52 protein-coding genes and 1 tRNA gene (1 of these 53 cut by a window edge) are annotated in these 56845 nt (G+C 68.8%); 28 read left to right on the top strand and 25 right to left on the bottom strand.

The features are described 5' to 3' along the window. From LGR69_RS28200 to chpT, 7 genes are all read right to left on the bottom strand, one after another. Positions 1-765: the 5' portion of an asparaginase gene (locus tag LGR69_RS28200; protein WP_091864095.1), read on the bottom strand. 252 nt of this gene lie to the left of the window's left edge; the window shows 765 of its 1017 coding nt (coding positions 1-765); the start codon lies at positions 763-765; the stop codon falls past the left edge of the window. A 180-nt stretch (positions 766-945) separates the two neighbouring features. Then, the gene (locus LGR69_RS28195; protein ID WP_007567233.1) at positions 946-1812 is read right to left on the bottom strand and encodes a CheR family methyltransferase; all 867 of its coding nucleotides are present in this window, start codon (positions 1810-1812) and stop codon (positions 946-948) included. Next, on the bottom strand, positions 1809-3002 hold the full coding sequence (gene cheB, locus LGR69_RS28190; RefSeq protein WP_091864096.1) for a chemotaxis-specific protein-glutamate methyltransferase CheB: 1194 nt from the start codon (positions 3000-3002) through the stop codon (positions 1809-1811). The genes LGR69_RS28195 and cheB overlap by 4 nt, the downstream gene beginning before the upstream one ends. A 46-nt stretch (positions 3003-3048) precedes the next feature. Beyond that, positions 3049-3441, bottom strand: coding sequence for a response regulator (locus LGR69_RS28185; protein ID WP_007567237.1), 393 nt, complete (start codon positions 3439-3441; stop codon positions 3049-3051). A gap of 11 nt (positions 3442-3452) precedes the next feature. Next, a complete protein-coding gene (locus tag LGR69_RS28180) occupies positions 3453-3944 on the bottom strand; it encodes a chemotaxis protein CheW (protein ID WP_007567238.1) in 492 nt (163 codons plus the stop codon). A gap of 45 nt (positions 3945-3989) precedes the next feature. Further along, a complete protein-coding gene (locus LGR69_RS28175) occupies positions 3990-6770 on the bottom strand; it encodes a hybrid sensor histidine kinase/response regulator (RefSeq protein WP_230368108.1) in 2781 nt (926 codons plus the stop codon). Positions 6771-6873: 103 nt separating this feature from the next. Further along, positions 6874-7584: a histidine phosphotransferase ChpT gene (gene chpT / locus LGR69_RS28170; RefSeq protein WP_007567242.1), complete on the bottom strand. Its 711-nt coding sequence runs from the start codon at positions 7582-7584 to the stop codon at positions 6874-6876. Positions 7585-8027: 443 nt separating this feature from the next. Between chpT and LGR69_RS28165 the strand changes: the two genes are divergently transcribed. Both LGR69_RS28165 and LGR69_RS28160 read left to right on the top strand, forming a co-directional pair. Next, on the top strand, positions 8028-10964 hold the full coding sequence (locus tag LGR69_RS28165; RefSeq protein WP_230368107.1) for a bifunctional [glutamine synthetase] adenylyltransferase/[glutamine synthetase]-adenylyl-L-tyrosine phosphorylase: 2937 nt from the start codon (positions 8028-8030) through the stop codon (positions 10962-10964). 127 nt (positions 10965-11091) lie between these two features. Then, positions 11092-11976: a 3'(2'),5'-bisphosphate nucleotidase CysQ family protein gene (locus LGR69_RS28160; protein WP_370881418.1), complete on the top strand. Its 885-nt coding sequence runs from the start codon at positions 11092-11094 to the stop codon at positions 11974-11976. On the opposite strand, the gene LGR69_RS28155 is transcribed toward LGR69_RS28160, so the two are convergent. Then, complete coding sequence (locus LGR69_RS28155) at positions 11957-12418, bottom strand: YHS domain-containing (seleno)protein (protein WP_230368105.1); 462 nt, start codon at positions 12416-12418, stop codon at positions 11957-11959. The two genes, LGR69_RS28160 and LGR69_RS28155, sit on opposite strands and share 20 nt — an antisense overlap. 357 nt (positions 12419-12775) lie before the next feature. Between LGR69_RS28155 and LGR69_RS28150 the strand changes: the two genes are divergently transcribed. The 7 genes from LGR69_RS28150 to LGR69_RS28120 all read left to right on the top strand — a co-directional run bounded on the left by LGR69_RS28150 (position 12776) and on the right by LGR69_RS28120 (position 17487). Then, positions 12776-13396 carry a DUF1134 domain-containing protein gene (locus LGR69_RS28150; protein WP_007567251.1) on the top strand — a complete coding sequence of 207 codons (621 nt, stop codon included), beginning with the start codon at positions 12776-12778 and terminating at the stop codon, positions 13394-13396. Positions 13397-13505: 109 nt separating this feature from the next. Continuing rightward, positions 13506-14195 (top strand): hypothetical protein, encoded by a 690-nt coding sequence (locus LGR69_RS28145; protein WP_230368104.1) that lies wholly within the window; start codon positions 13506-13508, stop codon positions 14193-14195. Between the two features lie 127 nt (positions 14196-14322). Beyond that, positions 14323-14625, top strand: a complete 303-nt coding sequence (locus LGR69_RS28140) for a 3',5'-cyclic-nucleotide phosphodiesterase (protein ID WP_230368126.1) — start codon at positions 14323-14325, stop codon at positions 14623-14625. 172 nt (positions 14626-14797) lie between these two features. Beyond that, positions 14798-15139 carry a lipoprotein gene (locus LGR69_RS28135; RefSeq protein WP_230368103.1) on the top strand — a complete coding sequence of 114 codons (342 nt, stop codon included), beginning with the start codon at positions 14798-14800 and terminating at the stop codon, positions 15137-15139. Between the two features lie 133 nt (positions 15140-15272). Next, positions 15273-16541, top strand: a complete 1269-nt coding sequence (gene lysA / locus LGR69_RS28130; protein WP_230368102.1) for a diaminopimelate decarboxylase — start codon at positions 15273-15275, stop codon at positions 16539-16541. A gap of 32 nt (positions 16542-16573) precedes the next feature. After that, positions 16574-17383: a glycosyltransferase family 2 protein gene (locus tag LGR69_RS28125; protein ID WP_230368125.1), complete on the top strand. Its 810-nt coding sequence runs from the start codon at positions 16574-16576 to the stop codon at positions 17381-17383. A 12-nt stretch (positions 17384-17395) separates the two neighbouring features. Beyond that, positions 17396-17487: transfer RNA gene (locus tag LGR69_RS28120), tRNA-Ser, on the top strand. Between the two features lie 386 nt (positions 17488-17873). Here LGR69_RS28120 and LGR69_RS28115 read toward each other — a convergent pair. Continuing rightward, positions 17874-18539, bottom strand: a complete 666-nt coding sequence (locus tag LGR69_RS28115) for a hypothetical protein (protein ID WP_230368101.1) — start codon at positions 18537-18539, stop codon at positions 17874-17876. A gap of 426 nt (positions 18540-18965) precedes the next feature. Here LGR69_RS28115 and LGR69_RS28110 point away from each other — a divergent pair, with 426 nt between their 5' ends. Both LGR69_RS28110 and LGR69_RS28105 read left to right on the top strand, forming a co-directional pair. Continuing rightward, a complete protein-coding gene (locus LGR69_RS28110; RefSeq protein ID WP_230368100.1) occupies positions 18966-19490 on the top strand; it encodes a TetR/AcrR family transcriptional regulator in 525 nt (174 codons plus the stop codon). Between the two features lie 10 nt (positions 19491-19500). After that, a complete protein-coding gene (locus tag LGR69_RS28105) occupies positions 19501-20259 on the top strand; it encodes an SDR family NAD(P)-dependent oxidoreductase (RefSeq protein ID WP_230368099.1) in 759 nt (252 codons plus the stop codon). 96 nt (positions 20260-20355) lie between these two features. On the opposite strand, the gene LGR69_RS28100 is transcribed toward LGR69_RS28105, so the two are convergent. From LGR69_RS28100 to LGR69_RS28080, 5 genes are all read right to left on the bottom strand, one after another. Continuing rightward, positions 20356-21546 (bottom strand): patatin-like phospholipase family protein, encoded by a 1191-nt coding sequence (locus LGR69_RS28100; protein ID WP_370881417.1) that lies wholly within the window; start codon positions 21544-21546, stop codon positions 20356-20358. A gap of 148 nt (positions 21547-21694) precedes the next feature. Beyond that, positions 21695-22210, bottom strand: a complete 516-nt coding sequence (locus tag LGR69_RS28095) for a Ros/MucR family transcriptional regulator (protein ID WP_230368098.1) — start codon at positions 22208-22210, stop codon at positions 21695-21697. Beyond that, entirely contained in the window at positions 22207-23718 is a 1512-nt protein-coding gene (locus LGR69_RS28090; RefSeq protein WP_230368097.1) for an efflux transporter outer membrane subunit, read from the bottom strand. The genes LGR69_RS28095 and LGR69_RS28090 overlap by 4 nt, the downstream gene beginning before the upstream one ends. A gap of 10 nt (positions 23719-23728) precedes the next feature. After that, positions 23729-25294 (bottom strand): DHA2 family efflux MFS transporter permease subunit, encoded by a 1566-nt coding sequence (locus tag LGR69_RS28085; protein WP_230368096.1) that lies wholly within the window; start codon positions 25292-25294, stop codon positions 23729-23731. After that, entirely contained in the window at positions 25291-26595 is a 1305-nt protein-coding gene (locus tag LGR69_RS28080) for an HlyD family secretion protein (RefSeq protein WP_230368095.1), read from the bottom strand. The genes LGR69_RS28085 and LGR69_RS28080 overlap by 4 nt, the downstream gene beginning before the upstream one ends. 179 nt (positions 26596-26774) lie before the next feature. Here LGR69_RS28080 and LGR69_RS28075 point away from each other — a divergent pair, with 179 nt between their 5' ends. Continuing rightward, entirely contained in the window at positions 26775-27461 is a 687-nt protein-coding gene (locus LGR69_RS28075; protein ID WP_230368094.1) for a TetR/AcrR family transcriptional regulator, read from the top strand. On the opposite strand, the gene LGR69_RS28070 is transcribed toward LGR69_RS28075, so the two are convergent. From LGR69_RS28070 to LGR69_RS28055, 4 genes are all read right to left on the bottom strand, one after another. Continuing rightward, on the bottom strand, positions 27444-28730 hold the full coding sequence (locus tag LGR69_RS28070) for an NAD(P)/FAD-dependent oxidoreductase (RefSeq protein WP_230368093.1): 1287 nt from the start codon (positions 28728-28730) through the stop codon (positions 27444-27446). The two genes, LGR69_RS28075 and LGR69_RS28070, sit on opposite strands and share 18 nt — an antisense overlap. A gap of 225 nt (positions 28731-28955) precedes the next feature. Next, positions 28956-29648, bottom strand: coding sequence for a DUF4142 domain-containing protein (locus tag LGR69_RS28065; protein ID WP_230368092.1), 693 nt, complete (start codon positions 29646-29648; stop codon positions 28956-28958). Between the two features lie 550 nt (positions 29649-30198). Next, on the bottom strand, positions 30199-30621 hold the full coding sequence (locus LGR69_RS28060) for a hypothetical protein (protein ID WP_230368091.1): 423 nt from the start codon (positions 30619-30621) through the stop codon (positions 30199-30201). A gap of 78 nt (positions 30622-30699) precedes the next feature. Continuing rightward, positions 30700-30960 (bottom strand): hypothetical protein, encoded by a 261-nt coding sequence (locus LGR69_RS28055; protein ID WP_230368090.1) that lies wholly within the window; start codon positions 30958-30960, stop codon positions 30700-30702. 211 nt (positions 30961-31171) lie between these two features. Here LGR69_RS28055 and LGR69_RS28050 point away from each other — a divergent pair, with 211 nt between their 5' ends. Beyond that, positions 31172-31552, top strand: a complete 381-nt coding sequence (locus tag LGR69_RS28050) for a TonB C-terminal domain-containing protein (protein ID WP_230368089.1) — start codon at positions 31172-31174, stop codon at positions 31550-31552. Positions 31553-31645: 93 nt separating this feature from the next. Here LGR69_RS28050 and LGR69_RS28045 read toward each other — a convergent pair whose 3' ends face one another. Together LGR69_RS28045 and LGR69_RS28040 are read right to left on the bottom strand one after the other, a co-directional pair. Then, positions 31646-32122: a hypothetical protein gene (locus LGR69_RS28045; RefSeq protein WP_230368088.1), complete on the bottom strand. Its 477-nt coding sequence runs from the start codon at positions 32120-32122 to the stop codon at positions 31646-31648. Between the two features lie 425 nt (positions 32123-32547). Beyond that, on the bottom strand, positions 32548-33813 hold the full coding sequence (locus LGR69_RS28040; RefSeq protein WP_230368087.1) for a flavin monoamine oxidase family protein: 1266 nt from the start codon (positions 33811-33813) through the stop codon (positions 32548-32550). 212 nt (positions 33814-34025) lie between these two features. On the opposite strand from LGR69_RS28040, the gene LGR69_RS28035 reads away from it, so the two are divergent. After that, a complete protein-coding gene (locus tag LGR69_RS28035) occupies positions 34026-35516 on the top strand; it encodes an AAA family ATPase (protein ID WP_230368086.1) in 1491 nt (496 codons plus the stop codon). Between the two features lie 121 nt (positions 35517-35637). Further along, a complete protein-coding gene (locus LGR69_RS28030) occupies positions 35638-36978 on the top strand; it encodes an anti-phage deoxyguanosine triphosphatase (protein WP_230368085.1) in 1341 nt (446 codons plus the stop codon). Positions 36979-37101: 123 nt separating this feature from the next. Here LGR69_RS28030 and LGR69_RS28025 read toward each other — a convergent pair whose 3' ends face one another. The 5 genes from LGR69_RS28025 to LGR69_RS28005 all read right to left on the bottom strand — a co-directional run bounded on the left by LGR69_RS28025 (position 37102) and on the right by LGR69_RS28005 (position 42443). Continuing rightward, positions 37102-37743 carry a hypothetical protein gene (locus LGR69_RS28025; protein ID WP_230368084.1) on the bottom strand — a complete coding sequence of 214 codons (642 nt, stop codon included), beginning with the start codon at positions 37741-37743 and terminating at the stop codon, positions 37102-37104. An 832-nt stretch (positions 37744-38575) separates the two neighbouring features. Then, positions 38576-40039, bottom strand: coding sequence for an SMODS domain-containing nucleotidyltransferase (locus LGR69_RS32115; RefSeq protein WP_230368083.1), 1464 nt, complete (start codon positions 40037-40039; stop codon positions 38576-38578). Continuing rightward, positions 40036-40503: an SLATT domain-containing protein gene (locus tag LGR69_RS28015; protein WP_230368082.1), complete on the bottom strand. Its 468-nt coding sequence runs from the start codon at positions 40501-40503 to the stop codon at positions 40036-40038. Before LGR69_RS28015 ends, LGR69_RS32115 begins: the two co-directional genes overlap by 4 nt. Before the next feature lie 152 nt (positions 40504-40655). After that, positions 40656-42209 carry a DUF2235 domain-containing protein gene (locus LGR69_RS28010; RefSeq protein ID WP_230368081.1) on the bottom strand — a complete coding sequence of 518 codons (1554 nt, stop codon included), beginning with the start codon at positions 42207-42209 and terminating at the stop codon, positions 40656-40658. Between the two features lie 60 nt (positions 42210-42269). After that, positions 42270-42443 (bottom strand): hypothetical protein, encoded by a 174-nt coding sequence (locus LGR69_RS28005; RefSeq protein WP_230368080.1) that lies wholly within the window; start codon positions 42441-42443, stop codon positions 42270-42272. 236 nt (positions 42444-42679) lie between these two features. Here LGR69_RS28005 and LGR69_RS28000 point away from each other — a divergent pair, with 236 nt between their 5' ends. From LGR69_RS28000 to LGR69_RS27940, 13 genes are all read left to right on the top strand, one after another. Beyond that, complete coding sequence (locus LGR69_RS28000) at positions 42680-43783, top strand: XRE family transcriptional regulator (RefSeq protein ID WP_230368079.1); 1104 nt, start codon at positions 42680-42682, stop codon at positions 43781-43783. A 7-nt stretch (positions 43784-43790) separates the two neighbouring features. Further along, positions 43791-44294 carry a hypothetical protein gene (locus LGR69_RS27995; protein ID WP_230368078.1) on the top strand — a complete coding sequence of 168 codons (504 nt, stop codon included), beginning with the start codon at positions 43791-43793 and terminating at the stop codon, positions 44292-44294. An 88-nt stretch (positions 44295-44382) separates the two neighbouring features. Next, on the top strand, positions 44383-45096 hold the full coding sequence (locus LGR69_RS27990) for a hypothetical protein (RefSeq protein WP_230368077.1): 714 nt from the start codon (positions 44383-44385) through the stop codon (positions 45094-45096). Positions 45097-45568: 472 nt separating this feature from the next. Continuing rightward, positions 45569-45841 (top strand): hypothetical protein, encoded by a 273-nt coding sequence (locus tag LGR69_RS27985; protein WP_230368076.1) that lies wholly within the window; start codon positions 45569-45571, stop codon positions 45839-45841. Positions 45842-45993: 152 nt separating this feature from the next. Then, positions 45994-48003: an AAA family ATPase gene (locus LGR69_RS32110; protein ID WP_230368075.1), complete on the top strand. Its 2010-nt coding sequence runs from the start codon at positions 45994-45996 to the stop codon at positions 48001-48003. Continuing rightward, positions 47996-48250 carry a hypothetical protein gene (locus LGR69_RS27975; RefSeq protein ID WP_230368074.1) on the top strand — a complete coding sequence of 85 codons (255 nt, stop codon included), beginning with the start codon at positions 47996-47998 and terminating at the stop codon, positions 48248-48250. Before LGR69_RS32110 ends, LGR69_RS27975 begins: the two co-directional genes overlap by 8 nt. Before the next feature lie 754 nt (positions 48251-49004). Continuing rightward, positions 49005-49268 (top strand): hypothetical protein, encoded by a 264-nt coding sequence (locus LGR69_RS27970; protein WP_230368073.1) that lies wholly within the window; start codon positions 49005-49007, stop codon positions 49266-49268. Positions 49269-49417: 149 nt separating this feature from the next. Further along, on the top strand, positions 49418-49801 hold the full coding sequence (locus LGR69_RS27965; RefSeq protein ID WP_230368072.1) for a helix-turn-helix domain-containing protein: 384 nt from the start codon (positions 49418-49420) through the stop codon (positions 49799-49801). 98 nt (positions 49802-49899) lie between these two features. Continuing rightward, positions 49900-51027 carry a tyrosine-type recombinase/integrase gene (locus LGR69_RS27960; protein ID WP_230368071.1) on the top strand — a complete coding sequence of 376 codons (1128 nt, stop codon included), beginning with the start codon at positions 49900-49902 and terminating at the stop codon, positions 51025-51027. Between the two features lie 153 nt (positions 51028-51180). After that, entirely contained in the window at positions 51181-52836 is a 1656-nt protein-coding gene (locus LGR69_RS27955; protein WP_230368070.1) for a PIN domain-containing protein, read from the top strand. Positions 52837-53503: 667 nt separating this feature from the next. Next, positions 53504-54325, top strand: coding sequence for a hypothetical protein (locus LGR69_RS27950; RefSeq protein WP_230368069.1), 822 nt, complete (start codon positions 53504-53506; stop codon positions 54323-54325). A gap of 203 nt (positions 54326-54528) precedes the next feature. Beyond that, positions 54529-56097, top strand: a complete 1569-nt coding sequence (locus tag LGR69_RS27945; RefSeq protein WP_230368068.1) for a hypothetical protein — start codon at positions 54529-54531, stop codon at positions 56095-56097. 129 nt (positions 56098-56226) lie between these two features. Further along, positions 56227-56799: a hypothetical protein gene (locus tag LGR69_RS27940; RefSeq protein ID WP_230368067.1), complete on the top strand. Its 573-nt coding sequence runs from the start codon at positions 56227-56229 to the stop codon at positions 56797-56799. Positions 56800-56845 lie beyond the last annotated feature (46 nt).

Genomic DNA, 56845 nt, shown 5'->3' with positions numbered 1-56845 from the left:
CGCGACCAGGCCGCGCGCCCCCGCCTGCCGGAACGCCCGCACCGCGGTGCCGTCGGCATCGGCGTAGCCGTAGCACACGTCGACCCGCGGCAGGGCGGGCAGCGTCCGGATATCGAACGGGGTGCCGGGCGCGTGGGCCCGCTCGGAGCGGCGGTAGTACCGGACGCTGTCGCCGTCGACCTGGCCGAGCACGCCGAAATCCGGGGTCCGGAAGGTCTGCAGCCGGGCCACCGAGGTCTTGGTCACCTCGCGGGCAGCCTGGATCTCGTCGTTGAGCACCACCAGCACGCCCCGGCCGCGGGAGGCCGGCGCGGCGGCGGTGCGGATCGCCGCCACGAGATTGAGCTTCGCGTCGGTGGACAGGGCGCTCATCGGCCGCTGCGAGCCGACGAGAACCACCGGCAGGTCCACCGTCAGCGTGAGGCTGAGCGCGTAGGCGGTCTCCTCCAGAGTGGCGGTGCCGTGCCCGATGACGATGCCGGCGAGATCCGGATGCGCGGCGGCGGTCCGCTCGCACAGCAGGACGAGGTCGCGCCACTCGGCGAACCCGATCGCCGGGCTCGGGACCGCCCGGAACGGCACCGGGACCACGGTGGCGACCGCGGACAGTTCCGGGACCGCGTCCAGGATCGCGCCCGCTTCCAGGCGGCGGTCGGTGGCGGTGTAGTCGAGGATGTCGAGCGCATCGCGCCCGAGGGACGAGATCGTCCCGCCGGTGCCGATGAACGCGACCTTGGGCAATCCCGCCCCGTGTCCTGCCGCCATGCCGTGTCTCCTGGCCGTCCGGCCGTCCGCCGGTCCTGTCAGGTCCGTGATGCCGTCTCACTCGGCCACGGTCGACCCCGGCGCGCGCAGGCGGGCGATGCGCCCGACGATGGGGCGTCGATCGGGACGTGGAACGGCTGCCGGTCCGAACGCGGCTCGGACCGGCGGCGGGCTGGGCGCTCAGACGCCGGCGGCGACACGCATGGGTGCGGCCATCTCGGGCGTGCGGCCCACCGGTTCGGCATGGCCGTAGAGGCCGCGCTGCTTCGGGTTCGGGCTGAGCCGGTCGGTCAGGCCGATCACCGTCTCGGCCGCCCCGAGCAGGAGGGCGCCCCCCGGCGCGAGCTGGGCGGCGAGCCGGGCCAGCACGTCCGACTTGGTCGGCGCGTCGAAGTAGATCAGCACGTTGCGGCAGTAGATCACGTCGAACTGGCCGAGGGACGTGAAGCTGTGCAGCAGGTTGAGCTGACGGTAATCCACCATGGAGCGCAGGCTCTGGGCGATCTGCCACTGCTCGCCGATCTGGGTGAAGTACTTGATCAGCCACTGCACCGGCAGGCCGCGCTGCACCTCGAAGTGGCTGTAGAGGCCGAGCTTGGCCTTCTCGATCACCTCGGTGGACAGGTCGGTGGCCACGATCTCGACCTGCCACCCAGCGAGCTTGGGCCCGGCCTCCTGCAGCAGCATGGCCAGGGAATAGGGCTCCTGGCCGGTGGACGCCGCCGCGCACCAGATCCGCAGCCGGCGCTTGCTGGCGTTGCGCGCCAGGGCCTCCGGCAGGATCGTGTCGCGGAACAGGTCGAACGGGATGCGGTCGCGGAAGAAGAAGGTCTCGTTCGTGGTCATCGCCTCGACCACGGCGCGCTCGATCGCCCCGTCCTGGCCGAGCTTGAGCGCGCCGATCAGGTCGCCCAGGGCGGCGAGATTGAAGCGGCGGCAGACCGGGGTCAGCCGGCTCTCGACGAGGTAGCGCTTCTCCGCGGTCAGCGCGAGGCCGGAGCGCTGCTTGAGGAAGGTGCGCAGGTATTCGAACTCGAGCTCGGTCATGACGGCTGCCCCGTGATCAGGGCGCGCAGCGCCGTCGCGAGTTCGGGGAGTGGCAGCACGGCCTCGGCAAGGCCGGCCCGGGCGACGCTGCCGGGCATGCCCCAGACGGTGCTGGTCGCCTCGTCCTGGGCGAGGACCGGGCCGCCCGCGTCGGTGAGCGCGCGGGCGCCGTTGGTGCCGTCCGAGCCCATGCCGGTGAGGATCACCGTCGCGGTGGCGGCGCCGAACACCACGGCCGCGTCCTTGAACAGCACGTCCACGGCGGGGCGGCAGAAATTCACCGGCGGCCCGTCGGTGAGGCGGATCGTGGGCCCGTTGGGCCCGGCCACCAGCCCCATATGGCGCCCGCCCGGCGCCACGTAGATCCGGCCCGCCTCCAGGCGCTCGTCGGCCTTGCCCTCGGCGGCGCGCAGCCCGGTGCGGGTGGAGAGGTGCTCGGCGAACACGGCGGTGAAGATCGGCGGCATGTGCTGCACGATCAGCACCGGCACGCGGCGCAGGGCGGCGGCGCCGATCCCCTCCAGCATCTCGCCCACCGCGCGGGGCCCGCCGGTCGAGGAGCCGATCAGCAGGGCACGGGGCTGGGTCCGGTTGCGGACCTTCGGCCGGAGGGTGAACGGGGTGGGCGGCCGCGGTGAAGGCGCGGCGGGCGCCAGCGCGGGGGCCGCGTGGGCGGGGGCCGGTGCGGTCCCCGGGGCGCCGGCCGGACGCCGGGCGCGAGCCCGGGCGGCGCCGAACACCCGCACCCGCTCGATCAGCTCGACCCGGAAGGTCTCCGAGGTGGTGACGCCGCGGTTGCTCTCGGGCTTGGCGAGGTAGTCCACGGCCCCGAGCGCGAGGCATTTCAGGGAGATGTCGGCGTTCCGCGTGGTCAGCGTCGACATCATCACGACTTGGAGATTCGGGCTCATCGCGAGCATGCGCGGCAGCGCCGTCGTGCCGTCGAGCTCCGGCATCTCGATGTCGAGCAGCACGACGTCCGGATCGTGCTTGGCCATCATCTCCAGGGCGATGCGGCCGTTGGAGGCGGTGCCGGCGACCTCGAACCCGGCCTCGGTGATCCAGCGGGCGACGAGGCCGCGCACGACGGCGGAATCATCGGCGATCAGCACCCGGATCGGAGCCGCGGCGGAGGTCGTGGATTGCGCAGGCGGACTGCGGAGTGGGACGACCGCGGGGCTCAGGGCCATGATGATTGCCTCGGGTACTGGGTCTTGGATGATGTCGGCGTCGAAGTCAGGCGGCGTCGGCGACGAGGCCGACCTGTTCGAGCTTGGCCGCGAGGATATCGCGGTCGAAGGGCTTCATGATGTATTCGTCGGCCCCGGCCCGGAGGGCCCGGGCGATCGCCCCGACATCATTCTCGGTGGTGCAGAACAGGACCTTCGGCGTCGTGCCCCCCTCGCTCCGCCTGAGCGCCTGGAGGAAGGTGTAGCCGTCCATGTTCGGCATGTTCCAATCGAGCAGGATTGCGTCCGGCATGCTGGCGGCGCAGACTTCGAGGGCGGCGCTGCCGTCCTCCGCCTCGCTCACATTCATGCCCAGGGCCTCGATGATCCGCCGCGCGACCTTCCGGATCACCGCGGAATCGTCGACCACCAGGCAGGTCGTCTCGTGTGGCGCTTTCATCCCTCCTCTCCTTACGCCGCCTTCGCGCCGGCAGCGCTGAAGCCGAGAAGCGCGTCCACGTCGAGGATCACCAGGAGGCGACCGTCGAGGCGGTGGACGCAGGTGGCGAGGTTGCGCCAGCGCGGATCCAGGTTGATCGGAACCGCCTCGCGGCTGTCGGTGCCGAGCTTCAGCACCTCGCCGACGCCGTCGACCACGAGTGCGAAGGTCTCGCCGCCCTGCTCGAGGCCGATCGCCATCTTGGGATTGGCCTTGTCGTCCTGGGTCTCGGCGTCGGGCATACCCAGGCGCCGGCGCAGGCACACGGCGGTGACCACGCGTCCGCGCAGGTTGAGCAGGCCGACGATCTCGGACGGCGCCAGGGGCACCGGCGTCACGCCCGAGGGGACGAACACGTCGTGGACCCGCTCGATCGCCAGGCCGAACAGGGTGTCGCCCACGAAGACGGTGACGTAGTCGTCGGTTGGGCCGGTCTCGGCGCCGTTGGCATTGGCAGCCTGCATCAGAACTCTCCGGATTCGATCGTCGTATGGCGGGCTGAGCCGGGATCAGGCGGCTTGGGAGACGGCGGTGGGGTTGATCTCGGCCAGGGCCGCGATCAGACCGCTGCGGTCGAACTTGGCCACGAGGTCGGTGATCGCTAGGGACCGGGCCCGCTCCACCGCGTCGGCGCCCACCGTCCCGGTGAGGCCGATCACCGGCAGGCCGGCGACCCGCGGCTCGCCGCTGCGCATGGCGGCGACGAGATCGAAGCCGCTGCGGCCGGGCATTTCCAGGTCGGTGACCACGACCTCGATCCGCGGATCCGACTGGAGGATCGACAGGGCGGCATCGGTGCTCGCCGCCGTGATCACCTGGTAGCCCGCGGCCTTCAGCACCGGGCTCAGCATGTCGCGGAAGAAGGCCGAGTCGTCGACCAGCAGCAGGGTCGAGACCTGCTCCGCCCGCTTCGGGCCGCGGGCCCAGTCGTCGTAGGCGAGCGGCAGGAAGTGGGCGATGTTGATGATGTCGGTGGCGCGGCCGCGCAGCACCGCCGAGCCGATCAGGTCCGAACGGTCGGCCGCGATCTCGATGTCCAGGCGCTCCTCGACGATGTCGACGATCTCGTCGACCACGAGGCCCATCGCCCGCTCGCCGTCGGAGAACACCACCAGGGCCTGCGTGCCTTCCGAGCGGATCGTGATCGCCGGATCGGCCGGGACCAGCGGCATCAGCCGGCCGCGGTACTGGATCAGCGGGCGGCCGCCGAGCCACTCGACCTTGTCGCACTCGATCTCCTCGAGGCGCGTGACCAGGGAGAGCGGCACCGCCTTGAAGCTGCCCTGGCCGCCCTTGAACACCAGCAGGGTGGTCTTGGTATCGCCCATCTCGGATGCCTCCGCCTCGGCGTCGGAATCCGCGTGGCCGCTGCTGCCCTGGACCCCCTGGGCGACCTGCCGGGCCACGCCGTTGGGATCGATGATCAGCACCACGGCGCCGTCGCCGAGGATCGTGTTGCCGGCAAACATCGGGATGTGCCGGAGCTTGGCCGACATCGGCTTCACGACGATTTCCTCCGTGTGGAAGACCTCGTCGACCAGGATGCCGAAGCGCTCGCGCCCGACCTGGGCCACGACCACGAAGCCCGCCTGGGCCGTCTCGTCGCCCTGGCCGCCCGACTGCCCGAGCAGGCCGGTGAGCGAGACGATCGGCAGCAGCCGCTCGCGCAGGCGCAGCACCGGCGAGCCGTTGATGCGCTCGACCCGCTGGGCCCCGGCATCGACCCGGACCAGCTCGAGCACGGCCACCTGCGGCAGGGCGAAGCGATGCTCGCCGGCGCGCACGATCAGGGCGGCCACGATCGCCAGCGTCAGCGGGATCTTGATGGTGAAGGTGGTGCCGCGGCCCGCCGTGGTGGCGATGTCGATGATGCCGCCGATGGTCTCGATGTTGGTCTTGACCACGTCCATGCCGACGCCGCGGCCCGACACCGACGTGACCGCCGCCGCGGTCGAGAACCCGGCGTCGAAGATGAACTTGGCGACCTGCGCGTCGGTCATCCGCTCGACATCGGCCTGGGCCGCCAGCCCGCGCTCCACCGCCTTCTTGCGGATCGCCGCGAGGTCAAGACCCTTGCCGTCGTCGGCGATCTCGATCGTGATCGTGCCGCCCTCGTGATAGGCGGCGAGACGGATCGTGCCGCGGGCCGGCTTGCCCGCCGCGATGCGCCCGGCGGTCGATTCCAGGCCGTGATCGGCCGAGTTGCGGACCATGTGGGTCAGCGGGTCCTTGATCACCTCAAGGACCTGCCGGTCGAGCTCGGTCTCGGCGCCGACCATCACGAGGTCGATCTGCTTGCCGAGTTCGGCCGAGAGGTCGCGCACGACGCGCGGCAACTTCTGCCAGGCGCTGCCGATCGGCTGCATGCGCGTCTTCATGACGCCTTCCTGCAGCTCGGCCGTGACGTGGGACAGGCGCTGGAGCGGGACCTTGTAGCTCGAATCCTCGTGCCGGCGGGCGATCTCGAGGAGCTGGTTGCGGGTCAGCACCAGCTCCGAGACCATGGTCATCAGGTGCTCGAGCGTATCCACGTTCACGCGGATCGTCTGGATCTTGCTCCCGGCCGCCGTGGTCTCCGTGGCCACCACGGCCTCGGTGTCGCCCGCGGGCTCGGCCCTGGCGGACTCGGCCTCGGCCGGCTCGGCCTTCGGGGCCGCCGGCTTGGGCTCCACGGCCTTGGGCGCCGCCGGCTTGGGGGCTTCGGCCTTGGGGGCCTCAACCTTGGGAGCCTCGGCCTTCGGCGCCTCGACGGGGGCCGAAACCGGCGCCGCGAAGTCAGCCTCGCCCGGGCCCGGGGCCGCCAGGAAGGCCGCCTCCAGCTCGTCGAGGGTCACCTCGCCGGGCTTCAATTCGCGCGAGACCGGGTCCGGCAGCACCGGCTCGGGCGCCGGGGCGGGCGCGGCCTGGGGCTCAGGCTCGGCCGACGCCAGGCGATCCAGCTCGGAGATGAGATCGTCGTCGGAGCCCGCCGGCTCGGTGCCGGTGGCCTCGAGATCGGCCAGGATCGCCTTGAGCCGGTCCAGGGTCGAGAGAATCACCGTGACCGATTCGGAGGTGGCGGGCAGGCCGTCCCGGAAGCGGCCCATCAAGGTCTCGGCGGCATGCGCCAAGGCTTCGAGGCGCGGCAGGCCGAGAAACCCGCAGGTTCCTTTGATCGTATGGACGAGGCGAAAGATGTTCCGCAGAATCGTCTGGTTATTCGGATCCTGTTCGAACCGAACCAGTTCAGCATCGACCGTGTCGAGGTGCTCCCCGCTCTCGGTCAGGAACTCACGAAGCAGGTCGTCCATAGGCGATACTCGTTACACGGAGAGGCTCTCGCGCAACGTACTTACTCAAGCCGGGTTAGGGAAGCGTTTCGATCCCCTCCCCACCCCATGCTTTTCCAGTTTTTTACGCCAGCGCGGTATCGGAAGCTTCGTCACCAGCCTCCGTCGGCGCCGCGATCACTGTCGGCGAGGCCGTGATCGTCACTTCATCACCTTCGATGGCGAATCGCACATCCATGGCGGCGGCCCGCGCCACGAGGCCGGCATAGAACGGCAGGATGCCGTGGGCGTCGACGGTGCCGCTCTCCGGGCTGCCGGCCATCAGCTCCTCGACATGGGGCGGGATGCGGGCATGCGAGCCCTTGGCGGTGAGCACGAGGGTCGGCGCCTCGCCGTCGCCCGAGACGGTGACGTCGATCAGCCCGCCCCGCGGGATCGCCGAGGTGGCGATCATCACGAGGTTCAGGAGCAGCTTCACCTTGTTCTTGGGGAACAGGGCCTGCGGCGCGCTCCAGGCGAGCTTGGTCTTCTCGTCGCTGAACATGCCCTTGGCCACGCTCTCGGCGTCGGCGAGGTCGATTGAGGCGCCGGCCGATCCGGCCGCGCCGAAGGCGATGCGGGCGAATTTCAGCCGGGCTGAGGCCTGGCGGGCGCTCTTGCCGATCAGCTCGAGGGCGAAGGTGCGCATCGACTCGTCATCGTCATCCTCCAGCACCTCCAGCCCGTTCACGATCGCGCCGACGGGGCTGATCACGTCGTGGCAGACGCGGGAGCAGAGCAGGGCGGCGAGGTCGAGGCCGTCGAGATTCAGGCGGGGTGCGTTCGGGGAGGACATGGTGCGCTCCGGGCGGGCGGATCTGGAGGTCGAACAATCTGCGGGCCGGCCCGTCGCTTCGGAGCCGCCGATCCTTGGCCGCCCGACATGGCGGTCGAGTCCCCGCGAAACATCCCGCGCGGCCCGCCGGTCGGGCCGGGGGCAATGGACCGGTCCGCACGGATAGACGCCACGTTCGGCTTTGAAAAGCGTTACCGGCCGGCACCGGTGCCGGCCGCGCCGGGATCGGGTACGGTGCCGACCAACGCGGATCGGCCACGATGCGGACCGCGAGCAGTCCCGGGGTCGCGCCCGTTCGGGCCCGGCTCGAGCCAGGGAGGAATCGGCGTGACACGCGAGACCGCCGGCCGAACCACGGCCTCTAAAGCCCCGGCGCCTCCCGGCGCGGCCGCCGGCCGGCCCCCGGCATCCCCACGCAGCCAACCACGCTGAGGCGGCACCCCATGCAGCCCGAACCCCCATTGTCCGAGAGCCTGCGGCCCAGCCTGCAACCCGCCGACCCCGATGCGGCCGGCGCGCGCCTCGCCGAGATCGAGCCGGCCTTCCCGGCCGGTTTCCTCACCCCGGCCTGCCGCACCCTGCTGCTCGGGCTGGCCGACCATTCGCCGTTCCTCTGGCAGGCCGTCACCCGCGCGCCGGAGCGCCTCGTCGCGCTGATGGGACAGCCGCCGGAGGCCGCCAGCCGGGCGATCATCGCGCGGCAGCGCGCCGTCGGGGGCGCCTGCGGCGAGAATCCCGACCTCGCGGAGGTCGCCCGCCGACTCCGCCGCAACCGGGAGGAGCATGCCCTCCTGGTGGCGCTGGCCGATCTCGGCGGCTGCTGGGATCTCGACGCAGTCGTCCAGGCCCTGTCCGCCTTCGCCGACGCGTCGGTGAGCGCGGCCACCGACGCGCTGCTCCGGCAAGGCATGGCGGCCGGACGGTTCCGAGCGCAGGACCCGGAGGCGCCGCAGGTCGGCTCCGGGCTGGTCGTCCTGGCGCTCGGCAAGCATGGCGGGGCCGAGCTGAACTATTCCAGCGACATCGACCTCATCGTCTTCTACGAGGCCGAGCGCGCCGCGGCCGCCACCGGCGGGGATCCCAAGGCGTTCTTCGTCAAGCTGGCGCAGGGGCTGGTGAAGCTCCTGTCCGAGCGCACCGCCGACGGCTACGTCCACCGCATCGACTACCGGCTGCGCCCGGATCCGGGCTCCACGGCGGTGGCGCTCTCCACCGGCTTCGCCTTCGACTACTACCAGACGCTGGGCCAGAACTGGGAGCGCGCCGCCTTCATCAAGGCCCGGCCGATCGCCGGCGACATCCCGGCCGGCGCGGCGTTCCTGGCCGATCTGGCGCCGTTCATCTGGCGCCGGCACTTCGACTTCGCCGCCATCGCCGAGATCCACGCGATGAAGCGGCAGATCCACATGGTCCGCGGCCACGACACGATCACGGTGGCCGGCCACGACATCAAGATCGGCCGCGGCGGCATCCGGGAGATCGAGTTCTTCGTCCAGACCCAGCAGCTCGTGTTCGGCGGCCGCAAGCCCGCCTTGCGGGGGCGCCGGACCGTCGAGATGCTGGGCCGTCTCGTCGAGGAGGGCTGGATCGACGCCCAGGCGCGCGACGAGCTCACGGCGGCCTACGGGTTCCTGCGCACCCTCGAGCACCGGATCCAGATGATCCGCGACGAGCAGACCCAGCGGCTGCCGACCGGGGATGCGGCGCTCGACGCGCTGGCGCGGTTCGCGGGGTTCGACACGCGGGGGGATTTCGAGACGGCGCTGCTGCACCATGCCGGCCGCGTCCAGGCGCACTATGCCCTGCTGTTCGAGACCGCGCCGGGGGACGGCGCCCCGGAGTACAGCCTCGTCTTCGGCGAGAGCGAGCCCGACCCCGCCACCCTGGAGGCCCTGGCGGCGTTCGGGTTCCGCGATCCCCGGCTCGCCTGGGAGACCGTGCAGGGCTGGCATGTCGGCCGCCGTCCGGCGCTCCAGACCGGCCGGGCGCGGGAGATCCTGGCCGAGCTGCTGCCGAGCCTCCTGCGGGCGCTCGGCGGGACCGCCGATCCGGACGCGGCCTTGCTCACCCTCGACCGGGCCTTCGCCCGGATGCCCGCGGTGGCGGAGCTCTTGGCCATCCTGCGCTCGCACGAGCGCCTGCGCCTCCTGTTCGCCGACATCCTGGGGACCTCGCCCCATCTCGCCGACACGGTCAGCCTCAGCCCCCACGTCCTCGACACGTTGCTCGACCCCGATTTCGTGGCGCCGGCGCCGGGCCCCGATCAGGTGCGCGACCAGTACCGGGCGCTGGTCGGGCAGCCGGCGAGCCACGAGGAGTTTCTGGATCGCTGCCGGGACGCCACCCGGCAGATGGCCTTCGTCAACGGCGCGCGGCTCCTGTCCGGCCTGATCACGCCGCGTCAGGCCGGGGAGGCCTATTCGGCCCTCGCGGAGGCCACGGTCGCGCTGAACCTCGAAGCGGAGGAGCGCCGGTTCGCCCAGGACCACGGCGCCGTGCCCGAGGGCCGGTGCTGCGTCCTGGCCCTCGGGCGGCTCGGATCCCGGCAGCTCAGCGCGGTCTCCGACCTCGATCTGGTCTTCCTGTACGATTTCGATCCGGATGACCGGATGACCGACGGCCCGCGCCCGCTCGACGCGGTCGTGGCCTATAACCGCCTGGCGCAGCGCCTCTACGCGGCGCTCACCACCGCGACGCGCCGCGGACGGCTCTACGCGGTCGACCTGCGCCTGCGGCCCTACGGCAGCCACAGCCCGCCCGCCGTGCAGCTCAACGGCTTCGTCACCTATCAACGCGAGGCCGCCGAGCCCTGGGAGCACATGGCCCTCACCCGGGCCCGGGTGGTGGCGGGCGATCCCGCGCTCGGGGCGGCGGTCATGGCGGCGATCGCCGAGACCGTCGGGCAGCCGCGCGATCCCGCGCAGGTCTGCGCCTCGGCCGGGGAGATGCGCAGGCTCGTCGCCGAGGAGCGCGGCCATGCCGGTCCCTACGACCTCAAACTCGCCCCCGGCGGGCTGTTCGACCTCGACTTCCTGGCCCAGTCCATCGTGCTGAGCGCCCCCCAGATCCAGACCGACGGCATCGGCCTCTCCGGCGAGGCGGTGCTCCGGCTGGCCGGAGAGCGCGGTATCCTGGCCGCCGCCATCGCCGAGCCCCTGGCCGAGACCTACGCGTTCCTCGACGCGGTCTACCAGTGGCAGCGGCTGGTGATGGCCGATCCCGGCTCCACCCCCTCGGACAGCGCGGCTCGGCAGATCGCCAAGGCGGTGGGCCTGCCGGATGCCCGCAGCCTCGCGGCCGAACTGCATCGCCATCGCCGCCGGACCTGCGCTCTGCTCGCCCGGATCAAGCGGACGGTAATCGGGGCATCGACGCGGTAGCGGGCGTCGGACCCGGATCCACTCGGCAGGCCGTCCGCGATCGAGACCCCGCAACGGAACCGGTCCCCGGCCCGACATGTCGACAAGCCCGACCCGCTCGGGCATGCAGGCGGGTATGGGAGGCGACATGATAAGCGCGGCGATGTTTTCGGGGCCTGAGCGCGAGCGGATCGCCGCGGCGCTCGCCGAGATCGCCTGCGCCGCCGGAGAGGTGCTGCGCCGCTATCATCGCGGTCCCTGCCCGCACGCCCTGAAGGCGGACGGCTCGCCGTCGAGCGCCGCCGATATCGAGGCCGAGGCGCTGATCGTCGCCGCGCTCGCCGCGCGGTTTCCCGGCATTGCCGTCATCGCCGAGGAGAGCGCCGCGGCCGACGAACTGGCGGCGCGGCCGTCGCAGCACTTCTTCCTGGTCGATCCCCTGGACGGCACCCGCGACTTCCTGGCCGGGACGCCGGATTACTCGGTCAACATCGCCCTGGTGGCGGGCGACCGGCCGGTGGCGGCCGCGCTCGTGGCCCCGGGCCTCGGCCGGGCCTGGTGGGCGGGCGATGCCACCGTCGAGGCTTCCGTGATCGAGGGGCACCCGGGCGCGGGCCGGCCGGTGCGGGCCCGACCGGCGCCGTCGAGCGGCCTCGTGGCCCTGGGGAGCCGGCGGCACGGCGACCCCGAGACCGCCCTCTGCCTCGCCGCCCTGCCCGTGTTGGAAACCCGCCGATCCGGCTCGGCGCTCAAGTTCGGATTGATCGCCGCCGGCGAGGCGGATGTCTACATCCGCTGCGGACCGACCATGGAATGGGACACGGCGGCCGGCGACCATATCCTGGCGGCGGCCGGGGGCTGCGTCGTGATCCCGGGCGGCGGCCCGATCCTGTACGGGCGCTACCGCGCCGGCTACCGCAACGGGCCGTTCGCGGCCCTGGGCGATCCGGAGCTGGCCGCCGGCCTCGCCCTGCCCGCCCCCGGCGGAGCCGGCGGCGCGCCGGAGCAGCCTCTCACCGCGGCGCATCGCTGAACGGCACATCCAGCTGGTCCTGCAAGCCGGGCCAGGCCGCCTCCGCCTGCCGGACCAGCTCGGGGTCCGCCAGGAACCGGGCGCGCCGCCCGGCATCCCGGAACAGGTAGAGGCGCTCGTCGATCACCGCGAAGACCAGGGGGTCGGCATCGACCAGGCGGCCGTCCAGGATCCCGGCGGCGTCGAAGCCGCCGAGCCGCGGGGCATAGACCTCCGGGCTGCCCTGAAAGGCGGCGCGGTCGGCGCCGCTGGCGAAGCGCCAGACCCGGCCGCCCCAGGACAGCTCGAACCGCGCGGCGCCGGCCCGCGGGCCCTCCTTCAGGAAGTAGCTGACCGGGTCGAAGCCCTTCAGCGCCAGAAGCTCGATCGTGGTCACGCCCGGCTCGGCCGCCGGCACGCCGGCCGCCATCAGGATCGCGGCGAGCGCCAAGGCGGGAGCCATGACAGCGCGCAGGCGCGATCGCGGCGCGAGATGGCGCCGGATCCTGTCACGCCGCGCCTGCGTCGAGGCCGGGGCGGCGTCAGGGCGCGTTAACCACATCTTGCGGTTTCCCTCAGAAGCTGGTCCGACATAGCGGTCCGCGCCGTCCCGGATGGCGGGCCCGTCCTCAGGCCGATCCCGGTCGCAGGTGCGGCCGAGGCCGGCCCTTTGGCGCGGCGGCAGGGATCCACCGCGGAACCGTAAGAGCATCGTCCCGAAAGCAGGACACCGGCTTTCGGAAAAAGACGATGCGGAGTCAAAGACCGACGGCATCGGCCCGGATCCGATGCGGTCGTCGAACCGGGTGAGGAGGCAACGATGACGGCACGAGACGAGCGCGGCACCCACCGCCGCCACCTGCTCCGCGCGGGCCTCGGCCTGGCGCTCGGCACGCCGCTGGCGGGCCTCGCCGGGGTCGGCGCTGCGCTGGCGCGCGGCGAGGACACGGACACGCCCGAGACATTCCGCCCCGGCGAGATCGTCGAATCGGGCCACCGCTTCTTCGGCTCGGTCTCGCGCGGCCTGGCGCTCACCGTCGAGGAGGCGGGGCGGCGCTGGGGCGAGCCGAACGGCTACATCCTCGGGCAGGAGGGCGGAGGCGCGGTGGTGGCCGGCGTCCGCTACGGCGAGGGCACGCTCTACACCCGCAACGCCGGCCAGCGGCGCGTCTATTGGCAGGGGCCGTCGCTCGGCTTCGACGTCGGCGGCGACGGCGCGCGCACCATGATGCTGGTCTACAACCTGCCGAACGTGCGCGAGCTGTTCCGGCGCTTCGGCGGGGTCGACGGCTCGGCCTACCTGGTCGGCGGCTTCGGCATGACCGCGGTGGTGAGCGACCGCATCATCGTGGTGCCGATCCGCAGCGGCGTCGGCGCACGGCTCGGCATCAATGTCGGCTATCTCAAGTTCACCCGGGAGGCGACCTGGAACCCGTTCTGATTGATGAGCGTAGCTTGATTTCGCCCTGGCGACCGACCTGGGTTAGACTGACACTGGGCCGGGCTTTCCGGCCGCATGCGCGGGCTGCTCCCTCGTGATCGAAACGGTGATGATCTTCGCGCTGGGCTTCCTGGCGGCGAGCCTGTGCGGCCTCCTGCTGCTCCCGGCGCTCAACGCGCGCGCGGCCCGTCTGGCGCGGCGGCGTGCGGAGGCGCGGCTGCCGCTGTCGCCGGCCGAGATCGCCGCGGAGCGGGATTTCCTGCGCGCACAATTCGCCGTGCAGCAGCGCCGTCTGGAGCGTCGGGTCGAGACCGTGCAGGCCAAGCGCCACGCCGACCTCGCCGCGATCGGCGCCGGTGCCATGCGGGCGGCGGCCCTGGCCCGCGACGTCGCCGCGCGGGATGCCGAGATCGCGCAGGCCCAGGCCAAGACCCGGGAGCTCGAAGCGGAACTGAGCAGCGCCCGCGAGGACGGCACCGCGAGCTTCGCCACGTTGCGCGCCCTCGAGGAGGCGCATGCCGACCTGCTCGACAGCCTTCTGGCGATTCGACAGGGCCGCCACGCCGACCGGCCCCAAGCTGAGGATTCCACCGCTCTGGCGGCCGAGCGCGACGATCTGCGCGCCAGCCTGAAGGCCGCCGAGGAGGCCCTGGCCCAGAACCTGGCGGACCGCCAGGGCGGCGTCGAGCGCGAGAACGCCGACCTGCGCCGGCGGATCACCGAGGTGGCCGACGCCCTGACCGGCCAGGACCGGATGCCCCGGGCGGCATTCCCGGCTCCGCAACCCGAGCGCGTCTGACCGGGCTGCCAGGACGGATCCTCACCGAGAAACGTTCGTCGGTTGCCTTGTTTCGACCATGCAATGGCATCATCGCAACCGGGACTTATCCCGACATTCCTGACTCCGAGAGATGGTACGTATCCCCATGCGCCTGAAGCCAATCCTTCTCGCCGTCGCGGCGGCCGCCGCCCTGACGCTCCCGGCTGCGGCGCAGCAGTCGAAGCGCGGCAACGAGACCCTGAAGAAGTACTGCACCGGCGACTACCTGACCTATTGCGGCAACCTCGCCCCCGACGATCCGGCCACCGACGCCTGCTTCCAGAAGAACTGGAAGAAGCTCAGCGAGAATTGCCGTCGGGCAATCGACGCCTACGAGGCGCAGCAGCAGCAGGACGCCCCCGGCAAGGGCAAGCAGGGCGCGCGGGGAACCCGCGAGCAGCGCGGCTGAGGCACGCCGCCTCGCGGCCGGACCGGCTGCCGGTTCGGCGCGACCGGACCTGGTGAAGCGAGGCCGGGAGGCGTGTGGCGGCCGCGCGCTCGCGCATGCGCCCGGCAACCGCTAAGGTGAGGCTCCCCGCCGGCCTCGAGCGCCGGCGCCGAGCCCGCCGGACCCTCGCGCGATGTTGTCGTCTCCCGCCCTGAAGCTCCTGGCCGCGTCCGGCCTCGTCGCCGTCGCGGTCTCCGCCTGCGGACGCCGCGGCTCCCTCGAGCCGCCTCAGACCTCGGCCCCGGCCGCGCAGACATCGACCAACTCGGTCAACGGCCGCCGGACCCTGCCGGTCTCCGTCGGGCTGGGCGGAGGCGCCGCCGAGCCGACGCCCGCCGGCGTGCAGGCCGGCGACGAAGTCGCCATCGCGGCGATTCCCCCGGGCGGCACGGGCGCACCGGTCGAGACCAGCCGCGGCGCCAAGCGCGGCTATCGGATCCCCAAGGAGCCTTTCATTCTCGATCCGCTGCTGTAGACGGCGGGGGCCGGAGCATCGCTCCGCGCCTGCGCCGTTCCGCGCCCCTCCGCGATGGGCGCCCGACAGCGGGCGGCCGGGATGTTTCACGGGAAACACCCGCGCTCCGGCGCGCAGGAGAGACACGGCCGAGATGCACCATTTCCACTATTGCGACGGCCGCCTGCAGGCCGAGGACGTCGACCTGACGGGCCTCGCCGCGGAGGTCGGCACGCCGTTCTACTGCTACAGCACCGCCACCCTGGAGCGGCACTACCGGGTATTCGCCGAGGCCTTCGCGGGCGACGACGCGCTGGTCTGCTTCGCCATGAAGGCGAACGCGAATCAGGCCGTTCTGCGGACGCTCGCGGCCCAGGGCGCCGGCATGGACATCGTCTCGGGCGGCGAGCTGCACCGGGCGCTCGCCGCCGGGGTCGATCCCGCCAAGATCGTCTTCTCCGGCGTCGGCAAGACCCGGGACGAAATGGTCGCCGCGCTCCGGGCCGGCATCTTCTGCTTCAACGTCGAGAGCGAGCCGGAACTGGCCCAGCTCTCCGAGACGGCGACCGGTCTCGGCCTGACGGCGCCGGTCTCGGTGCGGGTCAACCCGGACGTGGATGCCGGCACCCACGCCAAGATCTCCACGGGCAAGTACGAGAACAAGTTCGGCATCCCGATCACCCGGGCCCCGGAGGTCTACGCCGCGGCCGCCGCCCTGCCGGGGATCGCGGTCCACGGCGTCGACATGCATATCGGCAGCCAGATCACCGACCTGGCGCCCTTCGCCAGCGCCGCCCGGCTCCTCGCCGACCTCGCCCGGCAGCTCCTGGCCGCGGGCCATCCCCTGCAGCACATCGATTTCGGCGGTGGCCTCGGCATCCCGTACCGGGACGACAACGCCCCGCCCCCCGACCCCGCCGCCCTGGCCGCGACCCTGCGGCCGCATTTCGCGCCGCTCGGCCTGCGCCCGGTCTTCGAGATCGGCCGGATGATCTGCGGCAATGCCGGAATCCTGGTGACCCGGGTGCTGTACGTGAAGCATTCGGAGGGCCGCACCTTCGTGATCGTCGACGCCGCGATGAACGACCTGATCCGCCCGACCCTGTACGAGGCCTATCACGGCCTGCGCCCGGTGGCCGAACCGGGGCCGGACACGCCCCGGATGGTCGCCGATGTGGTCGGCCCGGTCTGCGAGAGCGGCGACTACCTCGCCCTCAACCGCGAGATGCCGGCGGTGAAGGCCGGCGACCTGATCGCCGTGATGAGCGCGGGCGCCTACGGGGCGGTCCAGGCCTGCACCTACAACACCCGCCCCCTGGTGCCGGAGGTGCTGGTGCGGGGCGACCGGGCGGCCGTGGTGCGCCCGCGGGTGAGCGTGGCGGATCTCGTCGCCCTCGACCGGGTGCCGGACTGGCTGGCGTGACCGACGCGGCGATGGACGCCCCGGCGAGCGACGTGGCGCCGCTGCCCCTGTCGATCTTCATCATCGCCCGGAACGAGGCCGATCGGATCGGCGCGACGATCCGGGCGGTGCGCGACCTGACCGACGACCTCGTGGTGGTCGATTCCGGCTCCACGGACGGCACCCAGGCGCTCGCGGCCTCTCTCGGCGCCCGGGTGATCCACAATCCCTGGCCGGGCTACGGCCCGCAGAAGCGCTTCGCCGAGGAGCAGTGCCGGCATGTCTGGCTCCTGAACCTCGACGCCGACGAGGTTGTCCCAACCGCGCTCGCCGCCGAGATCCGCGCCCTGTTCGCCGCCGGCGAGCCCAGCCGGCCGGCCTGGCGGATCGGCATCGCCGAGGTGTTTCCCGGCGAGGGCCGGCCCCATCCCTGGGCCTACACGCTCACGCCGGTGCGGCTCTACCGCAAGGACCGGGGCCGCTACGCCCCCTCCCCGGTCCACGACCGGGTCGCCCTGGAGCCCGGGGTGAAGCCCGGCCGTCTCCGGGGGGTGATCCACCATTTCTCGGTGCGCTCCCTGGGCGACCAGCTCGACAAGCTCAACCGCTATTCCGACCAGCAGGCCGACGACCTCGAGGCCCGGGGCGTGGTGATTCCGACCTGGCGGGTCTTCGTCGAGCTGCCGGGCAACTTCCTCAAAGCCTATCTCGGCCGGCGCCACGTCCTGCGCGGCACCTACGGCTTCCTGACGGCCATGAACTACGCCATGTCGCGGCATCTGCGCATCGCCAAGCACTACGAACGCCGCCGCCGCACAACGACCGGCCCGGATCGGGTTGACCCGCCCGATCCGACCTTCTAGAGCCAGAGCGCCGGAGACGTGGCCGAGCGGCTGAAGGCACTCGTTTGCTAAATGAGCATACCCCGAAAGGGGTATCGAGGGTTCGAATCCCTCCGTCTCCGCCACTACCGAACCCCCATCATAACGTGTTGTTTTGATTGGGCTTTCGGCTGCGCGAAAACCGCATTTGTCCCCGATTTGTCCCCGAATGAGTTGGCTGTGGAAAGCCTGGGCGCATGCCTCTCGCGAGCGCGCCCGCATCGGCCCCGCAGGCGACGGGCCGAAATTCCCCGCCGGCCTGGCCTCGCCGGTTTGCCCATAAGGCCCGGCGGACCCTCCCAGGCACGCCACCTCTGCACCTTCCCGTGTCGGAAGGGGAGCGACAGGTCTGCGGCACGGCATGGCTCGGGGTTTCGCATCGGGCCTGCGGACCCCGCAACCACGTCGGTCGCGAGGCCCTGGCGTGATCGCGCCAGGCTTGGCTTTGGCTCCTCGAAGCCTTCTTGCGGCGCTAGATGTCCTCGTAGTCGTACATACCCTCGGTATCGATGCCGCCACCGGTGTCGAACTCGGGCCGCGCATAGGCGACGCGGCCCGCGATGCGTTCGAACGTCAGGTCGCTCGTGAACAGGATCTTGTCGCCGTGGTAGGCCCTATCGGGATCGTTCTCCCCGTCCATCGAGCCCGCAACGGTCACGACGAGCGCATCCGGGTTCGGTCGGAAGTCGTACCCGTCGATGTAGATCTCGTCGAAATAAGCGTTCATTGACGCCATCTCACCAGACAATGCCTCCTCGATCTCGGAGGGGTTGCGCTGCACGTAATCGTTGACCTCGTCGCTTAGGTCCCGGGCCAGCCAGACCTCGCCGGTAAAGTGCCCAGACGCCACGAGGAACGCTCCCAATACGGATGCGAAACCGTTCACGTCGGGAGGGCCGACGAGGTCCTTCTGGATCTGGCGGACCCGTCCGTCCATCAAACGGAGGTCGGGGATGAGGATCTCGGCCTCAGCCATCTCGGTCAGCGGAAACCGCCGCTCCGCCTGGAGGGCTGCCGCCGTGGGGTAGCCGAGATAGGCGGCGACGATCTCATGTGCATGGCCTGATCCGAGCCTCTTGCCGGTCAGGTTCTCATAGGTCGAGCGCAGGTGATCCGCGCAGTCCTTGGGAAGGGACATGGCATATCCATTTCAACCCGGCGTCTTGTAGGGGTAATCAAAAGCGCTTCATGATCACCCTGCGCCGGCTGAGATGGTTGCCGTACAGAGATCGATCCGAAATCGAATTCGCCGCCTTTTGGGTCGCTTGCAACCCAGGCTGTATGAAAGCGGACATCACCACCCAGACCACTCCCGACCCAAAGCAGGCCTGGGGAAGGTCCGCTTTCAGGCTCGTCCGCAACCTGCTGGGCGTGTCACGCAACACTCTGAAGCAAGGCTTAAGCGCGGAAGTCATGCAGGGGGGGGTGACCGAGGCTTGCGGAATTTGGCACTCAGTGCCACATAACTGCTATGTCGAAAGCGTCACCGAAAGCACACCCGCCCCCCGCATCCCGCTCATCCAACGTTCGCGCCTCGAATGCTGATGCCGTCCGAAACAGCATCGTGGATGCGGCGATCAAACTGTTCCTCCATGACGGCTTTGCCGAGACCTCTGTAGATGCCATCGCGCTTGCTGCGGATGTCTCTCGCCGCAGCGTCTTCCGCTACTTCGCGACCAAAGAGGACATCGTCCTCACCTGGGCCATGTCGACCGGCCCCGATCTTGTGCGTGAACTCGATGTGCTCGATTGCGCAGTGGACCCGGTGCAAGCAGCGCTCTGCGCGGTTACGCGCCACGTCGAGCGGCACGGAGCCGAACATGCGGTCTCGCTTGCGCTTGGACAATTGATTGAGCGGACCCCCTCACTGCGGGCGAGAGCGCACGAGAAGTATCTCGGCTGGGAGGATCTGCTCTCGCAAGCTCTAACGGACCGTGGCGCTACCTCTGTCGCCGGTCGCATGGCAGCTGCGCTGGCAGTTAGCGGCCTGCGCATCGCCGTTCGCGAGTGGATTGCCAGCGAAGGCAGGCATCCAGTCGGCGACTTCCTGGCGGAAGCTTACCGCCCCTTCTCCAGTCTCATTCCATAAGGACCGCATCATGAACGACATGCAGGGCGAAGTGATCATCGTTACGGGTGGCACGCGCGGCCAGGGCGAGGCGGAGGTGCGCCTTCTGGTGGAGGCCGGCGCCAAGGTCGTGTTCGGTGGTCGCGATGAAGCGGACGGGCAGCGCATCGCCGGGGAACTCGGTGGAGACGCGCGCTTCCTGCGCCAGGACGTCGGCGTGGAGGCAGATTGGGTAGCCATCGTAACTCACGCCGAGGAAACGTTTGGCAAGGTCACGGGGCTGGTGAACAACGCTGGCGTGACCATCACCGGCCTGGTGACGGATCTCGACGCCGAGACTGTGATGGAGGGCATCCGCATCAACCAACTCGGCCAACTGCTCGGCATGAAGCACGTCGTTCCGGCCCTGCGCCGCAACGGGGGCGGCACCATCGTCAACATTGGGTCCGAGGCGGGTGTTCGAGCTGCACCCTACGCCATTGCCTATTCCGGCACGAAGGCGGCGATTGGCGGCATGACGCGTACGGCCGCCATCGAACTGGCTGGTGACGGCATCCGGGTCAACCTCGTCACTCCTGGTCCAATCGACACCCCGATGATCGAGAACGCAGCAGGTGCGGGCGCAGCCAAGAAGATGGGGGCTATCGTTCCCCTTGGACGTGTCGGGCAGCCACTGGACGTAGCCCACGCCGTCGTGTTCCTTCTCTCGAAGGAGGCCGGCTTCATCACCGGTGCCGAATTGGCCGTGGACGGCGGTCGCACGGCTGCTCCGGCCAGCGCTTTTAATTGAGCCATGAACAGACTGATCGTCTTCGGCGGCCCGCGAGAAGCAGGGCCGACATCGACGTGAGCGGGGTCCTGGAACCCCGCATGCCTCCGCCGCCCGTCATCGAGACGCAAGCGTGCTCGCCACGATCGGCGCGACTGGGACCGTGTCCTGCCACGCGGTGCCCGACCGGGCCTTCTCGTAGCCGATCCGATGGAGGCTGCGCATGTAGGCCGTGTCGAACCCCTTCGCAGCGGTCGTGCGCGGCGCCGCGCCGTCGATGTAGGTCAGGTGAAATCCGATTCGGTTCGCCCGCGCGAACGCGTAGGTCGCGGCCAGGCTCGCGCGGCTGCGGGCCTGGCTGCCCGTGGCGACCGTCTCCTTGACGATAGACAGGGTGTCGTCGGGGACGAGCTCGAAATCGGGCTCGATCCGTCCGTTCATCAGCACGTAGATGTCGGCCTTGGTCGGCGCGGAGACGTGGCCGCGGCCGTTCGCGATGACGGCCTGCGGGACGGTGAAGACCGGCGTGACCACCGAGCCGTCGACGTGGAGTTCCTGAAAGCCGTGGCCCGCCGCCTCGACGTCGAGGAGTTGCGCCGGGAAGACGGCGGGCACGCTAGCCGAGGCCGTGAGCACGTCGCGGAACAGCGCCGCCGCATTCGGGGCGCCGCTCGCGGCGATGACGCCCATGTTCCAGATCATGGCCCTTTTCGAGTCCAGGTTGGTCGTGACGACCAGCAGGCGGCGACCCTTGGCGTGCTCCGCCGCGACCGCCGCGAGCAGATCCGGCGTGACGTAGCGCCCGACGAGGTCGCGCAGGCGCCCGTCCCCGAACAGCCCCGACCCGAACACGACGTTCACCAGGTTCGGGTCCTTCACCAGCGTGCTCGCCACGCCGCTGGTGTAGATCTCCTCCAGCACCGGGTCGTAAGCCGGGCCGAGGAAGGCGAAGGGCGCCGTCAAGGCTCCCGTGCTGACGCCGGAGACGAGGCTGAACTCCGGGCGCGTCCCGGCCTCCGACCAGCCCTTGAGCACGCCCGCGCCATAGGCGCCGTCGCCGCCGCCGCCCGAGAGGGCGAGGTAGGCGAACGGTCGGGCGCGGGCCCCGGGCGCCGCCATCATCGCCGTGAGGGTCGCGACCGATGCATCCGCGAATGCGCGGGCGTTCGGGATGCCGGCCACCTCCGCGGCCTGGGCCTCAGCGGCCGTGTAGGGCTGTCGCGGCACCGAGGCGCACGCTCCCAGCGCCAGCGTCGCCGTCAGCATGAGAACCTTGGAGGGTGTAACGGGCCGCCGGGGCGAGGTCATCGGGCTTGATCCTGTCGTGGGGCGTCGCCCGGGTCGGGAAGATCCCGGGAATGGCAAGCGGCCGGCCCGATGTTGATCGGGAAGGGTCGGACCGGCCGTCGCACCGCGCGATGAGGGGGCAGTCGCGCGATCCGGAAAAGTTTGTCGCTCAAGCCGTCGGTGCGGGCACGCCCGAACGTCGCTCCGACCTCTCGCGGGTGGAACCCGCTCGGGCGGCGTCGTCCCGCTTGAGGTCCAAGCCGATTCCCTTGGCGATGTCGGACCGTCTCTGCTTGTAGGCGGAGGCGACCATGGGATAGCCGGCGGGGAGGCCGTAGCGTTCGCGGTAGCTGGACGGGTCGAACCCGTCGGCGGTCAGGTGACGCTTGAGCGTCTTGTAGGTCCCGCCATCGATGAAGCTGACGATCCCGTTGGGTCGGACCGACGCACGTATCGCCGCCGCGTTCGGGCGTGCGACCCGTTCGACCGGAGCCGAAGTTCGGTCTGCGAGCCGCAGGAATGCGGCGTGGACGAATTTCACCAGGTCCGGCACGTCCCGCGCCGGCAACCTGTTGTTCGCGACATAGGCTTCGACGACCTCGATGGCGCACGCGAGGGACCTGGAAGGAATGTTGTCCGGAGCATCGGTCACGGTCCTCTCCTTCAGGTCGGGAAAGCGGGTCATCGCCGGGCCACCGACATGCGTTCGTCCGGCAGGCTCCAGCCTAGCCCCAGACTCTTCTGGAGCGCGACGTAGTCGTTGGTGTACTCGGCCTGCGCCTGGGCGAGGCCCTGCTCGGCCTGCAGGCGCTGGCGCTCGACGTCGAGCACGTCGATGGTGCTGATCGTGCCGGCGGTGTTGCGCTGGTCGGTGAGCATCGAGGCCTTGCCGGCCGAGGCGCTGGCCCGGGCGAGGCGGGCGACGGTCGCGCGCTGGTGGCCGTAGCGCGACAGGGCGGTCTCGGCGTCCTGCAGCGCCTGGAGCACCGTCTGCTCGTATTGCGCCAGCGCCTCGTCGGTCCCCGCCTCTGACTGTCGGATCTGCGCCAGCGTCCGACCGAAATCGAGGATGTTCCAGGATAGCGTCGGCCCGAGGGTGTAGGTCGAGGCGGCGAGCGAGCCGATGGAGCCGATGTTCGGCGAGACCCATCCGGCGTTCCCGAGGAGGCTGACCTTCGGGAACAGCCTCGCCACCGCCTGTCCGATCTGGGCGTTGGCGGCGGCGATCTGGCGCTCCGCGCGACGGATGTCCGGTCGGCGGCGGAGCATGCCCGCCGGATCGCCCACCGCCAGCGTGGAGGGCGGCACCGGCACAGGGCGGGCGGGCTTCAGGAGGGCGTCGACGGCGCCCGGCTCGCGCGAGACGAGCACCGCGATCTGGTTCAGGGATTGGTCGATCTGCGCCTGGAAGGCGGGCGCCTGGGACGCGGTGGTCTCGAACTGCGTGCGCAGGCGCTCGACGTCGAGGGACGAGGCGGCCCCGCCGGCGAGCCGCTGCTGGCTCAGGCCTACGGCCTCGCGCTGGAGCGACGCGGCGCGCAGGGTCAGGGCGAGGCGGCGCTGCGCCCCGCGAAGCGTGACGTAGGCCTGCGCGACTTCGGCGGCGACCTGGACCTGCGCGTCCGCCACCGCGGCCTCGGCAGCCTCGCCCTGCGCGGCCGCCTGCTCGATGGCCCGCTGCTTGCCGCCGAAGATGTCGATCTCCCACGTGGCGTCGAAGCTGGCGTTGTAGAGGTCGGTATTGATCGACTTCGGAATCGTCACGGCGCCGTCGGCCGACCCCGTGGCGGAGCCGAGGCCGCTCGTGAGCCCACGGCCGACGAAGTCCCTGACGGGGAACTGGTTGTTGAGCGCAACCGCGTTCGAGGAGACCGTCGGGGCGAGGTCGGCGGTACGCTGGGCCAGCATGGCGCGGGACTGGCGCAGCCGGGCCGAGGCGACCTGCACGTTCGTGTTGGTCGCAAGCGCCTCCTCGACGAGGTCGGACAGGATGGGATCGCGCAGCGACGTCCACCACCGGGCCGGCGGGTCGACCGGCACCATGCGCGCGGAGGTGGCGCGGACGAAGGGGGCGCCGCTCTCGGCGCGCTGCGCGGCGACCGGCGAGCCGGCGTAGTCGGGGCCGACCACGCAGCCGCCGAGGAGGCCGGCGACCGCCAGGGCGAGGCCGGGACGGGCATTCAGGGGAAACATCGCGGCGGCCTCAGTGCATCGCCACCGGGCCGCCCTTCGGCGGCGGGCGCAGGAAAAGGACGAGGGGCAGGACCGCGAGCAGGATCCAGCCGAAGACGAAGAACAGGTCGGAGAAGGTCATCACGGTCGCCTGCGCACCGATCATCCGCTTCAGGCCGCCGAGCGCCTGCCGCATGGCCTCCGGGCCACCGGGGCCGACCATGGCGTCGATGCGGTCCTGGACGATCACCGAGTTCGCCCGAACGGACTCCTCCAGGCGCGCGTTGTGGAAGTCGTCTCGGCGCTGCTGCAGGGTCGAGATCAGGGCGAGGCCGAAGGAACCCCCGAGGTTGCGCGCCCCGTTGAACAGGCCGGAGGCGTCCTCGGCCTTGTCCTGGTCGACGGCGGTGGCCGCGGCCTGGTTGAGGAACAGCAGGGCGAAGGCCTGCCCGACGCCGCGCAGCAACTGCGACATGACGAATTGCTGGCCGGCGTCCTCCGTGGTGAGGCCGGCTTCCATGAAGCAACTGGCGGCATAACAGAGGATGCCGAACCCGATGGCGACCCGGATGTCGAGGATCCGTACCAGCAGGGGGAAGAACGGCATGAACAGGAGCGTGGGCACGCCCGAGATCAGGACGACGTAGCCCGACTGCTCGGAGTTGTAGCGCGGCACTTGGCTGAGGAACTGCGGGATCAGGTAGAGGATGCCGTAGAGCGCCCCGCCGATGGCGAAGCTCATCAGGAACACGCTGCCGAAGCTGCGCGTGAACAGGATGCGCATGTCGATGACGGGCTCGCGCGCCGTCACCTGCCCGAGGATGATTAGGACGAAGCCGCAGGCGGCGGCGACGCTGAACCAGACGATGAACGAGGACTCGAACCACTGCTCGCGCTGGCCCTCCTCCAACACGATGGTCAGGCAGCCGAGCCCGACGGCGAGCCCGACGATGCCGAGCCAGTCCCCTTGCGCGATGCGCCCGAGTTGCGCCGGCTTGTGGGGCAGGCCGACGAGCAGGAGCACGACGAGGCCGATGCCGATGGGCAGGTTGAGGAAGAACGAATAGTGCCAGCTGACGTTCTCGGTGAGCCAGCCGCCGATCAGTGGGCCGAGCACGGGGCCGAGCACGGCCGTCAGCCCGAACAGGGCGACGCCGACCGGGCGCTGCGCCGGCGGCAGACGCGTCGAGACGATGCTGAGCGCCGTCGGGATCATGGCGCCGCCGGTGAAGCCCTGGCCGACGCGTCCGACGATCATCGTGCCGAGGTTTCCCGAGATGCCGCACAGCATCGAGAAGCCGACGAACAGGATGGTCATGACCAGGAGGAAGCTGCGCAGCCCGAACACCTTCTCCAGCCACCCGGACAGCGGGATCATAATGATCTCGGCCACGAGATAGGAGGTCGAGATCCAGGTGCCCTCCGAGCCCGACGCTCCGATCTCGCCCTGGATGGTCGGGAGGGCCGCGTTGACGATGGAGGTGTCGAGCGTCGCCATCAGCGCGCCGATGGTGCCGGCGGCCACCGCGAGCCACGCGGCCGCGTCCGCCTTCTCGCCGCCTTGCGAATTGCGTGCGGATGGGCTGGCCGCACTCATGGACGGGCCTTCGCGTTGCGCGTCCGCTGGGTCGGCTGGGCCCCGGGGCCGGCCTCGGAGACCTTCGTCTCATCGGCCTCCTCGTCATCCTCCTCCTGGTCGTCCCGGGCTCCGCGGGTATCGACGGAGACGACGACGGACAGGCCCGGGATCAGGACCTTGCGCGCCTCGCCGCCGGCCTTGAAGCGGATGCGGACAGGCACGCGCTGGACGATCTTGGTGAAGTTGCCGGTGGCGTTCTCCGGCGGGATCAGGGCGAACTGTGCGCCCGTCCCCGGCGAGAAGCTCGCCACCCGCCCCTTGAGGTCGTGGCTCGACAGGGCATCGACCGCGATGGTCACCGGCTGGCCGACCCGCATCAACCCGATCTGGGTCTCCTTGTAGTTCGCCTCGATGTAGAGGTCCTCGACCGGAACCACCGCCATCAGCCGGGTGCTGCCCTGGACGTACTGGCCGATGCGGGCGGTGAGGTCGCCGACGCGACCGGCGATGGGGCTTTTCACCACCGCATGATCGAGGTCGAGCCGGGCCTGCGTCACCCCGGCCCGGGCCTGGTCGACGGCCGCCTTGGCCTGCGTGACGGCGGCCTTCAGGGAGGCGACTTGCTTCTCGGCGGACTGGACCTGAGCCTGGTTGACGTCGACCTGCGCTTGGTTCTGTTCGGCCTGGCTCTTGTACTGGTCGAGTTTCTCCACCGTGTCCGCGCCCGACGCGGCCAGCGGCTTGTAGCGCCGGACCTGCTCGGCGGAGAACTTCGCGGTGACCTGCGAGGCCGCGACCTGGGCCTTCGCCTGATCGATCTGAGCCTGTTGGCGGACGAGGTCGGCCTCGGCCCGTGCGACGTCTGCCTGGCGGGCGTCGACCTGCGCCTGCTGCTGAGCGAGCTTGGCGCGGTACTGCCCATCGTCGACGGTCGCAAGGACCTGCCCGGCGGTGACGATCTGGTTGGCCACGACCGGCACCGTCGCGACATAGCCGGAGACTTGGGGAGAGATCGCCACCTGGTCGGCCTGGACGTAGGCGTCGTTCGTCTCCTGAATGAACCGCCCGACGGTCCAGTATCGGAAACCCCAGATTCCACCGCCGACGAGGACGGCGAGGCCGAGCAGGACGAGCAGGCCCTTCACCCAGGTTTTTTTCAGCGGCGAGGGTTTTTTGTCCCCACCGCTCTTCTCCTCCCCGGTCGAACCGGAATCGTCGGAACGGCCGGGGTCGAAGCTGCCCTCCTCGGACCTGTCGTCGTCCGACCGCTCGGTCCCATTGGGGGGCGCCCGGCCTTCGTCCTCTTCCGCGCGCGCCATCAGAAATCTATCCGAAACAAAGAAACTGTTTCGTTCCCTATAGCGTTCGTTGCAGGACCGCAACGGTGTAGGTTGAGCGGGTGACACGCCCTGCGCAGGGTGCGGGTGCCCCTCTAGCCTTTACAGCCAAGCCGAAGCATAATGTTCTGAGCACGTTTCCGTGAGCGGGAGGGTTCCCAGTGAACGCCAAGGAAGTGACGAAGCGGACTCCGAGCCGGCTCGGACGCCCCCCTCGCGGATCGGAGGGCGATGCGACCCTGCGCATCCTGGCGGCGGCGAAGCCCGTCTTCCTGTCGGAGGGCTACGAGGCGGCCAGCATCGACGCCATCGCCGGCTCGGCGGGCATCTCCAAGAAGACCATCTACGCGCGGTTCAGCTCCAAGGAAGACCTCTTCGAGGCCGTCATCGTGCGGTTCATCGAGGAGAACGTTCCAGCCATCGAGTCTGCGGCTTCGCAGGCCGGCCCGGTAGCGGAGCGGCTCCACCGCATCGCGCTCGCAACGCTGGAGGTCGCCCTCAGCGTCGACTCCATCGCCGTTCGACGTATCATCGTCGCCGAGGCCGCACGTTTCCCGGAATTCGCCCGGCTACTGCACGATTTCGGGATCGTCCGTGTAGCCCCGCTGATCGAGCGATGCCTGGAGGAAGGCAATGCCTCCGGCGAGATCGCGGTCGACGACGTCAGGCACACGGGCGACATGTTCCTCAGCATCGCCATTCGCGGTTTCGTCGACATGGCGGAGCTCGGCTTGGAGCGCCCGGGCATGTCCCATGTGAAGCGGGAGACGCTCAAGCGCTGCGTCGACTTCTTCATGGCGGCGTGCCGGGAGGGCCTGCCCCGCACCGGGTCAGTCGGGCCGCGCTGAGGGCCTGACCCGACGGCCGAGCGTGTCGAGCATCCAGAGCAGCATGCCCTTCGCGAGACCGTGGAGACGGACCTGGAAGGCTCGGTACAGCATGGCATGTCCGAACTGCGCCACCCGACCGCGCAGGAAGCCGCCGTCGAACAGGCCGAAGCGCCCGAGCGTCCCGTAGGCGTCGAAGCCTCCCAACGTCACCAACGATCCGAAGTCATGGTACTCGGCAGGAGGAGCGGGCCGGCCCGCAATGAGCTCGGGCAGGTGCCGGCCCAGATACCGGGACTGCTGGCTCGCGGCCTGTGCCGTCGTCGGTACGGGCTGCCGGCGCCCGGGGAGGCAAGGACTGGCGCAGTCGCCGAGCGCGAAGATGCGCGGGTCCGCCTCGACGGCCAGGGTCGGCCCGACCACGAGCCGGCCGCCGTGACCACGTTCGAGATCCGCGAACGCGTCGAGCAGGGCCGGCGCCTTCACGCCCGCCGCCCACACCATCAGGTCCGCATCGATGCGGTCGCCGCTCTCGGTCCGGAAGCCAGTACGGTCCACGGCGGCGACGCGGGTTGATGTTCGAACCTCGATGCCGAGCTGTTCGAGTTTCCGGCGGGCCGCGACGGCGACGCGTACGGGGAACGGACCGAGCAGGCGGTGTCCGGATTCGATCAGGACGATCCTGAGCCGCCCGGCGGCGCCGACGACGCCGTAGCGTTCCGCGACCCTCAAGGTCCGCACGAGCTCGGCCGCCAATTCGACCCCGGTCGCCCCGCCCCCGACGATCCCGACCGTCAGCGGCGATGTCGAGGCGGCGCTCCTCAGCATCTCGACACGGAGCCGGTCGTTGAAGGCGATCGCGTCCGAGAGGCCGTCGATCCGCACGCAATGCCGGTCGACGCCCGGCGTGCCGAAATCGTTCGCGCGGCTCCCGACCGCCAGGACCAGGGTATCGTAGGCGACGGAGCGTTCGGGAACCATGATCGACCCGTCCGCCCGGATCGCGGCGAGATGGACCAGGCGGGCATCGCGATCCACGCCGATTGCCTGGCCGAACTCGAAGCGGAATCCGTGGGTGAGCGCTTGGGCGGCGTAGACCGTCTGCTGCATGCCGGCCTCGGCGGTGCCGGCGGCGACGGTGTGGATCATCGGCTTCCAGACGTAGGCCGCTTCGCGATCCACCAAGGTGACCCGGAGCTTCACGCCGCCCGATGTCTTGCCGGCCAGTCGCGTCGCCAGGTCGAGACCCGCAACCCCGCCGCCGACCACCACCACCTCGTGTCGCCGCACCTGATGGCTTCCTCGTGCATGGTCGGGAGGGCACCTGGGATTGGCAGTCGATTTCACTCCGGATGCCCGCGACGGTGGTTCGCTGTCCGACGCGATGGAGGGACGGCCGACGGAACGATGGCGTGGTCACACCCGCCGTCCCCTCCGAACCGCCCCTCACGCCGATCCACCATCGCGTCGGGCGGAGCGACGAGCCTAGGCATTCGTCGCTCCGCCGTCGTTGCCTCAGAACGCGGCGTCGTCATCCTCGGCGGTCAGGCCTTGAAGGCGCGCCGACCCGTCGAACTCGTCCTGCAGCATCGGCGTGGCCTGGCGCGCGAACTGACGTCCCTGGGCGCTGTCGCCGGTCCGGGCGTATGCCTGGTACAGCTTGAGCGTCTCGGCATCGGAGGCGGCCTGCTGACCGGCGTAGGTTCGGTCGAAGGCGCGGCCGCGCGACGCGTCGAGGTCGGCGAGCTTCTTCTGCCGGACCGGATCGAGGGCGACCCGCTTGCCGGGCTCGGACGGCCGGTTGTCGACGACGCCGGTCACCGCACCGACGACGCCGCCGGCGATGGTGAGCGGAGCGGTGATGAGGCCCAGCGGCGAGTTGATGGAGCCCCGGCCCGCGTCGGCGACCACGAGCCCGTCCGGGGTCAGCGACGTGCCGGGCGGCAGGAGCGCGTCCGTGGTCGCCTGGCGGTTCGTGATGACCGTGTTGGCCTGGGCGCGGATCCTCGGGTTGTTGGAGCGTGCCAGCGCCAGGCGGCTGGCCTCGATGCTGTAGGCGTCGCCGCGCAGGGCCTCGGCACGGAACACGCTGGTGTTCACGTCGGGGGAGGCGGGCGAGAGGATGGAGGGACCGAAGTCCTGGGCGGACGCGGAGGCCGCCGTGGCGACAGACAGGAGCGCGATGGTCAAACGCGGGAGCATTTTCATGGAAGTTCGTCCTTTCCGGGAACGTCGCGATCCGTCCGGCTGGCAGCCGGCAGGGCGGATCGGCTCGTTGAGGATCACAACAATAAAGGCACGGCTCAGTTCCCTTTTTCGGTAGTTTTCGCGTCGCCCTTCGAACCGACATGGTGGGAGGCGGGTAGCGGGCCTGCTCGAAGGGTCGGGCAGGCGCTCGCCTGCCGGGTTCGGTCTCGGGAACGTCGGCGATGGGCAGCCCCCCTCCGGCGCGGGGCCGATGGGCGCCGGGGAGCACGGGATACGGGCTGGCGCGGATGCCGCCGGGGCGCCTACGATTGAACGTAGCGGACCATGATCTCGCCAGCGGCCCGCCGTCCGTATTCGGGGACGGCCTCGTGGCGGTGGGGCGGGACCAGGTCGGTGGGATCGCGGTCACCGAGGACGCCGCTGAGCTCCTCGGTCGTGAAACCGGCTTCAAGCGCTTCCCGGATCGCCCTGCGTGAATAGGGGCGCGCCTGCGGCCATGCGCTGACGCGTCCGTTCCCCTGCGAGCTTCGCTCCGAAGCCGGCCTCGGCATCAGTACCCGTCCGTCACGACGGCGGCGGGAAGCGGGCGACGCGATGCGACGCGGGCTTGCGAGGGGGGAAAGCCGCCGCCGGCGACCGACGTCGATGGCATCATGGCCGCGCCGGACGCGACCACCCCCGCCATCATGCGAAGGTCCTCCGGCTGGCTCGGGTCGGCGGCGACGCGCTCCGCTTCCACCTGCAGGCGCATGTTGCACGCCTTCGTCGGCAGGCCCTCGTCAGGTGTGCAGGCGTCGTGGCGGGCGCAGGCGGCATCGAGCGCATCGATGGGTGCGGCGGGGGCGTTGCTCCCGGGGCCGCAGTAGTTCCCATACAGAAGCAGCTTCGGCCTGCCTCCGGGCACCGTTTCCTGGGCGTGCGCCGGGAGTGCGAGGGTCGCGAGGAGCCCGAGGGCGAGCGTGAATCTGGGCATGGGTCTTTGTCTCCGGGTCGGCCGGGTTCATGAAAGGTTCGGCGGCGATGCCGCCGGTCGGGAGTGGTGGTCGCCGGCTCAGCGCAGGCTGGCAGAGCGCCGTGCCGCACCGTCGCGCGGGCCGACGTCGAACACGGCCCTGCAACCCGGGCTGAGGCTGGCCCGCTGAGCCTTCATGCAACTCACGATGCGCCCCCGGTCGGGTATCGAAGTCAGGCAGAGCCGCATGACGTCGCCGCGGCACAGCGCGGCCTGCTCATCCTCGCCGGCCCTCGAACTGGAGGACCCGGCGGCGAGGACACCCAGGGCCAGGAGGCAGTGGAGGGGAAACTTCGGCATCGTGTCGGTTCCGTGTCGTTGGTCCGGGCACACGCTCCCGACTCGGTCCGACGGGAAACGTTAAAGACACTGTTCTGTTCCTTTATCGTTGTGCCATCGCCGGCGCCTCTGGCAACATGCTCCGGCGATGGGTCCCTGCGCCGATCCAAGCCGCAGGGACCAAATCGCGCCCACCCGGACACGGGCGGGCCCACGAGGGAACTCGACTGACATGCTGTCACGTATCGCGGCGGGCGCCTTCTGCGTCGCAACCCTGATCACCCTGGCCTCCGCTAAGGATGCCGTCGGTCGCGCCGGCCGTGCGTGGGTGGCGGACGTGGTGGAACGCGTCGAGGGTGCGGCTGCGCTGGTGGCGGGGACGTCGAGGTCACGGAAGGCCCGGACGGTCGACGTCCATATCCGCGTCGCCGCCGATGGCACCGTGCTGGATGTGAGGTTCGGGAACCCGCCGCCTCCGGAAAGCATCGGGAAGCGTCTCAAGGCGGCTGTCGCGGCGGCGGCGCCATTCGGCCCGCCTCCGAGCGAGTTGCTCGCTCCCGACGGCGTGACGGACCTCGATTTCCCGGTGAGGATGGCAGTCCCGGGCCGATAGCGTACCGGCCCCGTCGCCGCGTCCGCGCGCCTACGGCGTATCCATCAGATATGCGTGGCCGGCTGCGCGAGGGGGCAGAGCGCAGCCGGCCACCTATCGCACCGTCACGCGACGTGACGTGACGACTCTGTCGAGCGGCAGGTTCAGTGGGCCTCCACGGGGCCCGCCGTCCGCTGCGGCTTCTTGAGGATGGCCACGACGCCAAAGCTGAGCACGAAGCTGACGCCGGAGGTAGAATCCGTCCGCGCAGGCCATGACGGTAGCCTTTCGGCGCACCTGGCTCGCCAGCATGCCGATGGCGGCGCCCTTGGCAGCGGCTTGGTCGGCGATGTGACCGTGCAGTCCGGCGGCCAAAGCCGCGAGGCGGTCCTGGGTGCGGGTCGCATTCACCGTGATCGCCTCCGCCAGCACCGAGAAGTGCATGTGCTCGCGCCGGTCGATCATCGTCGTGAGCATGGCGATGCCGATGGAGCCGCCGAGATTGTGCATCATGTTCGAGAGCGCCGAGGCATCGGCTGTGTCGCGCGGGGCGAGGCCCGCCGTCGACAGCTGAGAGAGCGGGATCGTCAAGAGCGGCTGGGCAATGGCCTAGTACAAGGAGCATGAGATCGGTCCCTCAAAAAACCTCGCGTTCGGTATCCATCGCCACGTTGGCCTTAGACTGGCGATGAACCTTACGCAGCGATTTAGCGGTAAGACTGAGTGGTTCCTCCCTGAAGGTGCTGCTGGCGACGCCGACCTTCAAAGCGACGAATGACTACGCGCGCTGCGTATGCAGATATCATCGCCGCTGCTTTCCGACCTGCTTTGCCTTCTCGGTGAGCTTTTTAACAGGTGGGGCTGTACTTGGGCAATGAATAGGTTTTCGTCGAGTTTCATCTCAGTTCATGTCTGCTCTCGGGCAGCCCACATAGGGGCATGTACGACCGGGTTGGGTCGGAAGCAGCCTCTCGCAACGAGCGTCAGCGGACACCCTGTGACCACGACCTGGCCGGTCAGGAGACTGCGCGCACCGATCCGCGCCTCCTCTTCGAGAGGGAAGATAGGGCCTCATCGGCGGCCCTTTGCCCGCTGTCGTGAGCCCCATGCGCCGTCGTGAAGTCCTGGGGGTGTGTCGCCTCGCCCGCGAAGAAGAGCCGGTCCTCGAAAGGCAGGGCCAAACGCGCCCGCGCATCGGATCGACCCGGAAGCGCGCAACTATACGCGCCGCCGATGGACGCCATTCGGCTCCACGACGTCGCCGCGATGGGCCGGATCGCCGATGCCACGTCGCTGCCGAACAGGGCGGTCAGCTCGGCCGAGACATAAGCGAAGCCGGCGGCCGGACCCTCCTCATCCAGGATGCGGGCTCCTTCGCCGCCGAGGAACGCCTCAATGACCGGCCAGCCGTTGGGGCGGATCGAATAGGAGGCGGACCTCGCGTCATGCAGGTCGCCGTAGGCATGCGAGTCCGGCTCGAACGCGGCATCGCGTCCGATCTCCAGGAAGACCTTCTCGTTTCGCCCGAGAGGCAGGGCGGCGGCGGCCTCGCGCCAGGGTTCGGTCCCAGCGGGAAGGCGGATCGCGTCCCCGGCGAGAACCGCTGTCGAGCTGGTGATGATGGCGACCCGGGCGCGGACCGTACCGGCGCGGGTGGTGACGGCGACGCCATCCGCCGTCAGGTCGATCCGTTCGGCGGGGGTGGCCAGTCGCAGGGTGGTCGAGGACGGCAGGCTGGCGGCGACCAGCGTGCCGTAGCCTAGTGGCAGGTTCCAGTTCTTACCCGTCGAGGCATCGTCGTAGGCGAGGTAATTGGTCGCGGAGATCTGTTCGGGCGCCATACCGCTCATGAAGCCTGCAATGGCCCGCACGTAGGCGTTCCACGTACCGCCTGGCTCAAGGGCGTCGCTGGCCCGGTCGCTGCCCGCCGCCACCATGCGGAGTCGCTCCTCCCAGTCGCCGTATGCCCTCCACGCCGCGGCCTGACCCTCCTCGTCCTGGACGATGCCGGGGTGCGCCTTGGTCCAAGGAGGGTCACTGCGGTCGACCGGAAAGCCGGATGCCTCGGCGATGTCGACCCAGGCGTTGCGGTCGCCGGAGTGGAGCCACTCGCAGCCGAGATCGAGCGGGTAGCCTCCCAGGTTCTGCGTGTACGCGCGGCCTCCAAGGCGGGCTGACGCCTCAAGCAGCAAGGCCGAAGTGCCATGAGCCGCAAGCCGCCGCGCGGCGCCGATGCCGGCGGCGCCTCCCCCTACGATGATGACGTCGAACTCGCTGGCCATGAGGCCAAGGTGAGGTCGGCCCATACGGCTTCCAAGGTTCGTGCGTCCGTAGCCCGCAATCGTGGAGGCAACCCGTCGTCTGGCCGAGCTGCACACAGGGCTTCGGCGTGCAGGGGGACTAGCGATACTACATCTGACCCGTCGCTCCTCACGGCCGTCGTTCCGGACGACGAAAGGACGGCCTTGCAATTCCGATAATCCAGATTATGATAATGGGGATTATCGAGATAGACGGCATGGAATTCATCGGCAGGCAGATCGAGCTCGACGTCCTGGCAGACGAGTACGCCAGCGAGGTCCCGGCCCTGGTCATGGTCTACGGGCGCCGCCGCGTGGGTAAGTCCAGGCTGATCCAAGAGTCGGCCAAGGCCCGTCCCCACGTCTATTTCCAGGCCACCAAGGTCGAGGCATCGGCGAACCTGGCGCAGTTCCAAGCCGAGATCGCGCAGTCGCTGGGAGCCGATCCACGCATCGAGGGCATCTCCGACTGGACGGGGACGCTGAGGTTCCTCGCGCGGCATGCCGCCGAGAAGGCCCCGGGGCTCGTCGTCATGCTGGACGAGTTCCCGTACCTCGTGGAGGGGGACAAGGCCCTGCCGTCGGTGCTCCAAAAGTTCTGGGACAGCCGCGTGGCCGAGGCGGGCGCGCTGAAGCTCGTCCTATGCGGTTCGGCCATCGCCCAGATGGAAATCCTGCAGGCGGAGAGCAACCCGCTCTACGGCCGCAAGACCCGCTCGCTCGACATCGGCCCCCTTCCCCTCCGGGACGCGGCGAACTTCTTCCCGGGATGGCCCGACGTGGACAAGGTGACCGCCTACGCCATCTTCGGCGGCATCCCGCACTATTTGCGCGCCGTCGATCCACGTGCCCCCCTCGGGAAGAACGTCCTTCGGCTGCTCTTCACGCCTTCGGGACGCTTCGTCGAGGAGCCAACCAACATCCTCCAGTCGGAGGTCGGTCGGGTCAACCGTTACTCAAGCATCATCTCGGCCATCGCGCACGGGCTCAACACCGGCTCCCAGATCGCGAACCGCATCCCCGAGACGAAGGCGACGTCAGGGGTTTCGTCCTACCTGGAGACCCTGACAGGTCTGCGCATCCTGCGGCGCGAGAACTCCATGGACGCGACCCCGAGGGAAAGGGACAGCCGCTACGTCGTGGCGGACCCGATGATGGCGTTCTGGCACCGTTTCGTCCTGCCGAACGCGTCGGCGGTCGCCCGCGACGCCGGCGTCGAGGTGATGAGGCGACAGGTTCAACCCAAGCTCCCGGAGTACATGGGCGGTGCCTTCGAGGAGATTTGCCGGGAGCACGCGAGGTCGCACCTTCAGGAGATGACGGGCGTCCCGGCGCAACGGATCGGCCAGGAATGGGGTCACGCCGGCTTCGATCTCGACATTGCCGGCTTCGACCTCGATGGGAACGCGATCTTCGGCGAGTGCAAATGGACCAATAGCGCCGTGGACCGGTCCGTCCTCGAAAGGCTTCGCGTGCGCGCCGAGGCCGCACGTTTCCCGCGAGGGGCGACCGGGCGGATCTTCCTGCTGTATTCACGCAGCGGGTTCACCGATGACGTCCGGGCACAGGCCGACGCCGACCCGACCCTGCATCTCGTGGATCTGCCGGACCTGCTCCACGCCCGCCCGCCGTCACCGCGGGACGAGCCCACGCAGGACGCGTCCTCCGAACCGTCGACTTGGTGAGCCGACGCTTGTCCGCACTGGAAGACCCGGGGAATCGGGGCCCCACCGCACCTCACGTGAACACATCCGGGGCTCCGTTCGGGAGGCCGCCGTAATCGCGTATTCTTCGAAGGAGGACGAAATGGTTTGGAACGAACGCTTCGAAAACTGGAAGCCACAGGTCGACGATGCCCGCGACGGGCCAGCGACCGACTACAGTCGGGTCATCCACTCAGCCTCGTTCCGTCGCCTCCAGGGCAAGACGCAGATCCTGAACCTTGGCGACAGCGACTTCTACAGGACGCGGCTCACCCATTCCCTGGAGGTGGCGCAGATCGCCGGCGGGGTCGCCCGGCACTTCGAGAAGGCGTTCCCCGGGCATGAGGCCTTCCCCCATATCCCGGATCTCAGCATGATCCAGGCCATAGGCATGACGCACGACCTGGGTCATCCCCCGTTCGGCCACGGAGGGGAGGTCGCCCTCAATTACTGCTTGCGGGACGACGGCGGCTTCGAAGGCAACGGCCAGACCCTGCGCATCCTGTCGAGGCTCGAAAAGTTCTCGAAGGACGCCGGCGCGAACCTGATGCGCCGGACCTTGCTCGGGGTACTGAAGTACCCCGTACCCTTCAGTCTCGCGCGAAATCCGGACATCAAGCCCGGCCTCCGTGCCGGTCCCCAGACCATCCGGATCATCGACCGTGAGGCGTCCAAGCCGCCGAAGTGCTACCTCGATTGTGAGCAGCCGGTCGTCGACTGGATCCTGAAGCCCCTCAGCGATGCTGACAGGACCGCCTTCACCAGCTTCGACGAGGTGGAGGGCAAGCACCGCAAGCCTCTCCATAAGTCCTTCGATTGCAGCATCATGGACATCGCCGACGACATCGGCTTCGGCGTCCACGACCTGGAGGATTCCGTCGCGATAGGACTTCTCACACGAGCGGATTTCGAGGCGAACGTGCCCGAGGCCGCATGCGCCGGCTTCCTGGCGCGTTTGGCGGACAAGTATCCCGAAGAGTTCACGAACGACGTCTACGGGCAGTTCCTGGATCGGCTGTTCGGTGACGGAGGTACGAGGAAGCGAACCATCGGGAGGATGGTCGCTTACCTCATCAACAGTTGCCTCATCGAGACGAGGGAGCCGTTCACGGAGCCGCTCATCCGCTTTCGTGCAGGCATCGCGCCCGAGGCCAGCACATTCCTGGAGGCGTTGAAGAAGCTCGTCCGCAAGGTCGTCATCTTCAGCCCGGGTGTCCAGCACCTTGAGTTCAAGGGACAGGGCATGGTCGTGGCGGTGTTCGAGGCCTTATCGTCCGAGCCGGATGCCTTTCTCCCGAAATCGACCTTCAAGGAATACGAGAGTGCTCGGGAGAAGCCGCGCGTGATTTGCGACTACATCGCCGGCATGACCGACGCCTACCTACTCAAGACCTACGAGCGGCTTTTCAGCCCCAGGATGGGCTCTGTCTTCGACCGTCTCTGAACGGGAGTGACGGTAGGCGGACAAAGCTCGGATGGCGCGAACCGGCCGTACGGGCAAGTGCCCGGCCGAATGCCAGCCGGGCGCCCCACCTTGCGTGCGATCCGCGCAAGGCGGGGCGGACCCTCAGTTGCTCGGGCTCGCGGGCTGGACAGGATCGCGCTGCTGGGGAACCTGGCCGTTGTCGAACGGGAGATGCCCGATGGCCATCCTGGCGATGCCGCGGACCATGTTCCTGTACCGGTCGAGGGCGACCTCCCGGTCCTCCTCGTTGCGCGACCGATGGTCGTGCGCCAGGGCCGCGAGGTCGCGTGAAAGCTGCCGGATCGCGCTCTCGTCCGCGTTCGCGACCGCGGCCTCCACGATGCTCTCGCGCCACTTCTCGATGACGGTGTCGACCGGGTCGACGTAAGCGGTATGCCGCCGGGCATAGACGACGGAGTTCGAGCCGCGGAGCGTCAGGCGGAACGCGACCCCATCGCGGATGAGCGAGGAGCAGCGGGCGAAATTGTCCTTGAAGAACTGGGCGCTCTCCGTGACGAAGACGTCCTTCACCTTGCGCGTCGTCAGCGTCAGGTAGGTGGTCTCGGACTTGTCCTGCACGCACACGTACTCGCCGGTGTCGATGACGTGACGGCAGTGCGTGAGGAACCTGTTCTTCGCCTCGGTCTGGGTGATGAATGTCGTGGGAGGCTTCTTGCGGACGGGGGGCTGAGCCTTCTTTCGAACGGGGGACTGCCCCTTCTTAGGGACGAGAATCATGGGCATCGTTTCTATCCTTTACGACCGGCCATTATGGCCGGTCGTAAAGTTTGGTGGAGCACAAGTCAATGCGGTGGCCGGCAACCGTCGTTGGCAGGTCGGCAGCATCGGCATGGCACGTGCGGTGGCGAATTCGTCGACCCCGGGAGACGGCTGCCCGGTCGGGCGCGCATGCCTCCCCGCCGGGCGTCACTTCCGCATGCGGTCCCGGAACGCGAGCGTGCGTCGGCGCAGCCCGGAGGCGGACATGAGCAGGAAGGCGTCCAACGCCTCCGTCCGGCGCCCCGCCTTCGCCTCAAGCAGCCCGGCGGCGTCGGCGCGGCGTCGGCGTAGAGCAGGTCCGCGAACCGGTCGCGGATGGTCCGGGACGTCGCTCCGGCGTCGTACTCCGCCTCGGGCGGCATGACGCTGCGGTCCGGGATGTCGGCGAAGCTTCGGAAGATCCAGAACGCCATGCGGTCGTCGTCCACCAGCAGGAGGCGCCAGGTCTCGGGGCTCACCAGCAGGTGCTGCCTGAACCAGAGGCGCTCATCGTCCCCCGGCTCCGTCTCCGCCACTACCGAACCCCCACCTTAACCTGTTGTTTTGACTTAGCTTTCGGCTGCGCTGAAAACGCATTTGTCCCAGATTTGTCCCCGAACGCGTTGCCTGTGGAAAGCCTGGGCCCTACGCGTGCGCCGAGGTGATGGACGCGCCCCTTGAGCGGGCGAGGCGACCCGAGCGGTGGCGGCGGGAGCGGTTGGAGGGGACGATGCCGAAATAATCCTCGAACGCGGGCGAAGGCCGACCTCGACCTAGGGAGACCCCTACGAGGCTACCGTCCCTGGCGCGTCCCGGGTCATTCGATGACGACCCGGAAGGGTTGGCTCGTTCCCACGAGCTCATCCGTCCGGCGGCGGATGACGAATGCCTCGACGAGATGGACGCCTCGGTATTCGAGGCGTTCCCACCGCCCGTTCCCTTCGTGCGGCGGGTTGAAATCCCCCCTGAGGTTATCGGCGTCCGCGGCTGCGACGTCGGTGTTCGTCACGCGCCATTGCACCTCGAAATCGCCGGTCGGATAGACGAGCCCATTGTTTGCGTGGGCCGTGAAATAGAGCCAGCCGCCGGCCTGAAGGATCTCCAAGGACTGCACCGGGCCGATCTCGCCAAAACCCTTCGAACGGTACAGCCTTGCCCGGACCTGGACCGCGAGGTTCTGGTTCGCGGCGCGACGCCACTTCGGCCGATGCATGTGTGGAAGGATGTCGAACCCGCGAGGCAGGGCCCGGCTGCCGTAACTCCTCACCAGCGAGACGAGGTCCAGGGCGGCGTCCCGTGCCATCGTGGCCACCGAGCCCGCGCCCTCCATCAGCCCGTTTCGGGCGGCCTTGCTGACCGACCGAGCCTCCTCGACGACGACGTCGGCGGCGAACTCCTCGCCGAACACGCGGCGCCACTTGGCAATGCTCTCGTAGCGGTCCGGCTCGTCGTAGGCGTCGTCGATCCACTTGCGGTAGCGATTGGCCACCGTGCGGAAGTTGGCATATTGCGTGTCCGTCCAGGCGGCCGCGAAGTCCTCCGTCGGCAGGTAAGGGTTCGTGACGGACGGCTTGAAGGTGTTCTGCTGCAGCCAGTCGTCGAGCCGGCCGAAGATGGTCTTGAGTGCCGTCGGCGTGTCGCAGAAGTCCGAACCGTACCGGTCGAGCGAGGAGATCCGGTAGCCCAGGATGGTGGTCAGCAGGACCGAGTGGCAGGTGAACGTGCCCTTGATGTCCCTCAGGTATTTGACGAGGCGCGTGACCTTCCGGAAGCTGTTGTTGCCCGAGTAGGAATTGCGCTCGACGAGCCAGGCCGTATAGCGCCTGGGCTCCGTCAACTCGAACGTGTTGCCATCCCGGTTGCAGACTTCGAGGCGCTGGAACCCGTACCGGTTGATGACGACGGGTGCGACGTCGACCTTCTTGTCGTTGGCGTAGGTGATGGTCACGCAGTGCGACCATCGCCGGACCTTCGAGCCGTAGACCGCGCTGCCGCGGAAGACGCCGTGGAGCTCGTTGATATAGCGCGCCGCATCCCACCCCTCGACCGGATGCACGAACACCAGGAGGTCGGCGTCGAACTCGCCCCGGTCGACCGGCCTGATGATCGTCTTGTGCGCCCACGACCCCTGCGGCATCCAGGCGTCGATCTCGGGCCCCCAAGCCGATCCATCCACGAAGCGCTCGATGGCCGCCGTGCTGGCCTCCAACTGGGTGACGCGGGTCGCGTTCAGGTCGACCGTGTCGCGGAGGAAATCCGAGAAGAGCTGCGTCTGCTTCACGCCTGCGCCTCCCTCCGGTCCACCGCGTGCACCGCTTCCCCGGCGTCGATGCCGACCTTGGCCTTCCTGAAGTCACGGCCGGAAACCGGGGGACTGGCCTGGTTCAGCTCGTTCCGACGGGTCGTCAGACCCGTCATGCCGGCAATGGCGGCCTCCTCCTCGGTGGCCATGGTCAGGCCGATCAGGCGATAGACGCGCGCATCGTTGCGCAGCGAGAGGTACTGGTCGCCCGAGTTCTTGTGGGCGTTCGCGCGCTCGGACGGCTTGAGGAACGTCATCAGCGCGGTCAGGACGGTGACGACGGCGGTCATGACGCCGGCGACCGCCGCATAGTCCTTGAAGAAGGCGGTCCCGGCCAAGGCGCTGATCACCACGGACGGCAAGCCGAAGAGGTAGTTCCACCTGTTCCAGCGTGCCTGCGCGTTGAAGTGCGATTTCGCGGAATGGGTGCAGTCCTCCTCCATGCGGAGGAGCTCGTCGGAAATCCTCTCGGTGAGGGGCTGTGACATCGGCACGTTCCGTAGGCTTGGGTTGGCATGGGCGCCCGACGGACCGAACCGAGGGGACGACTGGATCGCGAGGCGGGAGCCCTCGGGCGCCCGCCCGTCGGGGCCGGTCAGCCGACAGGTCCCTCGTAGTAGGTCGCGAAGCGCTGGTGGGCCCTCAGCGGAGCCGGGCGATACGGGGCGACGCCGTCGCACTGGACGACGGCCTGAAGGGCGAAGCGCTCGTCGACGCTCGCATGCACCGTCGCGTCGGGCTTGATGTCCCGGTCCTTGGTCTCCCAGGACTTGCCCTGCGCCCAACGCCTCACCCAGGCCGGCACCCACGAGGCGGAGACGCGGGCCGCGATGGCATCCCGCATGCCGGCGACCTCGCAGTGCTGGACCCCGGCGGCGGAGGGGTGCAGCCGAAGCCGCGGGATGCGCATGACCTCCACGGGGTGGCGCGGGTCGGCGACGGCCGGCATGCCGTCGATCTTGAGGCCGTCCGGGACCCCGACGGCCTGCTCCCGCATCCACTTAAGCGCGATGTCGGACAGGCGGGATTCCGTCTCGTCGTAGCTGCCGCCGATGTCCGAGTGGTTGCCGGCGAACCAGAACTGCCGGAATTGGTCGGGCGCCCCGGGAGTCCGCGGCGGCGTGACCGCGGTCGGCCCCCACCTCACGCGGTCGAAGTCCTTGCGCCGTTCGTCGATGGCGATGGCCGCCCGGGCATAGCCGACCTGGGCGCTGAGGAGGCGGTCGAAGTTCTCGCCCTTCCACTCCGCCACGTGGCTCCTCGACTGACCGGGACCGGGCCAGTCCGAGATGGTCTTGGTCTTCGCGGCGACCAGCCGGCGCCGGACGGCAAGGACCGCCATGGCGGACACGGCGATGAGGACGCTCGCGGCGCCCAGGTCCGCCTTCCAGAATGAGCCGCCGAACAGGTAGGAGGCGCCCCCGACCCCCGCGGAGGTCACCGCGATGGTGGTGGCGAGCGGGATGACGACCGCGGCCGTCAGGCCGGCCTTGATCAGGGTCCGCTTCGGGCCCGAGACGCCCAGCGCCGCGACCGTATCGAATGTCCCGATGAAGTAAGGCTCGACGTTGGACTTGCCGTCGCCGTCGCGATGGTCGGAGCAGTACCTGACCCGAAACCGCCGTGCGAGCTCGTGCCGCTCCGCGTCGAACTCGGCGCGGGGGTGGCCTGCCCCGTGCTCCAGGACGGTCTCGACGGCTTCCCGGGCGATGTCGGCGGTCATCCCGCGGAAGCGCAGGAGCGGCCCGTCCCGGCCCCGGGTCGGGACGCCGCAATACATCAGCAGGTTCGCGACGCACCGGACCGTGTAGGCCCCGCGGCTGAAGCCGATCAGGAACACCCTGTCGCCGGGCTCGTAGTGGTCGACGATGAAGCGGTAGCAGTCGGCGACGTTGCGGGTGATGCCGCGGCCCGAGAGCGAGGCCGCCATCTTCTGGGCGAACCGCACGGGCGCCGTGAGCGCCGTCGCGCCGATGTCCGTCCCTAGCCCGGGGTCGTAGAACGCGACCTGCTCGGACGGGTCGATCCCGCTTTCGGGCCCGACCTTGCAGACCCGGTACATCTTGTAGACGTTGCTGACGTGCTGCTCGGGACGGACGCCACCGTCCTGCCCGGTGCCGTCCGAGAAGACGACGATGTTCTTGGCCATGACGCGCCCTTGCGAATACGGGGTTGCGGGCCCGGCACATGCCGGGCCCGCTCGGGCGCCTCAGCGCTCCTTGCGCACGCCCTTGAAGGGCTTGCCGTCGGCCTTGCCGTCCATGAACCGGCCGGTGTCCGAGTTCCGCTTCGTCCAGGTCTCGGTGGTGGGGTTGTAGACCTGGGACCGGTCGCGCACCGCGCCGTTGCGGTGCCCGTCGCCACTGGGAGGATTGGTTGCCATCTTCGTCTCCGTACCGAGGGTCGCGGACCATCGCCGCCGACCCGTCTCGCGCCAGGGCTCATCCGCTTGCCGGGGCCTCTGGCGCCGGGGCGGCCGGGTGGTCCTGGCGCGGAGCCCCCGGTCCGAGGACGCTGCCGAGGAGGTACGTAGCCCTACCTCCTTTGCATCCTCGTAGGTTTCGTTAATATCTTGCAAACTGCCTTGTTGCAAGATAGGCCGAGCAGATGGGGCAGACCATGACACCGACATCGACCGGAACCCGACTGAAGGCGCTGCGCGAGCGCCGCGGGCTTTCCCAGGAGCAACTCGCAGAGACGTTCGGGTTCAAGAACCACCAGACCATCGCGCAGATCGAGGCCGGACAGCGCAAGCTGTCGGCCGAGGAGCTCGTGCTCGCCGTCCAGGCCTTCGAGGTCGACCTCGACTACTTCACGAACCCCTTCCTCATCGTCGGGGAGGCTCGCTTCTCGTGGCGGCGCGACGGCGCGCTCGGCACGAACGACCTGGATGCGTTCGAGCGCAAGGCCGGCGAGTGGATCGGCGCGTACCGCGAATTGAGCGTGGCGACCGGTAAGGCGCTGTCGCCCGTCGTGCATCGGCTCAACCTGACCCGGACCGAAAGCTACGAGGCCGCCGAGGCCGCGGGCGAGGGTGTCGCGGCCTTCCTCAACCTCGGGCCGGTACCCTCCCAGGGTCTGGTCGAGGCCATGCAGGATCAACTCTCGACGCTCGTGCTGATGGTCGAGGCGCAAGACGGCATCTCCGGGGCGGCGTGCCTGGTGCGCGACCTCGGCGCCGTGCTCGTGAACCGGAACGAGCCGGCCGGGCGGCGTAACTACGACCTCGCCCACGAGCTCTTCCACGTCCTGACCTGGGACGCGATGCCGCCCGAGCGGCTCGACGACGGCGTCGGGTCGGGCAAGATCCAGAAGCGCATCGAGCAGATGGCGGACAAGTTCGCCTCGGCCCTGCTGATGCCGCGCGACGTGCTCGCCAGGCATCCCGCGGACCAGATCGACTACGCCTGGCTCAACCGGACCGCGACCGCGCTCGGCGTCACCTCCCGCGCCCTGAAGTGGCGGCTGGTGAGCATTGGGGTGATGGATGCGGACGCCGCCCGCGCCTTCGACGACCGCCTCCTCAGCCACAACGGCCAGCCTGACGGGCGCCAGGACGCCCCGCCCCCGCTCTTCGGGCGGCGGTTCATGACGGTCATGGCCGCCGGGATCGAGAAGGGACACGTCTCCGTACGCCGCACCGCGAAAATGCTCGGAGTGAGCATCGACGGGCTCGGGGAGCTCTTCGACGTCTACGGCATCGCCCGCCCGTTCGACATGTGAGCCTGACATGCCGGTGCACCGTGGGCCCGTGCTGTTGGACGCGAACTCGGTCATCGAGGCGCATCGCGTCGGCGCCTGGGACGCGCTGGCCGCGCGCTACCGCATCGTGATGGTGCAGAAGTGCATCGACGAGACCCAGACGGGCAGCCAGCGCCGCGAGCCCGAGCAGACCATCGATTACGAGCTCCTGCTCGCCGCCCTGCACGAGAGGCACCCCGACGACCTCGTGGCCATCATGGGCATCCAGCTCATCCCCGGCGGGTCGCTCCTCGACGAGGGCGAGACATCGCTCTGGGCCCATGCCCTGAAGCGCACCGACGACTGGCTGATCTGCGGCCCCGACGCGGCGAGCATGCGCTTCGGCTTCGACCGCAGGAAGCGGGACCGCCTGGTCAGCCTCGGTGGCCTGCTCGCCGATATCGGCCATCGCCCCGCCAGGCCGCTGTACCGGAACTACGAGAAGGCATGGCTCGATGCGCTGATCCACAACCTGGTCATGGGGCTTCTCTGAACTGCGCCAACCTCGGTGACGAGGTGTCCCACCAGCCCCGGGGGCGGAACCGTCCCCCTCCCTGCGAACTGCCAGTCGGAGCATTCCCATGAGCGGGATCAACCTCACCACCGAGGAAAAGGCCGCCCTCGACGCCATCGACGAGGCGGACCTCGACCGCCTCATCGACGACGCGGTCGAGGGCGGCAGGCCGGACGCCCTGCGGCGGCTTCCCCTCCGGCGCTGCGGTCCCTACGTGGCCAACACCCTGAGGAACTTCGAGCAGGCGCTCTCCCGCTTCGACGCGGCGAGGTCGGCCGCCAAGCGCGCCAGCACCGAGGAGGATGCGCGGCGTGCCGGAAGGAAGCTCTCGTACGCCGTTTCCGAGATGAAGCACCGTCGGGAGCAGGAGGAGCGTGAGGGGAAGCTCTTCCACATCGACGACGCGATGATCCACCACCCGATCCGTCCGGGCCGAAACATGAGCGTCACGGTCCATTACCGCTGGCGCAGGTCCGAAGCGGAGGCCTGGACCCGCGGCGACATCACGTTCGCGTACGTGCACGACCCCCGGCCGGACTATGCCCGGGAGGCCTACAGGCCGAAGCTCAGCGCGGCCCGCAAACGCCAGGAGGAGGAAGAGGAGCTGCTCCGGACTTGGGAACGGCTAAGGGATTCCGCGCTGTCGTCCGTGCAGGAGTACCTCAGGGACGGCAAGGACGCCGAGAAGATCCCGCGCACCTACGCCGCGACGGTGGATGCCCATCACGGCAGGCTGAACAACTACAGCACCGATTTCTGGCGCATCGAGCCCAAGGCCTAGCCGGCCCGGCGGCAGAAACGTCCGTCCGGGTGCGCCCCATACCTCCGCCCTAACCTCATCATGCCCCGTGCCGGCCCGACTGATGCATGCTCTGCGGAGTCGTTCGCCACCATCCGCCCAGGCTTTCCAGGCTCGTGGCGCTGGCCCCTTCCAGAACTGCACAGGGATCCACAGGCTTGCCGCCTCATCTCGCAAATGCTCGGCGTAACAGTTGACCGGCGTTAACCGAGCTGTTTGTTGTCTCCATGCGCCACGGCGCTGATGCGTGCCGCCCAGGCTTTCTCCGGGCCGCCACAGGGATGCTTTCGACGATGATCCGCCTCGACGCCCTCATACGAACGGCCGATGCCCGGCTTCGGGGCGTGCGCGGACACCGCGGCGCCGCGGGCCGCCCCGTCGCCCCGACCCGTTCGAAACCCCACGAGGCCTGACCGGCGTGCACGCGCCCGGCCGCCTCGTTGCGGAGGCCGCCATGTCCCTCGACAACCCCCACGACCCGGATCGCCAGATCGGCGAGATCTTCCAGAAGCTCAGCGCCCTGCGCGTCGCTTGCGGCGAGGCGGCCCTGACACGTTGCGTGTCCGCCGTGCTCGTCACCCTCGGCGCATCGGCGATGGCCGAGGCCGAGCGACGGGCCCGCGCCCTTGCGGAACCGGCCGGCGCACGCCCGCGCGACGTCCGCGTAACGGCCTGGGCGCAGCGCAAGGACTCCGAACCCTTCGACGAAAGCATCGGCCCGTCCTGACGGCAGGGCCGAGAGGAACCCCCATGCGCCACCACCTCATACCGACCCCGACCGGCCGGAAAACGGCCCGCGTCCCCTCCCCGTCCCCATCACCTTACGAGGCCTGACCGGCGCGCCCGAATGCGTACGGCTGCCTCGCATCGGAGGCAGCCGTGCCCAAGTCCACCACCAAGCCCAAGGTCCCGAAGCGTCTCGCCCGCACCGCCGAACCGGCACGGACCCAGGACCTCGACGACCTCTTTGCCGACACGACCTACGTTGAGGCCGCGGACCCGAACGCCACCGCACGCGTCAGCGTCGTGCTGGCGATGGCGATGCTCTGCGACGCGATGCGTCCCGCCGACATGAAGCGCATCGCGCGGCGCAACGGCCTCGCCGTCGTCGTCGCCGTCCCGGGCCCCGACTGGGTCGAGCCGGTCGCCCAGGCCCTGCGGCGCGCCAGCGACGGCGATCTGGTCAAGCGCAACGGCGCCAGCCGCATGCAGGACAAGCCCGACGTCGGATGCGAGGCCGTCAGCGAGGCGCTCGGATGCGGCCACAACGTGCTCGGGGTAAGCAATGCGCCATCCCGTTACCTTCCCGGCAATCTCACGGCCCTTGCCGACATCCGGGTGGAGATCAAGGCTCCGACCCCGCGTGCGCTACGCTCCACCATCCGCATCGTCACCGGCTCGCGGCCGGGGCCGATCCCGCGCGGGACAGGCGCCGGGCTGTCCTTCGCAACGCTTGCCGGTTGCATCCGCCGGGGCAGTTCGGGGCGCGCCTGCGTGCGTCGCATCGTGGCCGCCTCGAAGGCCATGACCACCTTCGACCCCGGGCTCGCCGACGTGCCCCTCATCGAGAACTGCCACGGCTACGGCGACACCGCGATGTCCTGGAGCCGGGACCTCATCGCCGCGGTCTCCGAGTATCGGCAGGGTCGCAGACCCTGGAGCAGCATCGAGGACCGCAACATCGTTTTGGGCGGCGAGGCAGGCGTTGGAAAGACATCGTTTGCCAGAAGTATCGCTAAGTCTCTAAGCGTTCCGTTTTTCTCAACAAGTGTCTCGTCATGGTTCGCCTCAACCGGCGGACACATCAATGAAGTCGTACGGCAAGTCGACACCGTCATTGGGCAGGCCGCTGCCGCTGGCCCGGCGGTACTTCTACTAGACGAAATTGACGCGATCCCGAACCGCGCCACCATCGATAATCGCAACCGCGATTACTGGACGCCCATCGTCTCGCACATCCTCACGGCCCTGGACTCGGCGGTCTCCGGCGACAGCGCGTCCCTGATCATCATCGGCGCGACCAACTTTCCGGAGCGGCTCGACGAGGCCCTGGTCCGCCCGGGGCGCCTCAACCGGAGCGTCAGGATCGAACGGCCCGACACCGCGGCCATTGCCGGCATCCTGCGCCAGCACCTCGGGGGCGACCTGGCGACCTTTGACCTTGCGCCCATCGCTGCCGTCGGTGCGGGCGCCACCGGGGCGGAGGTCGCAGGCTGGGCCAAGCGTGCCCGTGGCGCTGCCCGTTCGGCCGGGCGCCCGATGATCCCCACCGATCTTGTGGCCCAGGTCGCCCCGGTCGAGACCCGCTCGCGCGAAGAGGTTTTGGCGGTGGCAAGACATGAGTCATCGCACGCCGTTCTGGGACACCTAACCCGTGCATTCGAGATCGAGTCCGTCTCGACCGTGATGACGGGGCCGTATGCGGGACTCACGCGGAGGCGCGTGCGCGCGCGTTCGAGTTTCTCCCGAAGCGAGCTCGACGACCTTGCCGTGGTGCTCCTCGCGGGCCGGGCCGCCGACGCCTTGTGGGGCTCCGTCAACTCTGGCTCGGCCGGCCAGCCCGGCTCGGACCTCGCCGCAGCGACCAAGCTGGTGGCCGCCGCGCATGGCTCCTACGGCCTCGGCGACACGATGGTGTGGCTCGGAACCGAGGACGACGCGATGTCCATGGTCCGGACCATTCCCGCTTTCCGGCTCCGGGTCGAGACCGACCTCGCCCTTCTGCAGGGGCGAGCCGACCGACTGGTCCTGGAGCATGCCGACCTCATCGATAAGGTCGCCCTGCGGCTGATGCGCAGCCGCGTGCTGTCGGGCGACGAGGTCAGGACGATCATCGCCCGACACTTCGGTGTCGGCGGTCACTACCCTGAGGAGGCGCGCGATGCGTGACGTCGACGACCGCCTCGGAGACGCCATCGCCGCCATCGTGCGCGCGAGCCGCGCCCTCGCCCCCAACCATCTCGACGGGCTCCTGGAAAACATCGCCGTCGAGGTCGGCGCCGCGCTGATGGAGGAAGAGGCCCGCAGGGGCCGTGTTTCCGGTCGCGCGCACGGCTCCGGCACCGTCGTCTCCTTCCCATGCGCGACGCCGAGGGTCGCTGCGGACGCGCCCGCGGCAGCCGGCGAGGAGCCCTGAGCGGGCTGAAAGCCCCTGTGAATGAAAAAAACTCGCGCCACGAACTGACGCTAACCCGCACCCGCGCGGCGGCGCCCGAAACGCTCGGCGAAGAGTCAACCGAAGAACCGCCGGAGGTCGCCCCAAGGTTAAGAACGCCTTGCAGCCCTCCGGCCCCTGCCACCGCGAACCTGACCAAGTCCTTGAATCCAGCTGGCTTCCACGGTCCGCCAGGCGCCCAGGGTCTTGGGCTCGCGGCGCGATCCAGCCGCCAACCCAAGTATTGGTACCGCATAACAAGATCGGCGGCCGGTCGAGCTCAATCCGGAAATCCACCCAACTGACTCATGGGACTCGTTTTTATTTCAGAAGTCGCTGGTTCGAGTCCGGGCCAATCCAGTATTGCAATCGACTGAGACTTGAGCGAACACACTGCAACGCCGGGCAGACAGACGCCGGGCAAGCAAAGGCAAGACATCATGTCTTCCGAACCACGTGGAGCCTGGCCCCACGCAAAGAAAAACCCTTGGCAGGATGTCCTGCCAAGGGTCCACGGGCCGCAAGGCCCAAGATCCGCCGGCGCCCGATCCCCACGAAAGGCGGCGCCAACTGATGAAGCGAAAGGTCTCCCTGCAAGGAGGCCGTCACCGACACGAAGAGGATTACGGCAGTGAGGACTCCTCAGCAAGGCACCGGGACCGCCGGCGCCGATGGATCCACAAGGACCCGGCCCGGGCGAAGACGTCAGCCCGTCCCCCATACCGAGGCGGAGCGGGTGGCCGCCCTCGCCCTCTGGGGACGGGCCCTCGCCCTCGGCGCCGGACGCGGCGTCGTCGGCCAAGGCGGGCTCCCGCCCGTCCCGATGCTCGACATGCTGGCCAAGGCATGCCGGGGGCGGCTCCAGGCCCACCTCTGGCTGCCCCGCCGCCTCGACGACGCGTACCTCGTGCGCATCGTCGCGATGATGGAGCGCCGCCTGCTGCGTGAGGCCGCGGAGCGGACGGCTCAGGCCGACGAGCCGATACCGCCCAAGGACTGAACCCACCCCATGGAAGACGAACCCCACGGCCCCTCGCCGGAGGTCGCTCTCCAGCCATGCCCTGAGCCTGCCCCCCCGGCAGGCTCCCCCACCACCTGACGCAATCCATCCCGCCGCCGACGCGGCACCACCCATCCGAGGATCACACCATGACGACGAAGTTCGATCACTCCATTCTCACGGCATGCGCCGAAGGGTCATCGTCCGAAGCCACGGACGACGACTTGGCCATCATGCTGCAGACCGCGATGGGCCTTGCGGATGTCGCCGAGAAGCTCGGCATCAGCCTGCGTCAGGTCCAGGCCCACGTCGACGACGGCAGCCTCGTCGCCGTCGATATCGGGCGGGGGAACGACCGCCGCAGCCTGCGTGTCCTGCCGGACGACCTGGAGGGGTTCCTCAAGAGGCGGCGGACCGCGGTGGCCAAGGCGTCGCCGTTCCCGAACGCGCTGCCGAAGCGACCGAAGCCGCTTCCGGGCGACGCGGACTACGCCCAGCGCCGAGCCGCCCGCCTTGCCCGGCGCGCGGTGTGACCATGGCGCCGAACATCAGGCTTCCGCCGGCCCGTGCCCCCCCTGCGAAGGCGCGCTCCGAACTTCCGCATTACGAACGATTTCAACAGGAGAAAGTCATGGCCGAGAGCCACGGCGTCTGGAAGCCGCAAAACTCCAGCACCTACTACTGCAGCTTCACCGTGGCGGGCACCCGCTTCAACGGTTCGACGAAGCTGACCTCGAAGCGCGAGGCCATCGCTTTCGCCCGACGCTGGAAGGACAGCGAGGTCGCCAAGCACAAGCAGGAAGTGGCGACGGGCGAGAAGGACATGCCCTTCCTCGAAGCCGTCACCCGGTTCATGTCGGAAGTTGGGGACCATTTCTTCAATGCCCAACTCTACGAGATGCACTACGACTGGCTGGTCGAGCGCATTGGGGAAAAGACCCCGTTGACGGCGATCAACGACGACATGGTCACGAGGCTGCTGGCGGAGCGCCGGAAGTGCCACCGCTTCAAGCGCCGCGACGCCGGGCCGATCAGCGAGCGCTACGCCGTGATGTCGGTGATCGACACCCTGGCTGCCGTCCTCACGCGGGCCCGACGGTTCTGGAGCGTGCCGTTGACGTCCGAGCCGAACTGGAAGCAGTACCGGGTCGCCGTCGATCCCCGCACCCGGACCATGACCATGGCCGAGGAGCTTCTCATTGAGAAGAACGCGGACGCGGACATGTGGGCGCTGGTCGAGTTCATCCTGCTGACTGCGTTGCGCCGCAAGGATGCGCTGATCAGGTGGAGCCAAGTCGATTGGGGAGCGAACCTGATCAGGCTCACTACAAAGCGGAAGAAGGCCCATGAGATCAGGATCACGCCGGAGATCCGGCGGCTCCTCGACTATGCCGGCGACGAGGGGCGTCGGCACCCGGAGTTCGTGTGGACCTGTGAGAAGGAGGCGCGTCATAGCATCAGGGGACGAGTACCCGTGACCTACAACGCCGTTCATTCACGATGGAAGACGGTCACGCGGCGTGCCGGCATCACGGGCCTGACCATCCACGACCTGCGCCGTACTGCGGGCGAGCGGATGTACCGGGCGACCGGCGACATCAAGGCCGTGTCCAAGTTCATGGGGCACCGCAACTCCGCCGTCACGGAGGCCTTCTACGTCCACGTGGTGCCCGACCACGTTGAGTTGCGGCAGCTCGCGATGGAGTACGCCAGGAAGGTCATGCGCGAGCGGGCGATGTTGAACGCGACGGTCCACTGACCGCCCGACCGGATCGATGCGACAAGGGCCGCCCCCTCCGGGCGGCCCTTTTTCGTCACGTCACCGCTGCCCATATCACGAGGACCTCAACAGCCAAGGTGCCTTCGATCACGCGTCGTGCGAGGCCGGGCGAACCACGACGAAGGCTGCCGCATGGAACTCTGGCTTGTCGCGGATACGAACCTGTTCTTCGAATGCAAGACGCTGGATCAGTTGCCCTGGGCCGAGTTGGGTCACGACCCCGTCGTCGTCCTGTTGACGAAACCCGTTCTCGACGAGATCGACAAGCACAAGAAGGGAACCGGTCGTACCCGGGCCAGGGCGCTTGATATCTTCAGCGTCGTGCGAGGCATGCTGGGGACCGGCGAGCGGGAATCCGTAATCCAGGAGGTTGGCCCGCGCGTGTTGCTGCGGCTGGAGTTCGCCAGGCCCGATCCAGGCCTGAGGGAAGACCTTGATTACGGCAAGACCGACGAGCGGCTTGTTGGTATCGTGTCGACGCTGCGCGCTGCGGGCGCGGAGCGCGTCACCAAGCTGTTCACCGACGACACCGGACCTGCGTCCACCGCAAGCGGTCTCGACGTGCCGTTCCAGATGATCGATCCGGCTTGGCGTCGGCCGCCGGCGGAGAGTTCCGAGGCCAAGCGGATCAAGGACCTCGAAAAGGACTTGGCGACCTACCGATCGCAGGAGCCCCGGATATCGATTGGGCGGTGCGAGGACGCGGACGCATCGAACCGCGTGATGGTGACACGCCGTGTCGCCGCCGCCCTCACGGAGGCCGAGATCGGGGAGGTCCTCTCCTCGCTGATGGCCAAGCACCCTGAGAGGACCGACTTCACGCCGCCGCCGCCGACATCCGTCACGAGGGGGAGCGGCGAGATCGTTCGAACGGAGTATGCCCCGCCCCTCGACGACGCGCTCACCGAGTATCGGGACGTCAGTTACCCGCGCTGGGTCGAGGCGTGCCGCGGCATTCTGATGAACCTGCACAAGGAACGCGACGTGGCGGAGCCTCCGTTGATCGTCCGCTGGCCCATGTCCAACACCGGGACGCGTCCCGCCTCCCAGGTCCGCATCGAATTCCTGGCCAAGGGTCCCCTGATGCTCAACCGGTTGTCAGAGGACCGGGATGACGGTGAGGACGCCGATGCAGGGGCGAGCGTCCACTCCGCCGCAAACAAGGGGTTCCCATCGCCGCCGGCCGCTCCGCCCTTCCAGGAACATGTCACCCGCACCCCGCCCCCGCCGCGCCCCCAGCCGATGCCTCGGTCATCGATGACGACGGCACAGATTGCATCCGAGATGCTGAAGCCCAGCTTTGGCGGCTCGGCCCTGGCGATGGTCGAGGCCGAACGGGCGAGGCTTGGCTCGCACGCGCAGCGGCTCGGGTTGAGCACCAGCGCCGCCGAAGCGATGGGACTGCTCAACCGTCCCTCTTGGTTGGAGCCGCATGCCTCCCTGTACGGCGCCACGGCGAGGCCGGCGCCTTTCCTGCTGCCGGACACCGCCGGGCTGCTCCGTGACGTTCGTCGTGATCCCGAGAGCTTCTACTGGGATTGGGCGCGGGACGAAGCCGTGAAGTCAGGTGCACTGACGTGTGATCTCTGGCGCCATCAAGCCGGCGTGGAGACGTTCGAGTTCGAGGTCTCGTTCGAACAAGACGGCGAAACTCGGGGCACGGTCGAGTGCACCGTGCATGCCGAGAACCTGACGAAGCCCGAAGAAGCGAGGTGCATCGTCGGCCGGGCCGTGGAGCGCTTCAGCGTGCGGGACATCGCGGACGCGATGGTCGCGACCTGTGCGTGAACCCCGGACGGAGATGGCCCGGATGCAAAGCCGTGCTCCCGCCCCGGGGAGGCCGGCATGCGTTTTGTCATACTCACGGACCGACGGTGGCGACCGTTTCAGGCGAGATATCTCTTGTGCGTCGAACGGCTCGACAAGGCCGCGCATCGGCGTCCGAACCAGGCCGCCCGCACCGCTTTCCGCCGCTGGCGCAGCCCGTTTTGTTTGAGAATAGTTTGGGGATTTTCGTCCCGAACGGTGCGGACGCGTGCTGATCGTCCCGAAATGAGGTAGGTGGCATCCTGAGGCAGCGCCGCCGATTCACAACGCGGGTCCCTAAAATAATGAGCATTATCAGTGACTTGCGGGTTCTTAAAAACGGGGACCGTCACCGCTACCTGGCTCTCGACGGCTACCGCTTCATGGCGGCCGCAGGGATAGTAGTTTTTCACCTGGTTTATGGACGTTGATAAAACTCAGAGGCTTAGGCCCGGCCATTGAGAGCAAGTTTGGGGAATTCCCCCTCCCTCCCGTTCCGGTTCCTGCCGAACCCTGCAGCAGAGCCGGATCACGCGCTGGTAGCCCCATTCGTCAGCCCGATCACTAGCGCTTGACCGACACCAGCCTGGTGCCTTGCAGGAAATAGAGGGAGCCTGCTTCCATCGGGCTGAGACGAGGGATTCGGGTCATGACGGATAGCACGGGACTGCGAGGCCTCAAGAAGGCGGCCCGGTCCGAGGCGCTGGACGAAGTCCATCCGCAGAACCCGGAGCCACTTCCGCACTACGTCGTGGCACCCCAGGAGCCCTCGACGCGCGATGGATGGCTCCCGCGCCTGCGTGGCCACATGCAGCCTGTGCTGGGCCATGTCGGTGACGAAAGGGCCCTGCGCGCACTCGCAACGAGCGGCCGCGGTTGGTTGCATGAGGACGGGCGGCTCGTAGCATGCGGCACGTTCGACTCCATCGACGCCCTCCGCATCGTGCCGGATATGGAGGGGGTTTTCGATGTCTTCGATGCAGACAAGGCAGCGGTGGAAGCCCGCATCGACGCGGAAATTGCTGAGTTCAAGGCAGCAAATGGCTACGAAGCTGATACGATAGGTATTTACGGCATCAGCGTCGATAACGTCTTCTTGAGCGACGATCAAGAATACGGGTATACGGACAACATACGGGGAAAACACCCTGAGCCCTGCCCCATAGAGGATATCACCCGGGCGGGGTGGATATCCCTCAATCTCAGGCGAGACACGGCGTTCAAGGTAGTTTCCGCCGGTCGGGAGATAAAGGACGTCAGTGCGCATAATGCACTCCTGCGCACCATGTGCCAGCACTTCGACTGCCACCTTGAGACCCCGGTGGCTCCAAAACCCACCGCCGGCGCCCTAGATCTTGCCCGGCGGTCAGACAGGCCTGAGGGCACGACACACGGTGCGGTGCCATCCGGCGAGGAAGAAGCTGCCTACACCAACGACAACGAGCCGTCCCTCCCGACGCCAAGGTTCTAAGGTTTTCAGGGACAGGTCTCCGTACATCGGATTGGTGAGCCTGTGGGAATGGCCTGCCAACACGAACGTCTCGCAGAAAGAAGAATTCGGAAAGCACGCGCCTTGAGGGTTGCGTAAGCGGTTCATGGTCATCTGCCCCCACGATTCATGTTCAGGGCGGGCGCGATGACGAATCAGATACCGGAAGCAGGGGTAAGGACGTGATGCGCGCGCCCCTGCGACCATCCTATATCCCGAACGCCGACGACACCAATCCGAAAGATGCCCCCGCCGTCCGCTGGTTCGCCGCCACGGGCTTCGAAGCGGTCAGTCGACCGACGGCGACGGACCACAGGATCGATCTCACGACCGCCCTTGCGCAAGCCGCCGCCCTCACGGGCAATGCCATCGCTTTCACGGAGGAGGCGAAAGCGGTCGCCGCCGCGATCCAGAAAGCCGAGACCGAAGCGTCAGGGACCGGCGACCAGAGCGTCCAGAAAGACGTGACGACACGCAGCGAGACTGTCCTCAGGGCAAATGCGGCGCGTCTTCATGTGCTGGCCGCCGAACTGCGGCGCGACGCCGGGGAATGGACCCTCTGCATCGAGAACTACGAGGCGCTGACCCATCATTATCTCGCACTAGGCGACCAGGAGACGACCCAAGCCTACCTGCATCGCCTCACCTTCGTCGCCGACGCATCCGGTTCCCCTGCGCTTCAGATCGAAGCGTGCCTGCTTGCATCAAAAGTCCATCTCACGGCCGGGGATGATCGTGCAGCCCTAGCCTGGACAAGGCGCGCCGCAGACCTCGCCGTAAAAAGCTCCGACAAGGCGGCCTTGGCCCGCGCGGTAGCTTGTGCCGGCGACATCAGAGCCTTCGCCAGGAAGAATGGTGTCAGGAGAACCGATGATGCCTGCGCCAGGCCGCTCATCCCGACGGACGGCCTCACGCACTTCGACCATGCGCCCGCCGAGTTCTCGCTCCGGGCGGTCGGACTTCCGTCGCATCCATCCCGCCCGGCAAGCAGCCCTTGTTGGTTGGCTGGCGATGCCGGCATCGACCTTATGATGGCGCTGCCGAGTCCCTCCGGAGACGCATCCTACTGGGTCGCCCACGGCATCCGGAAAGGACGCCATGTCCTCAACGTCCTACCGAACTGGTCAGCCAGGGCCATGCGGTCCGCCAGGGCAATGCATGCCTATTCCGTTCAGCATGACGATGGCTTCGAAGGGCCTTCCTCCACCCTCCTCCAAGTCACGTGCGCCCTTGAATCGTTCATCAATACCGCCATCCATTTCATCGGCCACGATGAGGGCGCCAGGTTTTGGCGCAGCAAGATCCCGGATATCAGGTTCAACGAGGGCAGCTCGAAGATCGACGGCAGCCTCGCGAGGAAATGGGAAGAGGTCGCGGACGGCCTTTTCGGTGATGGTTGGCTGACGCTCAACAGGCTCGACGACCTACATCTCATGCTTCGGTTGCGCGGTACCCTCGCCCACTTCAAGGAAGACAATATCGAGCAGATCGCCCCGCCTTCGTCCAGGCCGCATTTCTTGATCGCCGCCTTCGAAAGGCATCCCGACTTTCAGGAGCCGGGTGCGATACGGCCCGGTCCGCTGCCGTGGATCGACAGGCTACTGACGCCGCACCTCGCAGGATGGTCAGTAACGCTGGGCGAGACATTGATTGCCGGTTTCCGGGCCGCTTGGCAGGCCAAGGCCGAGGCCTTCGAGCAGGCTCAGTCGTTCGACGCAGGCGATGATCAAGCCGAACAGGCCGTCGCGGCATAACCCACGCGTATCACGCCTAGGACCGCGGGGGCTTCCGCCCGGCGGACCCCGCCCAGCCCCTCAAGCAACCGTCGATGGCTATCCCCATGGTCAGCCGTCGTTGTGGCGCCATGCGCCCAGGCTTCGCAGATGATCAATCAGACGACCTTCGACGAGACCGCGGACGCTCTCGTCGCCTCGGGCACCAGGGTGACCTACGAGCATCTGCGGAACGCTTTCCGGGAGCGGAACCGCCTTCCTTTCGATACCGCTCCGGCGGCCAGCCATTCGGACCGGGACCTCCAGGATCCGTTCGCCTCCTGGAAGCGGCGTCGACGGTACCGCCCTCACCTCGCCGCGCTCGATCTCGACGAGAGCACGGAGAGGGCTTTGGCGCGTTTCCTGACGTTGGCGCGGTCGGGCCGGCCGGCGACGTCGGTGCAGGACGATGGCGAGGAGCCGGCCACGCGGGCGCAGGTCGCGCGCATCGAGGAGAGCATTGCCGTCGCGGCGGCGGAGCATGCCGCCTTGCGGGCCGATATCGCCGGCCTAGCCACGGCATTCGCAAGCCTGGCCGGCGAAAGGACCAAGGGCCGTAAGGCGGGCATCGTGGCCTCGACCGCCTTACATTTTTGGGATCAGGTGATGCGGGCGTTCGCGGGCGAGATCCGGAAGCGAGGTCCGCTCACCGCTGTGTTTCGGCGTGCAACTTTGACCCCGTGAGGCGGGGGATCGGCGTCCAATTCTGACCCCCTAACCTCGTTCTCGC

The organism is Methylobacterium brachiatum (assembly GCF_020523825.1).
GTDB classification, from domain to species: domain Bacteria; phylum Pseudomonadota; class Alphaproteobacteria; order Rhizobiales; family Beijerinckiaceae; genus Methylobacterium; species Methylobacterium brachiatum.
The sequence above is the reverse complement of the archived record's forward strand: the minus strand, read 5'-3'. Positions and strand labels throughout refer to the sequence as shown.

Excerpts from the sequence above, each read along its gene's own strand:
- LGR69_RS28040 (WP_230368087.1), bottom strand. The coding sequence starts at position 33,813 with ATGGCCAGCGAGTTCGACGTCATCATCGTAGGGGGAGGCGCCGCCGGC.
- LGR69_RS28090 (WP_230368097.1), bottom strand. The coding sequence starts at position 23,718 with ATGTTTCCCCTGAATGCCCGTCCCGGCCTCGCCCTGGCGGTCGCCGGC.
- LGR69_RS28180 (WP_007567238.1), bottom strand. The coding sequence starts at position 3,944 with ATGCAGGCTGCCAATGCCAACGGCGCCGAGACCGGCCCAACCGACGAC.
- LGR69_RS28025 (WP_230368084.1), bottom strand. The coding sequence starts at position 37,743 with ATGCCCATGATTCTCGTCCCTAAGAAGGGGCAGTCCCCCGTTCGAAAG.
- LGR69_RS28100 (WP_370881417.1), bottom strand. The coding sequence starts at position 21,546 with ATGACCTCGCCCCGGCGGCCCGTTACACCCTCCAAGGTTCTCATGCTG.
- LGR69_RS27990 (WP_230368077.1), top strand. The coding sequence starts at position 44,383 with ATGAGCGGGATCAACCTCACCACCGAGGAAAAGGCCGCCCTCGACGCC.
- LGR69_RS28145 (WP_230368104.1), top strand. The coding sequence starts at position 13,506 with ATGATCTTCGCGCTGGGCTTCCTGGCGGCGAGCCTGTGCGGCCTCCTG.
- LGR69_RS28005 (WP_230368080.1), bottom strand. The coding sequence starts at position 42,443 with ATGGCAACCAATCCTCCCAGTGGCGACGGGCACCGCAACGGCGCGGTG.
- LGR69_RS28160 (WP_370881418.1), top strand. The coding sequence starts at position 11,092 with ATGATAAGCGCGGCGATGTTTTCGGGGCCTGAGCGCGAGCGGATCGCC.
- LGR69_RS28150 (WP_007567251.1), top strand. The coding sequence starts at position 12,776 with ATGACGGCACGAGACGAGCGCGGCACCCACCGCCGCCACCTGCTCCGC.
- LGR69_RS28175 (WP_230368108.1), bottom strand. The coding sequence starts at position 6,770 with ATGGACGACCTGCTTCGTGAGTTCCTGACCGAGAGCGGGGAGCACCTC.
- LGR69_RS28065 (WP_230368092.1), bottom strand. The coding sequence starts at position 29,648 with ATGAAAATGCTCCCGCGTTTGACCATCGCGCTCCTGTCTGTCGCCACG.
- LGR69_RS27985 (WP_230368076.1), top strand. The coding sequence starts at position 45,569 with ATGTCCCTCGACAACCCCCACGACCCGGATCGCCAGATCGGCGAGATC.
- LGR69_RS28015 (WP_230368082.1), bottom strand. The coding sequence starts at position 40,503 with ATGGAGGAGGACTGCACCCATTCCGCGAAATCGCACTTCAACGCGCAG.
- LGR69_RS28050 (WP_230368089.1), top strand. The coding sequence starts at position 31,172 with ATGCTGTCACGTATCGCGGCGGGCGCCTTCTGCGTCGCAACCCTGATC.
- LGR69_RS28095 (WP_230368098.1), bottom strand. The coding sequence starts at position 22,210 with ATGACCCGCTTTCCCGACCTGAAGGAGAGGACCGTGACCGATGCTCCG.
- LGR69_RS28135 (WP_230368103.1), top strand. The coding sequence starts at position 14,798 with ATGTTGTCGTCTCCCGCCCTGAAGCTCCTGGCCGCGTCCGGCCTCGTC.
- LGR69_RS28085 (WP_230368096.1), bottom strand. The coding sequence starts at position 25,294 with ATGAGTGCGGCCAGCCCATCCGCACGCAATTCGCAAGGCGGCGAGAAG.
- LGR69_RS27955 (WP_230368070.1), top strand. The coding sequence starts at position 51,181 with ATGGAACTCTGGCTTGTCGCGGATACGAACCTGTTCTTCGAATGCAAG.
- LGR69_RS28000 (WP_230368079.1), top strand. The coding sequence starts at position 42,680 with ATGACACCGACATCGACCGGAACCCGACTGAAGGCGCTGCGCGAGCGC.
- lysA (WP_230368102.1), top strand. The coding sequence starts at position 15,273 with ATGCACCATTTCCACTATTGCGACGGCCGCCTGCAGGCCGAGGACGTC.
- chpT (WP_007567242.1), bottom strand. The coding sequence starts at position 7,584 with ATGTCCTCCCCGAACGCACCCCGCCTGAATCTCGACGGCCTCGACCTC.
- LGR69_RS28105 (WP_230368099.1), top strand. The coding sequence starts at position 19,501 with ATGAACGACATGCAGGGCGAAGTGATCATCGTTACGGGTGGCACGCGC.
- LGR69_RS27975 (WP_230368074.1), top strand. The coding sequence starts at position 47,996 with ATGCGTGACGTCGACGACCGCCTCGGAGACGCCATCGCCGCCATCGTG.
- LGR69_RS28035 (WP_230368086.1), top strand. The coding sequence starts at position 34,026 with ATGGGGATTATCGAGATAGACGGCATGGAATTCATCGGCAGGCAGATC.
- LGR69_RS28185 (WP_007567237.1), bottom strand. The coding sequence starts at position 3,441 with ATGAAAGCGCCACACGAGACGACCTGCCTGGTGGTCGACGATTCCGCG.
- LGR69_RS28060 (WP_230368091.1), bottom strand. The coding sequence starts at position 30,621 with ATGCCCAGATTCACGCTCGCCCTCGGGCTCCTCGCGACCCTCGCACTC.
- LGR69_RS28155 (WP_230368105.1), bottom strand. The coding sequence starts at position 12,418 with ATGGCTCCCGCCTTGGCGCTCGCCGCGATCCTGATGGCGGCCGGCGTG.
- LGR69_RS28080 (WP_230368095.1), bottom strand. The coding sequence starts at position 26,595 with ATGGCGCGCGCGGAAGAGGACGAAGGCCGGGCGCCCCCCAATGGGACC.
- LGR69_RS28055 (WP_230368090.1), bottom strand. The coding sequence starts at position 30,960 with ATGCCGAAGTTTCCCCTCCACTGCCTCCTGGCCCTGGGTGTCCTCGCC.
- LGR69_RS27945 (WP_230368068.1), top strand. The coding sequence starts at position 54,529 with ATGCGCGCGCCCCTGCGACCATCCTATATCCCGAACGCCGACGACACC.
- LGR69_RS28195 (WP_007567233.1), bottom strand. The coding sequence starts at position 1,812 with ATGACCGAGCTCGAGTTCGAATACCTGCGCACCTTCCTCAAGCAGCGC.
- LGR69_RS28140 (WP_230368126.1), top strand. The coding sequence starts at position 14,323 with ATGCGCCTGAAGCCAATCCTTCTCGCCGTCGCGGCGGCCGCCGCCCTG.
- cheB (WP_091864096.1), bottom strand. The coding sequence starts at position 3,002 with ATGGCCCTGAGCCCCGCGGTCGTCCCACTCCGCAGTCCGCCTGCGCAA.
- LGR69_RS28115 (WP_230368101.1), bottom strand. The coding sequence starts at position 18,539 with ATGTCCCTTCCCAAGGACTGCGCGGATCACCTGCGCTCGACCTATGAG.
- LGR69_RS27995 (WP_230368078.1), top strand. The coding sequence starts at position 43,791 with ATGCCGGTGCACCGTGGGCCCGTGCTGTTGGACGCGAACTCGGTCATC.
- LGR69_RS28030 (WP_230368085.1), top strand. The coding sequence starts at position 35,638 with ATGGTTTGGAACGAACGCTTCGAAAACTGGAAGCCACAGGTCGACGAT.
- LGR69_RS28165 (WP_230368107.1), top strand. The coding sequence starts at position 8,028 with ATGCAGCCCGAACCCCCATTGTCCGAGAGCCTGCGGCCCAGCCTGCAA.
- LGR69_RS27960 (WP_230368071.1), top strand. The coding sequence starts at position 49,900 with ATGGCCGAGAGCCACGGCGTCTGGAAGCCGCAAAACTCCAGCACCTAC.
- LGR69_RS28010 (WP_230368081.1), bottom strand. The coding sequence starts at position 42,209 with ATGGCCAAGAACATCGTCGTCTTCTCGGACGGCACCGGGCAGGACGGT.
- LGR69_RS27965 (WP_230368072.1), top strand. The coding sequence starts at position 49,418 with ATGACGACGAAGTTCGATCACTCCATTCTCACGGCATGCGCCGAAGGG.
- LGR69_RS27950 (WP_230368069.1), top strand. The coding sequence starts at position 53,504 with ATGACGGATAGCACGGGACTGCGAGGCCTCAAGAAGGCGGCCCGGTCC.
- LGR69_RS27940 (WP_230368067.1), top strand. The coding sequence starts at position 56,227 with ATGATCAATCAGACGACCTTCGACGAGACCGCGGACGCTCTCGTCGCC.